This window comes from Bacteroides cellulosilyticus (genome assembly GCF_020091405.1).
In the GTDB taxonomy this organism is placed as follows: Bacteria; Bacteroidota; Bacteroidia; order Bacteroidales; family Bacteroidaceae; genus Bacteroides.
Window position 1 is genome coordinate 4,846,381 of record NZ_CP081903.1, and the last position, 57,671, is coordinate 4,904,051.

Genomic DNA, 57,671 nt, shown 5'->3' on the forward strand with positions numbered 1-57,671 from the left:
TGCAGGTAAAAATTTCTTTTCATTACAATTGTTTTAATTTGATTAATCACTTGTGGGAAAATGTTGCGTAAGGCGGAGTAGCCTGTTGTGGCGACGGCGTTTTTTCGTAGCGTTTTCTCTTGACGGCGTCAAAGATAAGCATAGCCCAAAGCTCCGGAATGTACGGTCTGTCCACTACTTGTCCGTGTCAGAATAGCTTCGGGACAAGGTCTAGTGGGCCTAGACCGTACATTTGGAATAAATAGTTACGCTTTGTTAAAATTAAGACTTATTACGAATTGGGGGAGCCCTGACACCGAAGAGCACATTACGGTTGTTACATGCAATCATCTGGCGGTCATTTTTTTAGCTTCTTTTTGCCCGGGGTCTGGCTGTATCTGTGAGTGACCTCGCGAATGTGTCCCAGTGCTAGTTTCAGGCGTATGCTGATATTGCCTTTGCCTTCAAACAGATCCTTCACGCCTTGGGCGAAAAGTTCCAGTACGATAAATTCCAGTTTTACATGGTTTGTTTCGATCAGAATGTTGAAGATTTCTACATGATCTCCGTTAGTAACGGATAGTTCAAATGTTTTTTTTCATGATTTTTGTATTAATAAAATAAATGGCGGCAAAGGTAAAAATACCCAGAGAGGGAGTTTGGTAATTTTTGGGATATAATTGGTGTTTATTGTTTTGATGAAAGAAATCCGCGGAAGGTGCCTCGGATAACGGCCACTGCCAACCGAAATTTTCCGTGTAGCAGATATACCATTGACTTTTTAGGCGCAGCAATGAGAGAGATGTATAGGCAGGACAGGATTTTTTCGCCGCCCGGTATGTTTCGACGGGCGTACAGGATACGGGCGCGTGAGAGATAGAATTCTCTTAAGGGGGTTCCTTTCTTGGCTGTCATGCTTTCCTTGTGGTAGACCACGGCTTCGGGTTCGTACCATAATTTATACCCGGCCCGGTGTAGCTGTGCCGACCAGTCAAATTCTTCGTAAAACAGAAAGTAGATTTCTGTCATTGTGCCTGCTTGTTGCAGGGCGTCACGACGTACCATCATGGCGGCGCCATGCAGGGAGGCGGTTTCGCATGCTATCCGGTAGCTGGGCTGGTCTTTTTCGTTGAAGCCGATGGCGGCATTGCGCAGCGTGATGCGTGAAAATGGGGTGAAGCCGGCGTATTGTAGTGTGTCGGGTGCATAGCTGTATTTTAGCATGGGCGATACGCCGCCGTTTTTGGGGTCTGCTTCTAGCCGGTGGATCAATGTTTCCAGTATAGGCTCTTTGATGATCGTGTCATTATTGAGGAAAAACAGATAATTGCCTTCAGCTACTGTCAGTCCAGCGTTGTTGCCTCCGGCAAACCCAGTATTGGTGTTTTGTACGACTTTTACTTCGGGGTAGCGCAGCTTGATTTCATCGGCTTCGGGCATGCGGGAGCCGTTGTCCACTACGATGATTTCATAGGGATGGGTTTCGTGCTTGCGGAATGAGGCGATCATTTCGCAGGTGTCGGCAAGGCCGTTGTAGTTGACGGTGATGATGGAAACGAGGGGAGATATGTGGCTTTCCATTTTCTTTCTTTTCATTGATTATCTGCAAAGATAAGTTTTCTCTGCTGATTTATTCTCATGAATGATAATATATGCAAAAAAAATAGTTTCTTTGTGCTATAAAATACAAGAAGTATTATATTAATATGAAAAAAATAAGGATAGCCTATTGTATTCCTGCACTTTATTATCCTAGCGGCATGGAGCGTGTTCTTATATTGAAGGCCAATTATCTGGCGTGTCATGGATATGAAGTTCACATCATATTGACTGATGGAGGAGACAAGCCGCCTTATTTTCCGCTGGACCCTTCTGTCAGGCTGCATCAGTTGGACATAGATTTTGAAGAGCCATACCGTTATGTGTTTCCTCTCCGTGTGTGGCTCTACCGGGTGCGTATGCGAATACTGAAGAAAAAGCTGAACGAATGTCTTTGCGCCTTGAAACCTGATATCACGGTGTCGCTGTTGCGACGCGATATCAATGTCATCAACCGAATGACTGATGGTAGTCTGAAAATGGGTGAAATACACTTTGACCGTATGCACTACCGCAATTTTAATGTATCCTGGTTACCTTCGCGGCTCAATGCCTGTATTGAACGCCGTTGGATGAATTCTCTGATACAAGAATTACGTCAACTTTCCAAATTTGTAGTGTTGACCCATGAAGATGCTGCTTTCTGGCCTGAATTGCAGAATGTCCACGTTATTCCAAATCCCGTTCCCTTTTTTCCCGACACGGTTTCCGATTGCTCCAACAAGCAGGTCATTGTCATGGGGCGCTATGTTGCGCAAAAAGGCTTCGATCGCTTGATATCCGCATGGCGCATGGTGGTGGACAGGCATCCCGACTGGACGTTGCGCATTTATGGCGATGGGCATCTGCGTGAGCGGCTACAGCTACAAGTGGAAGATCTGAAGTTGACGGACAGCTGTTTTCTGGAACGTTCCATTTCTGACGTGGTCTCTAAGTTCTGTGAAAGTTCCATATCCGTATTGAGTTCACGTTTCGAAGGTTTTGGGTTGGTTATTGTAGAAGCGATGTCCTGTGGGATTCCGGTGGTCGCATATACTTGCCATTGCGGACCGCGCGATATCATTACCGACGGAAAAGACGGGATTCTAGTGTCCGAAGGAGATATTGCCGGTCTTGCCGAAGGCATCAGTCGACTGATCGAGGATGAAGAGTTGCGCCGCAAGATGGGAAAAGAGGCCCGTCGGAGGGCTGCGGACTACCGGATGGAGGTGATAGGTGCGCAGTGGATTGAATTGTTTGAATCATTATTGTCTCGTCCGGTGCAGGATGAAGGTAATTAATAAAGTTTAGTTTATGAGTTGGTACAGTCGTTATTTGCAAGTTTATGAGAAAAATTTCGATGAAGTGGCTTTTGCCGGGATTATATCGGAAATACGTTCTAACTTGAAGAAGCTCCAGAGTGACGCACCTTTGGTTACGGTCTCTATCATTGCATACAATGAAGAGAAGCACTTGCTGGCCTGCTTGTGGGCGCTGAGTGAGATGAGAACTCGCTATCCCATTGAAATTATCGGGGTAAATAACGATTCTCAAGATCGCACGGCCGATGTGTACCGTGCTGTCGGTTTGCCTTTTTATACCGAAATGCAGCACAGTTGTGGCCATGCTCGCCTCTGCGGACTGATGAAGGCGCGTGGCAAGTATCATGTAAATATTGATGCGGATACGCTTTATCCTCCCTCCTATGTGGACGCTATGATCGATGTCATGGAGAAGCGTGCGGATGTGATGGGAGTCAGTGCCACATGGGGATATTATCCGGACGGACAGCATTCCCGTACCGGCCTTTATTTCTATACGCTTTTCCGTGACTGCTATTTATGGTTGCAGTCTTTCAAGCGTCCGGAGCTCAGCGTTCGCGGATTGGTGTTTGCCTATCGGACGGAGGAAGCCAGAAAGGTAGGCATTCGTACTCACATCATTCGTGGCGAGGATGGGGCTTTGGCGTTCGGCCTTCGTGAATATGGGCGTATCGCTTTTCTTAGAAACTCTAAAGTGCGTGCGGTGACGGGTTATGGAACCGTGGGTGGAGGCTCTTTGTTTGGAAGTTTCCAGAGCCGGGTGTTGCAGGCATTCAAGAAAATAAAACATGTGTTTACATCAGCCGAGGAGTATAAGGATGAGGAATCTAATCTGATAAAGTAGTAATTTTTCTCTTTTTAAAGATGTCTCAGTAATATTCTGATTTCTCTTTGATAGGATAGTCGCCGTATGTCGAAATCTTGATATACGTCAATATTAATCCTGTCATTTACAATTAATGAAAGGATGCGGCTCAAGTCTATGCCATCTTCTTGTTTTACGAAAGATCCATATTTTTCTTGTTCAATTAAGTCTCTTGCACCACCTACGTCTGTGCTCACCATGTAGTTCCTGAAACGTTTCGCTTCATTCAGCACAATGCCGTAGCTTTCCCAGCGTGAAGTGCATACAAAGACTTTCGCTCGGTTGTACCATTCCCACAGTTCTTTCTTGCTCTCTATTTTTCCGGCAAACACGACTTGCTCTTTCTTTTCCGGGTATTTTTGGTAGAATTCCTCTATGGCTTGACGAAACTGATTTTCCACAGGGCCTATTAAGACAAATTTCCACTCCTTCAGTTCCATACAGCCTAATGCATCCAGAATCATCTCCGTGTTTTTCTGATGAGTTCCCAAACGTCCTACGGTAATGATCAGATTTTCTTTTTGTTGGAATTTCCGTTCTGAGACGCCGGATGCAACGAATGCTTCTTCATCAAAAGCATTGGGGAGTAATACGAGCTTTTGGAGCATTATTTTACTAAAATCACTGTCGTAGCACAGAAAATCATAAGCCTGCGACGTTTCGCATGATAGTGCGGTTATCTTCTTCAGGCATTTCGTATATATCATTTTCCGCAACGCCTTACCAAGAAAAGAATGCTTATCTAGATTAAATTCCTGGCCGGAACCAGTGTCTAGTTTGATGTATATCTGCCCATGCTTATTCAGAAGTTTGTAAAGCAGGATGTTGACGTATGTCTCCAGCTTCCAGTGAAAGCACACCAACAAGTCGATGCGTGAAGCGTTTTGCAGAAGATACTTTATGTATACGAGGATTCTCCGATACGGGTTGTGGCCCAGCGGTTGCTTGGTAAATATCAATCCTTTCTTCGTCATAGAAGGGAGTAGCCGGGCTACTTCTTCGGAGTAGCCGCAGCAGATTTCTACGTCATAGTCTAAAGCCTGTCCCAGGTAATAGGGCACCAGCACTACGTCTTTTCCGAACTCTAGCGAATTCAGTTTTCTCCAAAGCAGTGTCAGCCGTTTCTTTCTTTCTTCCATACATTTCAATTTTTAAGCCAAAAAACAATCCGGTTTTTGAAACCGATGTATCGGGATAGGTGCAACCGGCGGAAGCGACAGAAAGTTTCTATCTTTTCAAGCAAGGTCATCCGGTGTCCTAACCAAATCACTGAGTTCAAGGTTTTTCTTAAATAAAGGTCGATAATGGACCTCCATTCGGGATGCTGTTGGGCCCAACTGCGTATTTGTGTACATACCGTGGTGTATCCTTCTATATTGCGCATGCTGAAACCGGCCGTCATAGTCGAATGATCCCGCATTCTACGTTTGAAGAATGGTTGTGGAATGTAGCCTACCCGTTTGGCGTTCAGCATGATTTGTACAACGAAGATAGTGTCTTCATGAATCACTCCGGCCGGAAATCCGCTGAAATGCTTTTTGAGGAAGGAGTGTCTGGCGAAGCATAGCCAGGGGACGACGTAGAATAGGTCGTGTTCCAATTCGTAGTGCATCAGTTCCATTCCGTTCCATGGCTCCCGCTTGTCAATCCGTCCTTTTCTACAATAACTGAAACTGGCAGGTGAATTTGATGTTTCCTGGATGGTTTCGGCATCAAAGGTTACGAAATCCAGATTTTCTTGTTCGCATTTTTCATAACATTGCCTCAGTGCATCCGAATCCAGAATATCGTCACTGTCCATAAAGTAGATATATTCACCGGTTGCCAGTAGCAGTCCGTTGTTGCGGGCTACGCCTTGTCGCTGGTTGGGTTGTATGGAATATCTGATTCTGCTGTCCTTGCGGGCATATTCTTCAATAATTTGCTGGCTATTGTCGGTAGAACCGTCATTGATAAGTATGATTTCTAGACTTTTCAGCGTCTGGCTGCAAATACTGTCTAAGGACTCGTACAGGTAGGCATCTGTATTATATACAGGGATAATGACGGAAACCTTGGGAGATGTACCGACAGAAGAACTGTTACTCGACATTTTTATCGTTTTTGGTATCAGACAAAAGTAATAAATCTAATTAGAATTATTATCATCTCTTCAGATAAATATCTTATGTTTTAGTCGTTTTTTTATCTTAAAACTCCTATCTTTACCTTCAAGAAAAGAAAGTGTTGGAAATTATCAGTAGAGTTTTTAAATAATGATTTATATTCGATTAAGCGGTCGCTTTGGTAATTATCTGTTTCAAATAGCGGCAGGTGCTTCTTTGGCGAAGAAGTATGGTACGGACTTCAAGGTAGTGGTAGCTCCCGATACAGAGGCTATATCCACCGTCAGCAAAGAATCTATGTGGAAATATGTTTCTTCTTTCAAGGAGAATATCTTCCGTGAAATTGAGTTTGTGCATGAAGTGCCGGGAGATGTATCACTGTATAGTTGGCGTGATTTTCCGTACAAACCAATTCCCTATGACGGAGGGGATCTGATGATTGACGGATATTTCCAGTCTCATGAGTATATTGATAATGATTTGATGCAACAATTGTACGCTATGCCCGAAGCGATAGGAGAAAAACTGACTCAAAAATATGGAGAGATTTTGAAGCAGCCTTTTACTTGTATTCATGTGCGCAGGGGGGATTATTGCAAGCTCCCTCATCGCTTCAGCATTTGCTCGATGAATTATTTTCGGAAAGCTGTCGGGCTAATAGGAAGGGAAACCCTTTTTATGGTAATAAGCGATGATCTGAAATGGTGCAAAAAGCATTTTAAAGGACGGAACTTTGTGTTTGCAGATAAAGGAAACTCTATGTTGGAAGACTTCTATTTGCAAAGTCTGGCTACGAATAATGTTATCAGCAACAGCTCTTTTAGTTGGTGGGGAGCTTGGCTGAATACAAATACGGATAAGAAGGTATTTTATCCCACCCCATGGTTTGGACCACACTATTCTCACTATGATGTGTCTGATTTATGCCCGGATGAATGGTGTGCTTTACCCAATCGTACCCCATTTTATTACCAACTGAAATCAGTCTGGATACGGCTGGAAATGAAGATAAGGCACAGATTGGAGCGAAAGTGATACTTGCTGTTTAATATTTGTGGAGGATGTTTCTCACTTTAGCGACAATATCGTATTCTTTGCGCCATTGTAAATAACCTCCCCATAGAATCAGTGCCAAAAGACTTTTCACGCAGAGGGAAACCACTATATTCCAATCGGATGAACAGAGGGAGAGGGGATACAGTACTCCCCCGATGAGCAATGTGATGATTAAAGGGGAGATGAGCTGTCTGTACAAATGCAGCATATTGCGACGGAATTGATAGTGATAGAGTTGCCAATAGCATTGGATGAAACATAGAAAATACGAAATCAGCATACTGTAAGCAAAAGCTTCCAATGTACGAAAAAATAGGATGCACACCAGAAATCCGGTACAGGTGGCAACGGCTGTGAAAATGCCGCAAATAAAAAGCCCGCGCGTGTCATTCGTGCTTTGAAAGAACGATCCGGAAGAGGACATCACTATTTGAAATCCGACGGTTAATGAAAGTATCTGAAAAGCGGGTATAGATGGTTCCCACTGAGAGCCAAATACGAAAAGCATCAGTTCGCGTCCACAAAAGAAAAGGAGTATGCCCAACGGGAAACCGATGAAAGCCAGCAGACGTACCATCCGCTCATTGATGGTAGCTAATTTATCCGTTTCCTTTTGGTAATCGGACAAGATGGGATGAAGCACGGGGGTGATGACGTATGTGATGTTTTGTATGGGAAGAGACATTAGGCGATAGGATTTTTCATAGTAACCGAGTGGTGCCATACCGATATATTTTCCTATCAGCATCTTATCCAGGTTACGGATGAAATAACTCATTACATTAAAAAGGAATTGGTACATGGAATACGCCCATATCTTTTTTATACTCTTGATTCCCCATGTCCACAGAAATTTCTGCGGGTATTTCTTCAGCGAAATGAAGTAAATCAAAACACTCGACAACACAGGCTGGATCAGCAGAGTATAAAGTCCGGCTCCCAGCAACGCGGCACCTACGGCAATAGCGCCTACCGTTATTTGTATGATAAAAGTGCGCCAGGCAATAAACTTAAAGTCTTTATCCTTAAAGAACAACGTGTTGGGCACAGTTCCGGCGGAAGCAAAAAACAAATTCACGGAGAGAAGCTGACATATAGGTAGCAGGCGCTCATCCTGATAATAGTCGGCTATGAAACCGGTGGAAAGAAAGAACAGAACGCTCAGTATAATTCCTATCCATATCGTGAACATATAGATTTCGTTAATGTCGTGATCTGTCAATTCTTTATTTTGCACAACGGCGGAAGATATGCCTATATTGGTGAAGATGGCAAAAAAATTAATGAAAACAGTAGCTATGGCAACGGTTCCAAAATCGTCGGGACACAGCAATCGGGCAAGTATGGCCATTACGACTAATGAAATGACTAAACCGGAATATTTGGCTACTGCTGTATAGAATACTCCGGAGAGCATCTGTTGTTTGATATTTGCCATAATCTTTTTTGTTCTTAGGAATGAAATCGTATATCATCACACACTTTCTTCATTTGCTCTTTCCATGACAAATGCCGGATAGAGTTTCTGATCTCTTGTGGAGATATCGTTTGTTTCTTGCAAAATGCAATAAGTCCGGGAATGTCTATAGCTGTTTCATTTGCCGGTGCCTTTATTATATAAGGCATCTTTTCGAAGTCGTCATCCGTCTCCGAGTAGATGAATCCGAACCCCCGGGCTGCATATTCGCGGTTTTTTAAGGTTTTGATATTAAAAATGCCGCTGCGATGCCGAGCCAGGCTGCCAACGGCGAAATCCGCTTTTTCAAAAAGTGCATCCAGCTCTTTTCCATGCTTTGCGCCATGCATGAAAACGTAATCCTGCAAATTGTATGCTTGAATAGGATCTTCTATCTCTTGCTTCTCTCTTTCGCCGAAAAGGTTGCCTACAATGTGAAAATAGACCTTGTAACCAGGATTATGGGCGTAATATTCTTTCAGCCCCTTGATTAGCCGGTCGAAACCATGCCAGAAGTGTATCTCTGCAACTCCAATCAGATGCAGCTCATTTTCCATTGTACGTATCTGTTTTCGTAATGGGATGGAATTGAAATCGATGCCGTTGGAAATGCGGATGGTGCGTTGCCCGAATATCTCAGTGTCGTTGGAGAAGGTTACGACGGCATCCAGGTGACTGCAAAGGGAGTGGCGGAAGATTCTGTCTATACACAGGTTCAACTTCTGGTCAGTGAACTCCTGGTCGTAAGGGTAGGTCGGAATCTCCAATACAATCTGGGCCCCCAGTTTCTTGGCGGATTTCACAAAGTGTATGGTGAACGGATTGGCATTATGGTAGTAGCGGATATATACAAATGATATCTGCTCTTTCCGTATATAGTGGATAATGGGGGCAAATGACACCCTTTTCTTTATTTTGGCCAAAGTGCCTTTACCTAAATTTACCAGAACTTTCTCGTCAATCATCCACTGCCGCTCTCCGTTTTCACGGACTTCGTAATAACAAGTACGCACGTCCATACCGTACTGTTTGAGTGCATCTACTTGATATCTGATTTTTTTGCTGATACCATTGTACTCTTGAAAACCATAGAAAACAAGAAATAAAGCTCGCATAGTTCTCAATTATTTAAAACATTTGATACAGACGGACCAACTCGTTCGCTGTCTTTTTCCATGAAAATTCTTGTGCACGCAGCAGACCGTAGTCCTTTTGCTTTTGATAGAGGATGGAATCGTTTTCTAATTTTAGCAAGGCGTCAGAGATTTCTTCCGGTTTGTAAGGATCCACAGCCAAGGCACCCGGCCCTGCCACTTCGGGCATGGCGGACGTGTTTCCGGTAATGACAGGCGTACCGCACGCCATCGCCTCCAACATCGGAATTCCGAAACTCTCGCGGAGCGAAGGGTAGAGGAAAGCGAAGGTGGCATTATAGAGTGTCGACAAATCACGGTTAGCAATATAGCCGGGATAATACAGCTGGGATTTTATATCGGTCAGATCCTCTTGCTGCAACAGGCTGTCGATGTATTCCTCTTTCAAGTCGGCGATAAGCAACGGGCGCTTTACAGATGACTGTTGTAAGTACAGGCTATATGCCTTTAACGTTCGTGCCGCATTTTTCTTGGGATCAGTATTTCCCAGAAAAAAAAGAAAATCCTTTTGTGGGATATATTTCCGGACAATCTCCATGTTTATATCCGATTGTTGATGAAAGTGAGTACTATATCCGTTATAGATAGCTGTGATACGCTCTGAAGGTATCTGTAGAGCTTGCCGAATGCGATTACATTCAAATTTTGATACTGTAATAATCTTTTTACATTTTTTTAGAATGCGAGGAACCACCAGACGCCGATAGTGCCATCCCATTTCCTGGTAGAGGGACGAGCTTCGATGCTGTCTGGGTTCCAGATAGATTATGTCATGGAGTGTCAGCACAAGAGGAACAGGACACCTTAATGGAGCCGTATTCGAGGTGCAGTGTAACATATCTACTTTTAGGCGTTTTACAGCTCGTGGAAGAGCTACTTGTTCCCAAAGCGGGTAAGTAGGACATTTCAATTCTATGATAGAAAGGTTAGCCGACTCTTCCAAACAGCGGTCTTCGCCCGGAGCGACGATAACGAAATAATGGTTATCGTCATTCCTCTTTTGCAATTCACGAATTGTTTCCAAAGCTACAAAGTCCATTCCATGCTTGTTGGGACGAAAAATACGTTGGGCTTCAATGGCTATTCTCAAGCCTTTGGGGCTCTCGTGGGTGTCTTTTTTGTTTTTTTTTTCTTGTTTTTTTTGAATAAGAAGAAACGAGTAACGTGACTGAATATGGATGCGAATACAAGAATTGGCAGTGCCCATACTGAATATTTGAAGCGTTTGTTTACTTCTCCGTCGGGCAATGCCATGATAAATGTGATGGCAATGACAGCCAAAAGTACATACCACTTAAAGCTGAGCGACCAATCCAGAAGAGTGATGCCGGCAGCGCATAAAATGATAAGGGCTATCAGTAAGAAGCGTGAAGGCATCAGCCATTGGAATAGTTTGAGAGAATAATCCCATTCGCCTTTCAGTAACGTAATAGGCAATCTTTTCAAGGCTAATATTGTACTGCTGTATTGTGAACGAAGCCACCCGATACGTTGAGCTTCATATCCGTCGGCACTTTCTTCTTTCTTACTATAACAGACTACTTCCTCCATGTACTCGGTATAGATATTCTGCTGTAACAAAGCCGTTTCCATCGCTTTGCTTAAATCTGAGCCTTTTAGTTTGGGAGCAATTTCATGGAACATTGCAAAGTCAAACGCCATTGCAGAACCTATCAAAGCCGAAGAGAACCCCATGCGGGTATGTGCTTTACGGAAAATATTATTATTAATTTCTTCACTGGTGGCATTCAATACGGCAATGCTGGTGGTCAGGTTCTCCGTCATGCGGTGTGCCTGAATGGCATCGCATCCTGAGTAGTACGCATTGTTGAATAAGTTCAATGCGTTGGGTACAATCCGGTTGTCTGAATTGAAAATGATGACCATGTCGTATTCGGCAGGAGAGTAACGCTCCATCACTTGCTGGATGGCATAGACTTTGGTGCATTGCTCTTTGTCGGGCACAACTATATTGACTGGCATCTGTAGCAAGGTTACAAGGTCTTCTTCAGGCAGCTGGGTTGCAGCAACGGCTATGTCATACTTGTCTCTGGGATAAAGTTGAGTATCTAAAAAATGATTTATAGACTGGATTACTTCCTTGCCGTTACGTAGCACTGTGAATAATATCAGGAAGCGATGCGTCTCTTTGGCCGGGGGATAAGGGTTCTTATATTTCCCTAACGAAAAGAGTGCGCAAATGAAAAGATACAATACCGGTATACTTAATAGTAAAAACAAAATTGCATCTGCTATTTGTAAAGCGTTATTGTTTTCGTCCATCCACCAGTCTGGATTGAATATGGAAAAAATTTCGTTCATAATATGAAGTTATTGCTTATTTATGTTTATTAATTGTTTATCTATATACGCTCCGTTCATTACGAAAGCTATCATGGCTACAATTATAAAGTTTGTAGGTGGCATGCCCGGAGCATATCCGGTATATCCACTTAGCAGGATACCAAATACAGTACCTGTAAAAGCCGCCAATTCTTGTCTCAGGTATCTATCTCGGACTTTAAACATGACTATATAGCAGCAGCCTAACAGAGTTATTGCATAAATCAATATTTGTAATGCCACGCCCACTACCCCTGTTTGTATCCAGGTAGCTACAAAGAAAGAATCAGGAGGCAGCGTTCCTTCTTTGTAAGTGTCATCTGCCTGTAACCATAACTTAGGTATGTCGTTGGATATGCCCACTCCAAATGGATAATCCTTTAAATATTGGGCCATCTCTTTTCTGTTTTCTACACGCACATTAAATGACGCATCTTCCGTCGGGCGAAATGCGGTGCGAGCACGTCTTATAAACGAATTGCTGTTTCCTATGTCTGTAAATGCGAGAAATATAAATATGCTTAATCCGGAAATTAATGTAATTGAAAAATGTCTAAGGTCTTTACATATCAAACTGTATAGAGCGAGACCGGCAAAAGGTACAATAAGAGCACCTCGTGTACCGGAGAGAAACATGCCTATAAATCCCATTACAGCAATGCTTATATAAAAAACAGCCAAAATCCGATTACGGGTATTGAGACCGATTATTATATATACAGTACCTGCAGCAGCCATAACCACGCCAAAATTACCAGCATCAGTGAAGTAGGAAAAGTAACGTATGCCGGTAGATATGATATGAGTTCTTGCTGCCTCTTGTACGTATAGCCAATACCGTTCGGCCGAGTCGAAACCAATGTACTTCTGGTACATTAATTTTATGAAAGCAATGATAATGAAAACCCCGATAAGTACTAATCCGCTTCTTAAAGCTTTAGGGGAGTTGGATACAATGGAAGCAACCGCGTACAATACAAATGTCTCTAATATCATGATGCGAATGCCATGGGTAATACCTTCTGATTCAATAAGAGGATTCGTTAATTGCAATAGCACGAATACAATCCATGCAATATAGCTGATCGTAAAGACATTGACTGCGCTTTTTAATCTGAAATTCGTCTTTTTCAGGTAAAAAACAACCAAAAGGGAAATAACAAGATAAACCAATAGTATATCCAGACCAACGCTTAGCTTGACTTTTAAAGTATAACGGGAGATCGTTGTGAAGAAAAAGGCGTAAGTGGCGTAAAGCAAATATACAAAATAGGGATTTTGAAATCCATAGCCTATGCCAGTAACTACTATAGGTAAGCACACGATAACTGCTGCTATTAATAACTTTTGAGTTATAATAGCATACGCAATGCCTGCCAGCCCACCCATAAGCAATAGATTTATCAGTGCCTTGGGGGGGGCTTCGCGTACTGGATATGGTGTGTTTGATGCCATAATCGTATTATTTGACTTCATTCTTTTGAGACGTCAAACCTAATTGTGCCAAACGACTGAAGAACGAGTGAACCGGCATTTTAGGTGGTAATTCGCCTGTGAACGATTCTACCACATCGCGGTCGGCGTTGTTTAGATAAAGCATGAAAGGAGTATCTATCAGTGCTTCTTTGAAAGGGGCCAATGTCGTGCTATCGCTTTCTCGCCATAATCTGCAAGCGTTGGCTACCAATAAATTAACATCTGCTTTTTGAAGTACTGATAAAGGAACGCTGTTATCCTTTATCGGTGGGTATTCTACGAGTATAATGTCAGGTGTCTGCTCTGCTTCATTAGGGGTCCAGAAATCGCTTAATTGTTGTGCCTGTACATATTGTTTGGAACCGCTTTCAAAGTCATAGTCATAGGTAACCATACGCACACGGAGTCCTTCTGATTCCCAGTGGCGGCTAAAGTACTTGGCGAGAAAAGACTTTCCTTCGCGTGAATTGATACTTAGCAGGTTAATGACTGTCGGTTCACCTACCTTCATATATTTGTTTAAACGATTACAACAATAGGCTGCCGCCAGTCGATTACATGCTTTCAGGAAACCGCGATATTTTAGGTTGCTGATGCCATTGAAAGCAGCAATAACAGGCAGACCACTGAGCCGCTTACTGCGATAAGGATCGCGTAGAGTATGATCCAATATTTCTATTAGTAAGAAATATAGAATGATGAAGATCATGCTACCAAAGAAGGCGGCAAGAATGTACATCATACGGTTACGTCCATTGTCTGTTAAAGGATAGGCGGGAGGAGCTACCGTTTGAAGATTGCTTGTGCTCATCTCGATATTCTTCAAACGCAAATTGGCACTGGCAAGACCACTTAGCTGAGTGCGGTAGTTGTCTTCAGCAATGCTGATAGAGCGCTCTTTACGGTTGACTTGAGTTCCGACGGGAGACATGTGACTGTACTGGTCAAATATATCCTGTTGCCGTGATTCCAACACTTTCATTTCGGCTTCAGCTTTGGCTTCATTGACTAATGCTATAAGCCATTCATTGACCATGTTTTCAATGCCTACACCTTCTTTGGTGAAAGCAAATTCATTCAGATTATCTGAAATATTACTGATTCGATCTTCTGCTCGCTTCAGCTCTGCTCTCTCTTTTTGCAATTCTTCGCTTTTAGACTTACTTTGGTCTGAAATGAAGATTTCTTTTTCCATGATGCTCTGATTCAAATTGCTGACCTTATTCAACTCTTGTAATAAATTCGTATTGTTACGAATGATCTGGGCACGTACATCCATTTTATCATCCAACATTTTTCGCAGAGCTACAGCGCCTTCGTATAAGCGTTTGGCTGCTTCCATGCGATCGTCTACTTGATAGCGGGTAGCGGCTAAGGCTTTTGTTTCTTCATCATAATTGATAATCCGTTCTTGTACATTATAATGCATCAGATTATCTTCCTCTTCATTCAGTTTTATTTTTGCCAATCGCACTTGTTCCTCAAAATAAGCAATCACATCATTTGTAGATTTGAATCGGAGAATTTCATAAGCTTTTATCAACTCTTCAATTAAAAAAGCCACTGTTTGCTGAGTAAGACCGGGATCGGCAGAGGTATAAGAAATATCCAAGATGTCACTATTTCCTACACGTTTAAGTTCTACGCGATCTAACGCTGACATGCTGTAAAAAGCTATTGGACGATTGAAAACAGAATAGATAAAGTTACTATGTGTATCTTTCTTATAAGCTGTTAAATTAGCTAAGGTCTTATTCTCATCTTTTCTATCTACTAAATTCAAAACTTCTTTAGGAGTCATTTGCAATAGCTGACGATAATGCTTGGCCTGGATGTACTGATTATCTTTCCATTCCTCGCCATGGGTATAAGCACTAGCCAAAAGGCGTAAAGAAACCTTTTCTAGTGTTCCACGAGATTTAGCAATATTGACAAGGTTGTCAAATGTGGCTGCAACTACGGAAAAGTTTACTGAAGCTCCGTCCAATGATGTAGAGCTCGTTATACCCGCATATAAGCTACTTTTGACCGTATAACTATATGGTAAAAATTGGGTGAAATAAATTACTAAACCTGTAACGAAAAGGGTCCCCCATAATAGCCAATATCGGATACGGTAAAGAAATTGCGATATAAACAGTAGAATATCCATAGATTCTTTTTTATTGTTTATCTTTGATAATATTTACATTTGTAAGCATTTCAAGTAAAATAATAGAATTGTGCAGGGCAACACGTGCTTGCTCATAGATGGTTACCGCACCAGAGCGTCGTGCACGTTCCACCGCTAATTCTGTAATTGTTATTTTACCTTGAACAAAATTATATTCTGAAATCTTTATTTGTGCATTATATAGTGCAGCCGTTTCTGCCTTTGCTTTGATGGTTGCAAGTTGTTCTGTAACTGCGTTATAGGCTTCCAAAATTTTAAGCTTACGATCTTCCATGACTTCGTCTTGCGAAAATTGTAACTGCTCTATGCGATAGCGATAGTCTTTTAACTTTAGCGGTCGATTAAATATATCACCTAAACCAATACTGAAAGTTGCACCTAAATTAAAAGTATGACGGGTGCCAACAGATGTTGATTGATACCAGTCTGTAAATGTCTCGCTGTTTTCGTTAAGGGTGTTAAAACGTCCGAAAGCATAACTTCCGTTTAACCGGAAATAATTCCACCATTCCCGTTTTTCGATGCGATATTCATTTTTGACTTGTTCTATTTGTGAACGTGCCTTTTTCACCGTGGCATTTTCTGTCACAGCATCCAAAAAAACGGATAATGGAGGGAGTTCTAACTTTTCAATTTCATATTGAAGCTCTTTTACTGTTTGTCCAACTGTTGCATTTTCCCATTTACTATCTTCCATTTTTAAAAGCTCCAATGTTTTGATACGTTCTTCACGCGTCATAGTCTGCTCTTGTGCAATGAGAGCTGTTGGAAAAGCAAATAAGCCAATGATGGTTATGCTATAGCTGATGAATGTTATGTATTTCTTTATCATTTTCTTACTGATTGCAGTTTATTGTTCAGCTTTGTTACCAGTTATACATTCTCCTTTTGTACAAACGCCGTCAACGTCTTAAAAATAATCTTCATATCCAGCCAAAACGAGAAATCCCTTGCATACTTTATATCCAGTTGCTTTCTTTCTTCGGCAGACATTTTACCGGCGTCGCCCCGTTTCTCCACCTGCCACAGCCCCGTCAGTCCGGCCGGAGCCATGAAGCGGTCTATATAAGCGTCACTTGTCAGCAGTTCGGCCTCATAGAGTGGGAGAGGGCGGTTCCCTACAATACTCATATCGCCTTTCAGGATGTTGAATAGCTGCGGCAATTCATCAATACTGTATTTACGGATAACACGCCCTACGCGTGTTACACGCGGATCATTTTCCAGTTTGATGAATGTATTGTTCTGGGCTTTTTCTTTCTTTTTCACGAAATCCTCTTCTGAAATCACGAAGTCATCTGAGATTAACAGATTCTCCTCCTCATCAGGTGTTCCAGAAAGATCGTCGAAACGAATTTCCGGACCGTCATCAGAACTCTCCACTTCTTCAATCTGGTACTGATTGAGGGCATTTAATTCCTTGAGCCGTTTATCCGCGTTCGTGTACATGGAACGAAACTTCAAGAAGTTGAATATCTGGTAATTTGATCCTACACGTTGTGATTTGTAAATCACTTTGCCTTTACTCTCTAAGCGAATGGCAATGGCAGTTCCGATTAATACAGGCGAAAGAACGATAACGGCAACGCCAGCGAAGAGTATATCAAATGTACGCTTCCACAAAGGAAGACGGAAAGTGTTCAATACCTTACGGTGTGTCTCGCTGAATTCTTTCAGTTTGCTATCCTTGCGTGCCTTGAGGTAAACATTCATACGCTGAATGCTCTCTTCTTCGGCATGCGGTGGCAGAGTGTTGTTGACTCCTGCTCGTAGGTAAGCTTTTCTGCTTTCGGGCTTCAGTTCATCGGTAATAAGAGTGATGTAAACCCGGGGGTAACGCTTACGCAGATAGGAGAGCTCAATACAATCTGCCTCACGGGTATCTGTTTGTTCGTAAAGAATAGATATATTATACCGTTCACGGATGCCGTCAATGACCTTCGCCGCTTTCTGTGAAGAGGAAACCGCAACAAACATACCACCTGTAACTTTGCTCAAGTGGTCGATGATAATCCGGTTATTTCCAATATAGATGTAGTATAACATATATCTTTATGTGTTTTGCAAACTATTAGATGAATTTCTTTAAGCGAACTTTCAGTTCCATAGGATTAAAAGGCTTTAGAATATAGTCTACAGCTCCTTCTTCAAGCAAACGAATACGTTCGGTAGTGCTTTCTTCACTGGAAAGCATCATAACGGGAATATGTTTAAACAGTTCGTTACTTTTGAGGTAATGAAGGAATTCCGAGCCGGTCATTTTGGGCATACGAATATCGGATATAATCAAGTCGGGTTCATTACCTTCATGTAACCAGTCGATAGCTTTCAAGGGATCTTCGCAGTATACAAAATCATACTCTTTTCCCAAATACATAGAGAGCACTTTACCTATAGAGGCTTTATCATCTACTAATAATATCTGTTTCATTATTATAATTTATATTATTATATACCTGTTATGTATTATATAGTTGTAATCTTTTTTGCTTATGAAAAAAACTGCTCTATCAACCGATTCTACGGGTGATGAAGGCAGTTTTATCTTAAATTTTTTCCATAAATATATTTGTTTTGCTTGATACTAGCAAAAATACGCTTATTTGCGTTAATATTGTTGGGATAGGGAAAGAATCGCTTGCTTATTAACTCTATTTAACGCTTTTGTAGGGACGGATGAAACAAGTTTCTATGTAAAATCATCAATTAACGCATTCCTTTTTCTTTCCACTCTTAATAAAAGGGAAAAATATTATGGGGAACTTTATTATTCGCATAATATAAAAAAAGCCAGAAAGAATTCCGGCTTTTTATCAAACTTGTTTTATCTGTCGTTATGGTTTCATAAAAATGTTATTATTGTGGTTGGATGTCCAGTCTAAATCTTCTATTTTTCCACCATTTATTACCCAGTTTTTGAATCCGGGGTAAACATCTGTAATTATCTTGTATTCTTTCGGCCACTTCCATACTTCTGTACCTGGAATACAAATTCCCCATGCCAAACCTTCAGTACTGATATAATAGCCCTTTTTAGGTATATTGAGCATATTGTTATCGGCAGAAGCATCATTGCTCATTCCAAATAGTGCTGTAGTTCCTAAACTGGTTGGAGCGTAGTTGGCCATATGTACTTCTGTACGCCCAATATTTCCTTGAGTTTCCTTACTAATAATGAATACATCCAGATTCTTAACGTTCATGGCTTTTATAGCTTCTTCAGCAGTCGGGAATGTCATTGTGATTTCAAACCCGGCGCCATCTCCATTATACCTGCTATCGGGACTTGGAATAGTATTATAGAAAGTGAAGTCGTCATCTGCAATGCTGGGTGAGCAATATTTATGCGCGTTAGTAGCGAGGATTACAACCGGATTGCTTTGGCCACTTTCGAAAACAGGAGTTCCGCTTTGTACTTTTCCATTAAGAGCAACTCCGCTTTTGCTAACATTCAGGATTTGGATTCCTACGCCTGTTTTGCGGTTGGCTCCGACGGCATGTATATTGCCTTGAATAGTTAATTTCTTATTATTAGTTATGGTCATCTTATTAATGCTGACAACAACGTCATTCATATCGAAATCACCATAAGCAGGCCATTGGTCTTCGAATGCATAAGTGTAAACAGTATTATCTTCTATATCCGGTTGCTCGGGATTTTCCGGATCGGGATTTCCTGAATTGCCTTCGTAGATGATGCCGGTACAGGTTTCGATTTCTTCTTTAGCTTCATCTTTCTTGGTTAGTTTAACAGATGATTCCTTTGTATATTGAGCCTCCCAACTTGGAGGACCGGCATTGATTTCTTTATTTACCGCCAATATCAAATTACCCTTTAGTGCAGTGGTCCAATTGTATGTGATGCTTTCAGCTTGTACCATGGAAGGTTTGTCGTTGCCTGCGTCTATTTTGAGACCACTTCCACATGTGAATGTGGTAGCTTTGATTATTGAACCATTTTTGAGTATAACGGAACCTTCATTATAAGAGTTGATGGCGACGCTTTCCCATATATCGTCTTTTTGAGCTCCCGTAATAGAGCCATTATCAAGAACTAACTGCGTGAAACTAAATGACTTTTTCGCAATAAACGTACAGTTGTTGTATAGAATGGCATCGGTGTGGTTTTTGTAATCAAATGTATTTACTTCGAAAAAATTGTCATTTATGGTGAGGGCACCTCCTGACAATTTATCGGCCATAATCGTACCTGTACTATAATTAGCGATAATAGTGTTGAGATTACTGTTTGTTTGGATTGTTCCCCCTATATTCATCATACCATGGTTTAAAACTTGAGTAGATGTGATTTTCATATCTTGATCTATGGTGAATACAGCCCCTTTCGCATTGTATATTACACAGGTGTTGAGATTGCCCGCATTTTCGGCAGAGAATGAACCGAAGTTTTTTACGGTTATGTCGGCTTGGCTAAAATCAAAATCTGCTACCGCCAAAGTGGCATCTTGGGCATTGTATATACTGGAGGATGTATTAAATTTTGTTGTTCCGCTAACCTTGAATGTTCCAAAGTTTTTGATGGGAACATTGGTTGCAGTGGTAAATGTCTGGCCGTTAATGGAACCGTCTTTCTGTATCTCCAAAGTGGAATTGTCGCCAATAAATGGATTGCCGGTAACTCTACCGCCTTCCGTAATATAAATATCCAAACCTTGAGGCGTGGAATTCATGTTCCACGTACCCTTTACAATAACTGTGGCTTTCTTACCATTGGTGGTAAGTTTTCCAGTGAAAATTTCTCCTTGTTTTATGATATATACAGAACCGTTCGTCAGTTGATCTCGCGTACCTGTCTCAAAGGCATAGTGCTCAGTCATTCCACTGACATCTGTTTGGGGCTCTTCACCGTAATCTTTTACTTTGCCATTGATTAAATCCCAGCCACTGGTTCCGCTGGCAGTGAGTGCACGGCTTTGAACAGCCGAATGGTATAGCTTGCAATTCAGTGTATTGCCGCTCTCTGGAATATCGTATTGGTATATCTCTTTTCGTTGTTTAGGATCTGTTTGGCGAATAAACAGATGTTGGGCTGATTTCGGTATGCTGATTTCAGCTACATAATTGCTTCCCTGCTTAGCATAACCCGCGGCAAGCGGTACCGCTGTTTCATCCGACAAGGGATTTATGGTGAATACTTCTACTAAATAGTTGTACTGTCTATTGAATTCGTCTTTAACTTCAACGTTCAACTTGACAGTCGAGATCATCGACCAGTCGAAGCCTTCAGGGGCAACGAAATCTTCACCCAAAGGATTCTCAACAGGAGCTACAGGGCGTACTTTATTAGGGTCGTACACATCATTGTCGGCGCAAGCTGCAAAGAATAAAGGAGTTGCGAGGGCAATAATTAAATAATCGTGTTTTAGAATTTTCATAATTTCGCTTTTAAATTGTATTTTTTTTGTTCATTTGGCTCATCTCACAGCGCATTGTGCCAATCGTCTTTGGACTGATTGCTTACCCATTCGGTAAATTTAGGATATCTTTCTGTGATATTTTGTCGTTCTTTAGGCCATTCCCAATTGGGAGCTGCTACAATAAAAGCCTAAGGAGTTATTCCATTTTTATCCGGTATGGAAATTTCAATGTTGCTATTTTCTTGTAATTTTTGCAAAGATACATAAAATCTACAACTATCAATTGAATATTTCATCTTTTTCCGGTATCGATTACTTTTTTTGCTGTATAGAATGTTATAGGGTCCCGATATATGAGAATAGAAAAGCCGGAAGTAAAACTCCCGGCTTAAAATTATAGAAACTGAACTAGTGTTTGAACTGTTAGGGTTTGACGAAAATATCATTAGTATGATTGGATATCCAGTCTAAATCTTCTGTTTTTCCGCCATTTATTACCCAGCTTTTGAACCCCGGATAGACATTTGTAATCATATAATATTCTTTCGGCCACTTCCATACTTCTGTGCCGGGAATACAAATACCCCATGCCAAACCTTCGGTGCTGATATAATAATCTTTCTTTGGCTTATTGAGCATGCTGTTATATGCAGAGGCATCATTGGCCATTCCGAATAATCCTGTATTTCCAAAGCTTGTAGGTGCATAACCTGCCATGTGTACTTCTGTACGTCCTACATTTCCTTGGGTTTCCTTGCTGATAATGAATACATCCAGGTTTTTGACATTCATGGCTTTAAGAGCTTCTTCAGCTGTCGGGAATGTCATGACAATTTCAAATTCAGCACCATCACCGGAGTTATATTCACTACTTGCGGTAGGATTTGTACAGTAGAACGTAAAGTCATCGTCAGCAATATTGGGTTTACAATATTTGTGCGCATTCGTACAAAGAATCACAACCGGACTATTTTGACCACTTTCGAAAACGGGAGTACCGCTTTGTACTTTCCCACTAAGAACAACTCCGCTATTGCTTACATTCAGGAATTGGATTCCTACACCGGTTTTGCGGTTTGCACCGATTGCACGTATATTACCTTGAATAGTTAATTTCTTGTTATCATCTGTTGCGGTCATCTTATTAATGCTGATAACAACGTCATTCATATCAAAGTCGCCGTAAGCCGGCCATTGGTCCTCAAATGCATACGTATAAATGGTTTTGTCTTCAATATCCGGTTTGTTAGGATCTTCCGGGTCGGGATTACCTGGATTACCCGGATTGTAATATCCCCCGCAAGTAGAGAAGGTATACTTAGACTCTTCCCATCCGGTAGTGGACACTCCTGTAGTGAGCCATCTACCATTATTTATGCCGGTAGCTTCATTACTGTAAGTGAATGCATTCTCCGGAATTTCCAGAACCAGGTCGCTCAGATGTGTATCGCTGCGATTGGATATATGGACGGCTCCAAGTTGTAACAGAGAAGGATTGTTTCCCTCTCCTTTAAAGTAGTTAGGGGCATTCGTTACATTATACAACGATGCTTTTATCATAGAGCCATTTTTCAATGTATAATTTGCAGGGCTGCTATTTGACATTTCGGGAACCGGTTTCCACAGGCTGGCGTTGTTCTCAGTTGCGCTGAGGTTATCCGGTTTTCCACCAGTGATAGAACCATTGTCAAGTGTTACATTTGTCCACAGGAACTTCTCTTTTACAATTAGTGTACAGCTGTTGTAAAGCATGTCAACAGATTTGTTTTCGAAGAAAGTGAACTCACCAAAACCGTCATTATAGAAGGACATACCTCCGCTCAATCGATAACCTTTGACGATTCCTTCATAATGGTTGATCATGGAAGCAGCTTTGGTATTATTGGTACCGAAAGTTCCTGTCTGCTCATCCACCAAAAGCATTCCGTAGTTACTGAACGTACTGGTTATAAAATCAAAGTCATGGGTTGAAATCTTACCCTGGTTCAGGACATTACTGTTATTATTCATTTTGAATGTTCCGGCATTGACTTCACTTTTATTATAAAAATTCGTATTATTAATATATAATTCCTCAGCAACCTCAATTGTTCCGGCGTTATAAATTTCGGTGGTATTGCCTTGTGTGGTAGTAAGATTGGCTGCTATAATAGTACCGAAATTTTTGAATACCTGGCTGTTAGGTCTAAATATACCATTGTTGACGGTTATTGTGGCATCGGAGGCTATTGTGGTTGACGTGACTGATGGCTCAAATATCACGTCTGCATTTGCTATGAAAGTTCCTCCTATGAACCATTCGCCATTTTTCATGCCGAATTTTTCTTTGGTTTCAATAGTTCCTCCCTTTTCAACAACAACTTTAGGAAAAGAAGTAAAGGTACGGCCTTCGATGAATTCTATCTTACCTCCGTTTAAAACATAAATATCAAACTGTGATGTTAGATTCTTTACTATTAATGTTCCTTTCACAAAAATTGTTCCTTTTCCGCTTTGCATCCGGTAGGCTGTATTGTCTTCTTTACCTGCAGGTATCACAATTCTGGCACCATCATTAAATGCGTTAGGATTATATTGATTAATAGGATCGTCTGACTTATCCGGAACAGCCGGAATTACCGGAACCTCTTCAGTATAAGTCTTATCTTCCAATTCTTTAACACCTGCAGCGATGGCAGCATTAAAAGCCGAAGTACTACCTGTAGTGCTTCTTGTTGTGGTTCCTCCTGTGTAATACAGTTTACAGTTTAATGTTCCTCCATTCTCCGGAGTGGTGAATTCGTAGACTTCTTTACGTTGCTTCGGGTCGGTCTGACGAATAAAAATGCGTTCAGTGGACTTAGGAATGCTGATTTCTGCTACAAAGTTGCTACCTCCTTTGGCATAACCGGCGGCTATAGGAGTTGCTGTCTTGTCAGACAACGGATTTGTAGTGAATACTTCTGCCAGATAGTTGTACTGTCCGTTCAGTTCATCTTTAACTTCGATGTCTAACTTGACAGTTGTGATCATAGACCAATCAAATCCATCGGGAGCGACGAAATCATCGCCTAAAGGGTTTTCAACTGGGGGGACGGGACGAACCTTGTTAGGGTCGTACACGTCATTGTCTGCGCAAGCCGTTAGGAGTAAAGGCGCTGCTAATGCAGTGATTACGAGATAGCGGTTTCGAGTCTTCATTTTATTACTCTATTAATAATGTATATTGGTTAGTCTAATCTTGCAACAAAGATAACAAATTCTTCAACTTTTTAGTTGTAGATCGTATCCAACAAGTAACCGTTTTATCCTTTTTTGGGATAAAAATACATTTTTATGCTATTTTTCCTGTTTTTTAAATCTCGAAAGCTGTTATTTAGTGATTTCTCCCGCAAGATCTGAGTTCATTCGGTAGCGGATTTCGGCTTGGTTGAGACCATGGCCAAGGAGGAACATTAGTTTGGTCACTGCACATTCGGGAGTACTGTCGTATCCGCTGATGACGCCTGCTTGCAGCAATTTCAGTCCGGTTTCGTAGCGTCCCATTTCTACTACGCCACGTTGGCATTGAGTGATGTTAACAATAATGATGCCACGTTCTGTGGCGTCCTTCAGTTGACGGATGAACCATTCCTTCTGAGGAGCATTTCCGGAACCGAATGTTTTGAGCACAACCGCTTTCAGACCCGGGACATGGAGAACAGAATTGATGATGCTTTCCTGAATACCGGGAAAAAGAGTGAGCATAACCACATTGGTATCGAACAGGTAATGAGGCTTCATAGGACGCGTCGGATCAGGACGGCGGATGATGTGGGCGTCATATTTGATGTGGATGCCTGCATGGGCCAATGAGGGATAGTTGAATGAACGGAATGCGTTGAAGTTTTCGGCATTGATCTTTGTGGTGCGATTACCGCGCATCAACTCATTCTCGAAAAATATACATACTTCGGGGACAATGGGAGTGCCATCGGGATTCTTGGCTGCAGCTATTTCTATAGAGGTAATAAGATTTTCTTTTCCATCTGTACGCAGAGTGCCGATAGGGAGCTGAGAGCCGGTGAGAATAACGGGTTTAGCGAGATTCTCAAGCATGAAACTGAGAGCAGAGGCCGTATAAGACATGGTATCTGTTCCATGAAGAATGACAAAACCGTCGAAGTAATCATAATTATAGTTGATAATCTTTACGATTTTTGCCCAAAGCGAAGGCTCCATGTCAGAAGAGTCAATAGGAGGATCAAACTGATAGGAAGAAATGCGATAATTGAAACGTTTCAGTTCGGGAACATGTTTGAGAAGATGATCGAAGTTGAAATTTTCAAGCGCACCTGTCTCTGGGTTCTCTATCATGCCGATGGTTCCACCGGTATATATTAGTAACACGGATGGGTAGTCAGTCTTCATAAACATAATCGGGTTTGATTATTTTGGGTGCAAAGATAGGAAAAAAATAGTGATTAGGGATAAGTGGTTAGTGATAAGTGACATTTTGCCATTATAATGTCATTTACTTATCACTAATCACTCTTCCCTAATTACTTCTTCAGCCCTTCTTTCAACTGTGTGATCGCCTTTTCCGCATCTCCTTCAGCTTCATTCAGCAGGGTGACGAAGCGGCTACCGATGATAGCACCGGAAGAGTTGGCACAAGCAGCGTCAAATGTTTGTTTGTTACTGATGCCGAAGCCAACCATGCGGGGATTGCGCAGGTGCATATCCTGTATCTTTTTGAAATAAGCTTGCTTCTGGTTGTCGAAATCTTTCTGGGCACCGGTGGTGGCTGCGCTGGATACCATATAGATGAAGCCGTCGGTATGTTCGTCGATTTCACGGACACGGGCCTCGCTGGTTTCGGGGGTGATGAGCATGATGACGCGGAGGTCGTAACGGTCGGCAATAGGTTTATACGTTTCTTCGTAATCCTTGAAGGGAAGATCGGGGATAATGACACCGTCGATGCCACATTCTACGCATTTCTGACAGAAGGCTTCGAAGCCGAATTTCATGATAGGGTTGAGATAGCCCATCAGGATGAGAGGAATACGGACATCGCTGCGGATATCGCGGAGCTGTTCAAACAAAATACGCAGCGACATACCGTTGCGAAGAGCGCGCGTGGCAGCCTCCTGAATAACGATGCCGTCGGCCATGGGGTCACTGAATGGAATGCCGATTTCGATAGAGTTGACACCATTGCGTTCAAGAGTGCGGATGACGTCGGCAGTGCCTTCCAGAGTTGGGCAACCGGCACAGAAGTAAATGGACAGCAAGTTTTTAGGGCTGTCCTGGAAAAGTTGATTTATACGATTCATGTGAAGAGTTATAATTTATGATTTATGATTTTGTTGTGGGGAGATCTCTTAATTCTTTGAGAAAGCGCCCGATCCGTTCCACATCCTTGATACCCGGGGAGGTTTCGAAACGGCTGTTGATATCGATACCGGCAAGGCGGGGATGGTGGAATTCTTTCAGAGCTTTGACACTGTAAGAATTGATACCGCCGCTAAGCAGGAAAGGGGTACTGCCATTGTAACGTTGCAGGATATTCCAGTCAAATTGTTGTCCGGAGCCACCATAGTGGGCGCTGCGGGTATCGAACAGGAAGTAGTCGCAGAAACCTTCATAATCAGATACGGCAAGAAGATCCTTGGGCAAGGCGATGGAAAACGCTTTGATGATCCGGATACCATATGAATGAAGGGTACGGCAGTATTCGGGTGATTCATCACCGTGCAGTTGGACATAGTTCAAGCCGAAACGGTCGACATACATAAGGATGTTTTCTTTGGTTTCGTTGACAAAAACACCGACACGTTTGGCAAGCGTAGGCAGGTACCTGGGTATCTGATACAGGTATCTGGGGGATTTGGGGTAGAAGATAAAACCGATCATATCTACACCTAATACTTCTACATCGCGGATATTGTCTGCATCGGTCATTCCGCATACTTTGATCATTGTATTCATGGGCTTATGTACCTTAAAAATCACGAATATATGAAATTATGTGTGAATTTCCAAATTCATATACCTTGAATGAGTTCTTTCAATGTGCTCCCGGGATCGTCCGTACGCATGAACGTCTCTCCCATAAGGAAGCCACGGAAGCCTGCCGAACGTAGCTCACGGATGGTTTCAGGGTGCGAAATACCACTTTCGGAAACGAGTAGCGGAGGCGTCTGAAAATCAATTTCAGCAACAGCATTTTTTAACTCTTCTGCAATGCGGAAAGAGTTTTCTGTATTGGTGACGAAGCTGCCCAGATTGCGGTTATTGACGCCGACCATATCCGTCTCCTTATATATATAGGAGAGTTCGGAGATGCTGTGTACTTCGAGCAGAACTTCAAGCCCAAGTTCGTGTGCCTGCGTGGTGAGTGTGCGGCACTCGTCAGGTGTGAGACAGGCAGCAATGAGCAGCACTGCATCGGCACCCACAATGCGGGCTTGCAGAAGCTGATACTTGTCAATGATGAAGTCCTTACGCAGGATCGGGATGTTGACCAACGGGCGCGCTGTACGGATGTCACGCAGAGTTCCGCCGAAGAACTTTTCATCCGTGAGGATGGAGAGGGCGGAAGCACCGGCAGTTTCATAAGCAGGGGGAATGAGATCGGCCCGTGCGCCTTCCTTGATCCAGCCCTTGGAAGGGGAACGGCGTTTGAACTCGGCAATGATGCCGGATGAAGAGCTTGCGAGTGCACGCTTCATGCTGCGGACGGGCGTTGTGCCGGAAACTTCGGTTCCGGCAGCTTCCTGCATCATGGCAGCAGCTTGTTCTTGCAATTGACTGAGGGAGACTGCTTGTTTTTGCTGCTCTATCTCAATCCGCTTGTGGGCGATGATTTCGGATAAAATATCTTTCATATTTTTTTAGCTCATTGATTGATTTCTATAAACTTCTTCAACGTCTCCAGTGCCCGTCCACTCTCCAGCGATTGGCGAGCGATGGCAATGCATTCTTCGATTTCCTTTTCAGGTTCCATCACCTGGATGGCGAAGGCGGCGTTGACAATGACACATTGCGTTTGGGCACGTGTGGCACGGTTATTAAGGATGTTATCAAAGATGCGGGCGGCATCCTCTTTGCAGGCTCCGCCGAAGAGTTCTTCGGGCTGCGCGGCACTGAAACCCAGCGCTTGCGGACGGTAAATCCGTTCGTAATTGCGCGTCATGACTTTGAATTCGTCCGTGAGGGAGATTTCGTCGTAGCTGTCGAGACTGTTGACTACCGCAAAATCGATACCGAGTTTGTAAAAAACATTCGTGTAGAGCCGCATCTGTGCAAGATCGGCCACACCGAGCAACTGGTAAGTAGGCTTGCAGGGATTGACAAGCGGGCCAAGAAGGTTGAACAGTGTACGTACTCCCAATGCCTTGCGCACAGGGCCGACGAACTTCATTGCCGGATTGAAAAGTTGGGCGTGCAGGTAGGCGATGTTACACTTGTCCATGCTGCGTTTCAACTTGTCGGGATCATTGGTGAAGCGGATGCCGTGTTGCTCCATGACATTGCTTGCCCCACTGACGGAAGTGGCGCCATAATTGCCGTGTTTGGCAACTTTGTAACCGGCTCCGGCCACCACAAAACAGGCACACGTGGAAATGTTGAACGTGTTCTTTCCATCACCTCCCGTACCTACGATATCGATAGGCCGATAAGGCGCGAAGTCGATGGGGATACGAGTCTCCATAAGGGCTTCGCGAAAGCCGATTAGTTCATCTACTGTGATGCTACGCATCTGGAATACAGTGAGTAATGCGGAAATCTGTGCTTCGGGATAAGCTTCCCGGGTGATGTTCAGGAGAATTTGCTTGGTTTCTTCCGAAGTAAGCTCTTCGTGGTTGAAGAGACGGGTTAATATATCTTTCATTTTCTTATTTACGATTAGACGATTTACAATTTACGATTGAAAATTCTGTAGTGTTCGGGATGCCTCACTTCAGCGTTCGGAATGCCACATGTTGACGGTCATGAGGTGTGGCATTCCGACCTGTGAAGTGTGGCATTTGGCCTCATGAGGTGTGGCATTTCAGACGCCTTTCAGCCAGTTGCCTACAATCTGTTTTCCATCGGGAGTCAGTACCGATTCCGGATGGAATTGGATGCCGTGAACATCGTATTCCCGATGTTTCAGTGCCATGATTTGACCTTCGGGGCTGATGGCTGTGACCACCAGTTCTTCGGGAAATCCGTCCGCATCCACTACCCAGGAGTGATAACGACCGACTGGAATTTCTGTGGGAAGACCGTCGAAAATGTAATCTTTATTCTTTATTTTCACATTCGTTTGTATGCCGTGAAAGACTTCGCTCAGATTAGTGAGCTTCCCTCCGAATACTTGTCCGATGGCCTGTTCACCCAGGCAGACGCCAAGCATGGGTTTTCGTCCTGCGTAAGTGCGGATGACCTCTAATAGTAAGCCTGCCTCCTCGGGAATGCCGGGGCCGGGTGAAAGGATGATCTTATCATATTTCTCCAATTCCTCAAGCTCAAATTTATCATTGCGCAGCACATCTACTTCTGCGCCGAGTTCTTTTACCAGATGGGCAAGGTTGTAGGTGAAAGAGTCGTAGTTGTCTATGATTACTGTTTTCATAATTCTTCGTTTTATTGTTTCACCGTAAATTACATTTTCTCTGCCATTACGATTGCTTTTTTCAGTGCTCCCAGTTTGTTGTTCACTTCTTGCAACTCGTATTCTTCATTGCTCTTGGCTACGATGCCACCGCCTGCCTGAAACCAGAGTACTCCGTTGCGACTGACGAAAGTACGGATGGTAATGGCCTGGTTCAGTGAACCGTTCAGTCCGATGAAACCGATGCAACCGCCGTAAGCGCCGCGATTGTGCGGTTCCAGTTCACTGATGAGTTGCATGGCGCGTACCTTGGGTGCACCGCTCAGAGTGCCTGCCGGGAAGGTGTCGATGAACGCTTTGATGGGGCGTGCATCTTCGTTCAGCGTACCGCTGACGCGGCTTACCAGGTGGATAACATGACTGTAATATTGCATTTCCTTATAGAAATCCACTTTTACATCGTGGCAGTTGCGGGAAAGATCGTTACGGGCGAGATCGACCAGCATGACATGTTCCGCATTCTCTTTGGGATCATCATGCAGATATTGGGCGTTCAGCGCATCCTGTTCGGGATCTCCGGTACGCTTGGTAGTGCCGGCGATGGGATCGATATAGGCGTGGCGGCCTTCGATACGGCAGTGCGTCTCGGGTGATGAACCGAAGATGCGGAAACCTCCGAAATCGAAATAGAACAGATAAGGAGAGGGGTTGATGCTGCGCAAGGCACGGTAAAGTTTGAAGTCATCGCCTACAAAACGTTGTTCGAAACGGCGGGAGAGAACAATCTGGAAAACATCCCCGCGCAGGCAGTGGGCGATTCCCTGACGGATATTTGCTTTATGCTGTTCGTCGGTCAGCGGGGAAGTGGTTTCACCGACGGCACGGAAATCGTAGGCGGTGTAATTGCGGTTGTTGATGGCTTTCTGCACGGTGTCCAGTTCACTTTCTTCACCGGGGGCAAGCATTTCAAGAAGTACCATTTCGTTCTTAAAGTCGTTGAAGACAATGAGGTATTGATACAAGATGTAGAGCATGTCCGGTGCGTCGTTGGTGGCTTCGCGGCTGTCTTTTACGGGAATATTTTCAAAATAGCGTACGGCATTGAAAGAGGTGTAGCCATAAAGACCGCAGTAATTGGCATATTCACCTTCCACATGGAAGCGCCCGAGGAAATCCTCTAAAGCTTTTTCTACAGGATATTCCGGTGTGATGGGGCGTTCTTCGCGAGTACCGTCGGGCAGGCGGAAGATGGCTGTTCCATGGTCGATGCTGACGCTTGCCAATGGACAGAGTCCGATGAATGAACGGTTATTTTCACTGCCGTGATAGTCGGAGCTTTCCATGAGTGCACTTTGAGGAAAGACGTCGCGGACTTTAAGATAGGTACTTACAGGAGTGTGCAAGTCGCCGAGAATAGTACGGCTATGTGTTTGATAATTATATGTATTCATAACCCTTTAATTTTTAATTCTTCATTCATAATTCTTCATTAAGATAAGTTTCTATATCCTTGTCTCCACGTCCCGAAACGGTCAGTACAACAACATCATCGGGTTTGAAGTTCAGTTTTTCGAGGGCACCGAGGGCGTGGGCACTTTCCAGGGCGGGGATGATACCTTCCAGTTTCGTCAGTTCGTAGGCGGCGCGGATGGCTTCATCATCATTAACAGCAAGTACGATGGCACGTTTTTGTGCAGCCAGATTGGCATGCATGGGGCCGATACCCGGGTAATCCAGTCCGGCAGAGATGGAGTAGGGCTCTTCGATCTGGCCGTCTTCGTTTTGGATGACATAAGTGCGTGCACCGTGGATGATTCCCATCTGTCCGAGGGCGATGGTGGCGGCAGTCATACCCGTATCTATTCCTTTGCCACCGGCTTCGGCGAGGACGATCTGCACGCGGCTATCGTCGATATAATGGTAAATGGTTCCGGCGGCATTGCTACCACCACCTACACAAGCGATAAGGTAGTCGGGGCAGTCACGGCCTTCTTTCTCAATAAGTTGCTTTTTGATTTCCTCGCTGATGACGGATTGCAGGCGTGCCACCATGTCGGGATAAGGATGAGGACCGACTGTGGAACCGATGATATAGTAGGTATCGGCAGGATGACAACACCAGTCGCGGATTGCCTCGTTGGTAGCATCTTTCAGCGTCATATTTCCGGAAGTGACGGGTATGACGGTTGCACCCAGCATCTTCATTTTTTCTACATTGACATGCTGGCGTTCTACATCCGTTTTTCCCATGTAGACGATGCATTCCATGTTCATCAGGGCACATACGGTGGCAGTAGCTACGCCGTGTTGTCCGGCACCGGTTTCGGCGATGATGCGATGCTTGCCCATGCGGCGTGCCAGAAGAATCTGTCCGATGGTGTTGTTAATCTTGTGGGCTCCTGTGTGGTTCAGGTCTTCACGTTTGAGGTAGAGTTTGCAGCCATACTTTTCGGAAAGCCGGCGGGCATAGTAGAGTGGGGAAGGACGTCCTACGTAGTCACGCAACAGTTGGTCGAACTCTTGCTTGAAATCTTCGCTTTGCAGTACTTTGAGATAGGTGTTCTGCAACTCTTCCACACACTTGTGGAGTATTTCGGGGACATATGCTCCACCGAATTCTCCGTAATAACCATCTTGATTTACTAAAAAACTCATAATCCTATTTTTTATTTAATTGTTTACGATTTGCTGTTTATCTCAAAACCGGATAAAAGAAAAGAGCCCTGTCGCAGGTTGCGACAGGGCTCTTTTCTTAATCTGTATTATGTTCACATATATACATACGAGCGCTGCTCCCTTACGACTGTCGGAGTTGTAACGGGCGCCACCACCAATATGTATTTATGAGCATTGTTTTCATTGTCTTTTTGTTTTAGCTGGGGGCAAATGTAAGCACTTTGTTTTAATTGCCAAAGAATTTCTTGCTTTTTTTCTTTAAACGGCTCATTTTTGTTTCATCAGCTTGAAACTATAGGAATACTCCCCGTTCATAATACGAAGAATTGTAATGGTAGGTAGAGCATTGGCATCCAGTGTGATATTCTCTCCTGTAGGCTGTATCCGCTGCAATAATTTTCCTTCTACAGAATAAAGGGATATTACGCTTTTTACTGGGAAAGCGGGAATTATGAAAGAATCACTTTCTGGATTGTATAGCGGATATTGCTTAATTTCAGAAGAGGGTGTTTCAATTCCTGTTGGGAAGCTTTCTGGAGTATATACAAAGGAACCTATCTGGTAGTGGTTTTTTCCATCTTTTGCTCCGGCAGTCGGTACTGATGAAACAAGAACATTTCCATTTGCCGATCTTGAGGTGCAAACTACGGGTTGTACTATGACCGAAACTTCTTGTGCATAGACAAGAGTGGCCGTACAAGTAAATAGGAGGAAAATAATGTATTTTTTCATGGCTACTTATTGTTTTATATAAATATATCCTCCCTCTCCGTCGCTAGCGAGAAATATTTGGTTATCAGCTACTTTCATAGTGTACCATATACTGTTTTTATCATAGCTTTTGTCACTGCTGCTGCCTGTGTTCTGGATTGCTAAAAATCCTGCTTTGTTGAGCATCCACTTAAAAGGATAACCGTGATAGCCTGTGATTCCATCTTCAGATGTTTGAAATAGTCCTGTACCATCTTCTTTGAAAGTGAAAACATCTGTAAATTCGTCTCCGGAGTATTTCCAGGTACCTATCAACTCTTTCTGCGTTATGATACCTTCAAGAGATGCCGCATGCAATGCATAAGGAACAGAAGTTATTTTAGGACTTCCACATTCGGTGCCATTTATGATAGTAGCCAAATAGTAACTTTCCGCACTCCAGTCTATTTTGTCTGAAAAATCGAGGGTGAGGCTACATACTCCTGTTTGGTCAGTATGTCCATTAAAATCTTTTTCCCAGACCACACTCCCGTTGGGGGCATTTTTACGGATTTCAATGCGGATGCTTACATCTTCATCTGCTTGAATTTTACCTGTTTTAGGGTCGAGGACCATGATTTGATAAGCCATTTCTTGAGGGGCTTGTGCTGATAATTTCTGAATACAACAACTGGCAATCAGAAAAAATAAAAGAATAATTTTTTTCATTGTTTTATAATGTTATAGTGTTAATAATGAGTGATGCAAATATAAGGAATTATTTTGTAGATTGTTAGTGTAGGTGTGCGCTTTTTCTTTTTCTTATTGTATTTAGGGAAATCAGTAAACCTTTTGTATGCGAACTTGTTTTATAGTCGTGTTTTGAACAACTATTATTTATATAAAAAAGAAAGGATGAACTATGAAACGAAAACATTTAGTAGCCATTGGCGTGTCTATTGCTATACTTTTGTTATTATATTGGCTCTTGGTAGCTGAAGATATGAACGCTTGGTTGAACGTAAACTAATTTTTCGTGACTTTCTTGTGGAGTTGTGCGGATAAAAATGTATCTTCGCAAAAAATCATAAGCTCATGAAAGGAATAAGTAACTCATTTTTGCGTACGATATGTGCGCTGATAATCGGTTTGGTATTGGTGATGTTTCCCAATGAAGCCGGAGATTATTTTGTTATAACGATTGGTGTTATATTTCTGATACCGGCACTTCTAAGTATCATCGGATATTTTGCTATGAATGCGGAAGAGAGACGTCGCCTTCCTATTGAGGGGATTGGTAGCCTGCTGTTCGGTCTTTGGTTGGTGATTATGCCCGGTTTCTTTGCGGATTTACTGACGTTTGTACTGGGATTTATCCTTGTACTGGGTGGTGTGCAACAGATTGCATCGCTTTCTGCAGCCCGTCGCTGGATGCCGGTTCGTGTGGGATTTTATATCATTCCGGTGCTCATTCTGATTGCAGGACTGATTGCCTTGTTCAATCCGACGGGGGTGCGTTCCACGGCATTTATCATTATCGGGATCACCAGCATAGTATATGCAGTTTCCGAATTGATAAATTGGTTCACATTCACTCGCAAACGGCCGAAGGCACCGGGTACGCCGGGAGCTTCTTCAAAGGCTGTAGACAATATTGAGGACGCGGAAATTATAGAAGATAAATGAGTGACAAGCTACGAGCTACAAGCTACGAGTGCTTTTCAGCGTGAGACTATAAACTGCACACCGAAAGGCACTCGTAGCTTGTAGCTCGTCACTTGTAGCTCTATTATTTCAACCATTCGTTTATTAACTCCATAACTTTTGCCTTTTCGGCTTCGGGCAATGTGTTGATACGTGCCAAATGGCTGCCATTCGGTTGGATGAATACATGAATATTCTTCTTGTTTTTCAGCCAGGTGACGCCTGCGGCTGTCCATGGGTCGTTCTGACCGTAAATGAAGATCATCTTCGGGTCCTGCTTCTTTAGAAACTTTGTTATTTTCTTACTTAAAGTTTTGTCGAAGGGCATATCTTTCAACTCTTCGGGAAGCATCAGACGGTGCAGATAGCCTTCACTGGACTGGATGGAGAGATACTGCTTGAACGGTTGGACGTCATAACCATAGTATCCCAATTCACGGGCAGCTTGTACAAAGAAAGAAGCATTGGGGCTGTCGGCGGTGAAATATCCCGGTTCACTGATGGCAAGTAGATGAGAGAAAATTTCATCATCAGAGGCTGTTGTAGCGGGTATGGAGCTGATAGGAGTACCCCACTGCCACAAAGCGAAAGAATATTCCAATACCGAGTAATCGTAAATTTCTTCAATCGGTGCACGGAATGAATAATTCTTTTCAGTGCAATACTTTTTAAAACGGGGAAGTAAAGTTGCTTTCCGTTTCAATGCTTCCAATTGGAAATCTTCAATTTTCTTGCGGTTTTCCGGTGTTGAAACTTTATGCAGGAAAGGCTCATGACGTCCATCTTCGACTCCATAACAAAGCGGAGCTACGTAAGGAACGGAAATATCTACATCATTCGGATAGAAAGTGCGGTAAAGAAGGGTAGTCTGTCCTCCTTTGCTGATGCCGGTAGCGATCCATTTGCCCGGATAGATGTTTTTGAATGCGGTGGTGATGGCATGTAAGTCGTCTGCAGAGTTCTCGGCTGTCAGGTATTGCCAGTCTTTGGGCTCAGGGGTAGACTCCAGGAAGTAGCGATATTCCACGAATATCATGTTGGCATTGAGAAGTTTTGAAAGCTCTTCACGATATTGGGAACGGAGGGCGTAAGCGGCGCCATAGCCTTCGGTAACGATCACTGTGGGACGGTCGAAGCCGACATGAGAAACGATAACGCGTTGGCGAAAGCTGCCTTTCTCCGGATGGCGGTGATCCAGCGGTTGAGTAAAATAGGTCACATATTTCTCTGAAAACTCAGAAGTTTCCAGTGGGCGGATTTCTTTAATGGCGGAAATCGCGCTGATTTTTTGCTCCAAAACGGTCTGTGCGAGAGAAGAGGCCGATGCTGACAGCAAAACAAAGAGTAGGAGTGCTGCATAGCGAATGTGCATGTTCTTCATAATGAATCGTTTTTAATTTATCATCAGGTTTTGTAAATATTGACAAAGGTACGAAAAAGTGATATGCTGGAAAATAAATTACGATGATATTTTAGTTTTAAAAAAAAGAGAGAGAACTACCTCCCGGCACCTCTCCCCCTGCAAACTTAAAACAACCAACAAAAGAAAGTTATTAAATGAAGAATGGAGAATTCTTCATTTAACGAATAAACAAGAGTTCCCTGTATTTTGGCAGCGTCCACATTTGGTTGTCGACAATCAGTTCCAGCTTGTCGATATGATAACGGATCTCCTCCATTGCCGGTACGATGGTGTCGTGGTAGGCAATGGCTTTCTCACGTTCACTTTCGATCTTGTTGGCCACTTTGCGGGCTTCGATCATGGCATCTACATGCTCTTTGATGAAGGCGGTGCGGTCGGCAATCTCTTCGATGAGTTCCAGGTTCTTGGCAGACAGTTTTGCAGCTTTGTCGCCTGGGAACAGGTCCTTCATCTTGTAAACGTTATCAATGAGATCCGTTTGATACTGCGTGGCTACCGGGATGATGTGGTTCATGGCCAAATCACCTAATACACGAGCTTCAATTTGGATTTTCTTAGTGTAAGTTTCCCATTTCACTTCGTTCCGGGCTTCCAGTTCTTTCTGAGTCAGAACACCGGTATTTTCGAACATGCGGATACTTTCCGGCTTCAGATAGCTGTCGAAGATGAGAGGCACGCTGGTTTCGCAATCCAGACCGCGTTTCTTGGCCTCTTCTTTCCATTCGTCACTGTAGCCGTTGCCATCGAAATGGATGGGCTTACAGATCTTGATGTATTTGCGGATGACCTCAAGGATAGCCGAAATCTTCGGTTCCCCCCTTTCGATGAGTTCGTCCACATCTTTTTTGAATTCTACCAGTTGCTCGGCTACAGCGGCGTTCAGGGCAATCATGGCGCAGGCACAGTTTGCTTCCGAACCTACGGCGCGGAACTCAAAACGGTTTCCGGTGAAGGCGAACGGACTGGTGCGGTTACGGTCGGTATTGTCAATCAACAATTCCGGAATCTGCGGAATATCCAGTTTCATACCTTGCTTGCCGCTAAGGCTTACGAGATCATCCTTTGTACTCTCTTCAATGTGTTCCAATACTTGTGACAACTGTTTGCCCAGAAAGCTGGAAATGATTGCGGGAGGTGCTTCGTTGGCACCCAGGCGGTGTGCGTTCGTGGCACTGGAAATAGCGGCTTTCAACAATCCATTGTGCTTGTAGACTGCCATCAGGGTGTTCACTACGAAAGTGATGAAGCGCAGGTTTTCTTCGGGCAGTTTACCCGGTCCCATCAGTCCGATGCCTGTATCCGTACCCAATGACCAGTTGTTGTGCTTACCGCTACCGTTGACGCCCTTGAAAGGCTTTTCATGCAGCAACACGCGGAAGCCGTGGTTACGGGCTACTTTACGCATCAGTGCCATGATGAGCATGTTATGGTCTACAGCCAGGTTACATTCTTCGAAGATGGGAGCCAGCTCGAACTGGTTGGGAGCTACCTCATTGTGACGCGTTTTAACGGGGATACCGAGCTTCAATGCCTCGATTTCCAATTCCTTCATAAAGGCTGCCACGCGGGTAGGGATGGCACCGAAATAGTGGTCTTCCAACTGTTGGTTTTTGGCACTGTCGTGCCCCATCAGCGTGCGGCCTGTCATCAGCAAATCGGGACGTGCAGCATACAGACCTTCGTCGATCAGGAAATATTCCTGTTCCCAACCCAGATAGGCAACTACCTTCTTCACTTCCGGATTGAAGTAACGGCATACGTCTACGGCAGCTTTGTCTACGGCACGCAGGGCTTTCAGTAACGGAGCTTTGTAGTCCAGTGACTCACCGGTGTATGCGATGAAAATGGTCGGTATACAGAGCGTATCATCGACGATGAAAGCCGGAGAAGAGGGGTCCCATGCACTGTAACCGCGTGCCTCGAACGTATTGCGGATACCACCGTTAGGGAAGCTGGATGCATCCGGTTCCTGCTGAACGAGAAGTTTGCCTGTGAATTCTTCCATCACACCGCCTTTGCCATCATGCTCGATGAAAGCGTCATGCTTCTCGGCTGTACCCTCTGTCAACGGGTGGAACCAGTGGGTATAGTGGGTAACACCCATTTCGAGTGCCCATTTCTTCATACCGGCTGCTACTTCATCAGCAATGCTGCGATCCAGCGGAGCACCATTGTCGATCACGTCAATCAGTTTGGCATATACCTTACTCGGCAGATACCTGAACATCTTTTCCTTGTTGAACACATACTTGGCATAATATTCCGACGGACGTTCCGCGGGGGCTGCCACTGCAACGGGTTTCTTTTTAAACGCCGTTTCTACTACTCTGAATCTTAATTTAGACATAATACTTTATTATTGTTGGTTCGTAAATTAGTGATTAGGGTTTGGTGATTAGTGGCTCCGCTGTATGCGGCATTTTGCTTATCACTAATCACTAACCGTTGATCGTTATCCGTTATACGCTGATTCACCATGCTCGTAGATGTCGAGTCCTTCTTCTTCAACACGTTTGGAAACGCGGAGACCGTGTATCCTATCGAGTCCTTTGAAGATGAAAAATCCCATACCGGCTGCCCATGCACCTACTACGAGGGCACCAAATACTTGTGCTCCGAGGAATCCCCAGCCTGCACCATAAAAGAGTCCTTCACTGGTAGACAAGAAACCTGTGAGAATGGTACCTGTGAAACCGCAGACACCGTGTACGGAACTTGCACCAACGGGATCGTCAATCTTCAGCACTTTATCGATGAACTCTACCGAGAATATCATCAGGATGCCACAGATTGTACCGATGATGACAGCACCCAGCGGAGAAACCATATCGCAGCCTGCCGTGATACCTACCAAACCTGCCAGGATACCATTCAGAGTCAAGGATAAAGATGGTTTGCTGAATTTTAACCAACTGACCACCAGTGCGAAGAAACCTCCGGCACAAGCTGCAAGATTCGTGGTGAGGAAGACGTGTGAGATAGCCATTGCATCGTCCGTAGAGGCTGCTGCCAACTGTGAACCGGGGTTAAATCCGAACCAGCCGAACCATAAAATGAATACACCTAACGCCGCTATGGTGAGGTTGTGTCCCGGAATAGCTCTGGACTTGCCATCTTTACCGTATTTGCCGATGCGTGGACCAAGGATGGCTGCACCTACCAGCGCAATCCAGCCACCGACAGAGTGAACAATGGTGGAACCTGCGAAGTCGTGAAACGTGGTGCCGAACAGATTCATCATGAACGAACCTTCTTCGCCGTTCATCAACCAGCCGCCGCCCCAGGTCCAGTGACCGGAAATCGGATAGATCAGTACGCTGATGAAGATGGTGTAAACCAAATACATGGAGAATTTGGTACGTTCGGCCATGGCTCCTGATACGATAGTAGCTGCTGTGGCACAGAATACAGTTTGGAATACCAGAAAGCCTTCTGTTGGCAATCCTCCTCCATCATAGAACGAGAGGTTGAAGAAGTGGGGCATTCCCACGAAACCACCTACGCCGAACATCAGTCCGAAACCGATGAACCAATAGAGTAGGGAACCGAACATGAAGTCTACGAAGTTCTTCATCAGGATGTTGGCAGTGTTCTTGACCCGGGTGAAACCGGCTTCTACCAGTGCAAAGCCCGGTTGCATGAAAAATACCAGCATAGCGGCGAGTAACATCCATACAGTGTTGAGTCCGTTTACTAATTCTCCTACAGTGTCAGGGGCTGATGATTCTACAGTAGTCTCTTCTAATGTAGCTATAACAGCGGTTGTTGTAGCTGATATACTATCCGTTGTTGCGGAAGTTTGTGCAAAAGTTTCTGTTGTTGTGCAGAGTGCCATAAGGACAGCAACAGCTATCCACAGCCTGGCAATGCTGCGTTTACTATATTTATCCATAAAATCTTTTTGCTTTTAGTTGTACTTGTATTCTTTGTTTTGTTAAGTAGCTCTTACAGCTCTCTGGAGGATGCTCTTAACAGTTGCGGTTTGGTGCTGCCTGGACTATCTTTCCTGTTCAGCATTATAGAGGGCGATGTCGCCACGTTCGGCGGTGCGGATGCGGATAGCGTCTTCTATGGGGATGATGAAGATACGCCCGTCGCCGATTTCTCCGGTTTGTGCGGACTTGATGATGGCCTGCACGGTCTTTTCGGCATTCTTGTCGCGTACCACGATAGAGACCAGGATACGCTCAATGGTACTGGTGTCGTACATTACACCGCGGTAGATACGTGCCTGACGGGATTTTCCTATTCCCCGGACGTCGTAGTAGGAGAACCATTCGATGTCCGCTTCGAGCAATGCGTCCTTTACATCCTCGAATTTTGTCTTGCGGATAATTGCTTCAATCTTTTTCATACCTTAATATATTTACGATTAGACAATTTACGATTTACGATTTGCCATTCGGCGCATCTGTAAATACCTGATACCCGTTTATCCTTCTTTAAAAACTAACTCCGAATACGAAGTATGCACCCTGCGTGTGTGGATTGAACGTCACTTGTGCAAAGGTGGGCAGCGAAAAAGAATTTGTGAATTTGATTTCTTTTTCTGCTTTCAGTGTGAGGTTGGTTACGTTGAACTTGTTGGCATACGCACCTTCCCATGGGGTAAGACCGACTTCTGCCGACCAGTCCAGGCCGCCGAGTTTAAAAGGTGCGCTGATGCCTACATACGTGGAGTAAGCTCTGTCACCGTTCTCCTTCGTATAATCATCTCCGGCAAAGTAAGTGTTCCAACTCAGTGCCAGCGGACCGAAATCATATTCCAAAGTGGCTTCGAAGATGTGTACCGTGCTATGTGCGCCATACTTGAAATAATCTCCCGTATATCCGCCATCCTCTTTGTGGTAGGAGAACCAGTAATCTGTAACGGATACGCTGAAACCGCCTGTATTGTAACCCAGTGTGAGGTCGATTTCCCTGGCATCTTCCTTGTCGATGCCTACCGAGCCCCAAGCTGTCAGTGACAAGCCCTTGTAGCTGACTCCCATGCTGGGCTGGATACTTACACCACCGCAGTCTGTTCCACGCCAGATGTAGTTGCTTACAAAATCTGCACCGACTGAGGCTTCCACTTTATCCTGTGCCTTTGCCGTGAAAGGCATTGTTGCTGATAATAGCGCGATGGCTATCATTCTGAATTTTACGCTTTTCATTTTCATACCTATTTTACCTTTTAAGTTTAGAAAAAATTTCGGATGATCAGTCCAGTGAAACTATAGTTTTATTTTAGTTGTTATCTTTTTCATTTTCATACCAGCCATTTTCTGATTCTCTTCATCGCTTCCACACAATCCTCGTGATTTCCGAAGGCGGTCAGGCGGATGTAGCCTTCTCCGCTGGGGCCGAAACCTACACCGGGCGTTCCTACTACATTGGCTTCGTATAACATCTGTTCGAAGAAGCGCCAGGAACCGATGCCATTCGGTGCTTTCAGCCAGATGTAAGGAGCATTCACGCCGCCGTACACTTTCAGTCCGGCTGCTTCCAGACCCTCTTTCATGGTTCGGGCGTTGTTCATATAGTAGTCGATGTTTTCCTTTATCTGCTGCTTGCCTGCCGGGGTGTAGATGGCTTCGGCAGCCCGTTGGGTGATGTAGCTGGTACCATTGAATTTGGTGCATTGACGGCGGTTCCAGAGACGGTTCAGCGGAATGCGTTCACCGGTCAGGGTGGCGGCTGTCAGCTCTTTCGGAACTACGGTGTATCCGCAACGGACTCCGGTGAATCCGGCTGTCTTCGAGAAGCTGCGGAACTCTATGGCACATTTTTTGGCACCTTTTATTTCGTAAATGGAGTGGGGAACGTCTTCTTCCTGTATAAACGCCTCATAAGCGGCATCGAACAGAATCAAAGTGTCGTTGGCAAGTGCGTAGTCCACCCATTTTTTCAGTTGCGACTTGGTTAGCGTTGTTCCCGTCGGATTGTTCGGATAGCAAAGGTAGACGATGTCAATCCGCTTGTCCGGTATCTCGGGAACGAAGTTGTTTTCGGCGGTGCAGGGCATGTAAGTCACGTTGCTCCATTTGCCGTCTTCTTCCAATACTCCGGCACGGCCACACATTACGTTGCTGTCTATATATACCGGGTAGATGGGGTCTGTCACTCCCACGCTGTTGTCGTGGCGGAGGATATCGCCTATGTTGCCCGTATCGCTTTTGGCTCCATCGTTTACGAATACTTCCGTTGGGCTAAAATGAATGCCTCTCGGAGCATAATCATGTTTGATGATCGCTTCAATCAAAAAGTCATATCCCTGTTCGGGACCGTATCCGTGGAAGGTACTGGCATTTGTCATCTCATCCACTGCCCTGTGCATCGCCTCGATGCAAGCCGGTGGCAGTGGCCGGGTAACGTCTCCGATACCCAGGCGGATGACCTCTTGTTTAGGGTGCGTTATCCTGAAAGTATTCACCTTTTTAGCTATGTCTGAAAACAAGTAACTTCCCGGTAGTTTCAAAAAATGTTCGTTTACTAATGCCATACTTTCTTGTTGTTTTAAGCGTATTGATAAATGAAGAATGAAGAATGATGAATGAAGAATTGGCTGCGCTATTGTGCCGCATGGTAATTCTTCATTCTTCATTCATCATTCATAATTACTTCTCCGTCGAACACCCGGACTGCTCCTCCGGTCATCCATACGTGATCCGTTTTTTCGTCCCATTCGATGGTAAGTGAGCCTCCATCCATGATGATATCTGTTTTTCTTCCGGATTTTCCGGTCAGTGCGGCAGCTACTGCGGTGGCGCAGGCTCCGGTTCCGCAAGCCTGGGTGATGCCCGAACCTCTCTCCCAAACTCTCATCCTGATTTTCCCTTCCTCCAGCACCTGGGCAAACTCTACATTGATGCGGTCGGGAAACAACGGATGATTTTCCAGTTTCGGACCGATGCTTTCGAGGTTGATATCTTTAATATCTTCTACAAAGATTACTAGGTGAGGATTTCCCATTGATACGGTGGTTCCGGTGAATTTCTGTCCGTTGGCTTCAATGGGTTGTTCTTTCATATCGGCGGGACGTCCCATATCCACGGTTACGGTGTTCACTTTTCCGTCTTCTACATGGAGCTTCAGTATTTTGATGCCCGACAGGGTGTCGAGGGTAACGGCTGTTTGGGAAGTCAGACCGCATTCATATAAGTATTTACCGATGCAACGACTGGCGTTGCCGCACATTTTGGCTTCGGAACCATCTGCATTGAAGATGCGCATACTGAAATCTGCCTTGTCCGAACTGCCGATGAGTACCAGGCCGTCGCTTCCAATTCCTGTATGCGGGGCGCTCCATTCAACCGAAAGTTTTTCAGGGCTTTCGATGGGATATTTCAGGGTGTTTACATAAATGTAATCGTTGCCTGCTCCGTGCATCTTAGTGAATTTTATAACTCTTGTCATTTTGTACTCTGTTGGTGGGTTAATCTTTCTTTTTGTTTTATCACACTGCAAAGATACGACGTTTTGCTAAATTATTTGCGAAATATATATCTTATTTCTATTATTTTTATTTATTCTTTCAGTCGCTGCAAATATACGGTATTCAAGTTTCAAATTAAAAGTTTGCGGGTGCATATTTGTATAAATTGTTATTTATGGGATTATTACAAGTCAAATGCCACACTTTAGCTTCCGCAATGCCATTCATTTGAGCCATCGAAGTGTGGCGTTTGGATTGTTGAGGTGTGGCATTGGGGGAGTTAAAGTGTGGCATTGGTACAGATTGGAGTAGTTACAAGCTACGAGCTACAAGTAACTGCGCAATGTTCCGAAAGGTACTTGTAGCTTGTAGCTCGTAGCTTGTAACTACTCCAATATCTCCTGCAATAGTACTGGTTCGTTGGTGGTAATGAAATCCACTCCCTGGCTGATAAGTCGTTCCATATCTTTGGCATCATTTACTGTCCAGGCGTTAACTTTCATGCCAAGGTCGTGACATTCTTTGATCCATTCGGGATGTTTTTTGAAGACAGAGAAATGGTAATCAGGACCGGCACAACCCATGTCTTTCAGTTCCTGCGGATTGAGGTCACCTTCCAGATAATATACGGGAGTACCTTTAGGAGCCAGGCGAATGAATTCTTTGGTCGCATGGCGTGAGAAAGTGATGTATTCGGTACGCTCTTCCAGTCCCATCTCCTTAATCATTTTCACAATTTGCTCTACGGCAAGCGTTTCCCGTTCGGGAGTCTTGTGTCCTTTGAGTTCCAGGATAAGGCGGGTTCTCACCCCTTTGGCTTTATCAAGGTACTGCTGAAGGGTAGGGAGGTTCTCACCGTTATCGAGGATGATAGAGGTACATTCTTTCTCGGTGGATGTTTCCATGCGGACACCTTTGAATACACCGTCATGATCTACGATAAGCTTGTTGTCGGCAGTGAGCCAGACATCGAACTCGGAGCCGTAGCAGTGGATGGAGTCAGCTTTCACCAGGGCGGCAATACTATTCTGGGCAGAGCCGTCGGTCTTCCAGAAACCACGGTGGGCAATGACTTGGGTGTTTTGGGCCTGCAGAATGCCGCATGCGGCAAGAGACATAGCGGAGGCAAATAAAAGTTTTTTCAGTTTCATAGTTCTTTATTTATAATTCTGCCGCAAGGTACAAAATATGTCTGAAAAGTGATGTTTCATTTATGTTATTAATGCGAATCAGGAGATAAAGGTGTTATCTCCTTTACCTCCTATTACTTGCGTATACGACGTCTGCGCCTGTGGTGACGTTTCTTCTGCTTGTAAATGCTGATCCGTTTCCAGACAATCCACACAAACAGTATCCCGAAGACTGCAAAGATGAGAAGCACGATACCCGTATTCAGGTTATCGCCTTTGACGCGGCTCCACATTTCGAGAACAAGCTCTGTGCGGTCACCGAAGTCACGGATCATGGCGCAACGCTCCACGACTTTACGGTCAGGGTATTGTATCGGATTGATCTGAACGCTGTCTGCACCGGGACCGAAGAAATAACTGAGGTCGGAGAACTGTTCAAGAGTGGTGTCGATCTTTGCCTCCATAATCTCGGGCGTTGCTACGGCACTGACGTAGCCGATGGCATCCATATTGCGCAGAGCAATATCCGGCTGGCAAAGATAATTGATGAAGTAGCTGGCGGCTTTTACGTTGCGGGCATACTTGGGGATGGCCCAGCCATCGTACCAGATGTTGCTGCCTTCACGGGGAACTACATAGTCCAGATCTACGCCTACAGCTTCCGCTTCGTCAATGGCCCAGACGGCGTCGCCACTCCAGGTAAGGTTGAGCCATGCTTTGTTTTTCGTCATCATTTCTTTGCCGAAGTCGGCTTCCCACCCGGCAATGTTGGGTTTCAGAGCTTTCAGGTATTGCTCTGCAAGGGCAATGGCTTCAGGGGAATTGTCGTTCATCAGTTGCTCCACGGTGATGGTGCTATCGGCAAGTTGCCGGGCATGGGCATAGATGATGGCAGTGCCGTAGGCATCGCGGTAACTGTCTTTCATCAGAATCTTACCACGGTTGACGGCATCCCAAAGGCATCCCCAGGAGCTGACTTCTTCAAGGGTCTTGAACTTCTTGTTATAGAGTATTCCGGCGGTACCCCACATGTAGGGAACAATGTAATCATTGGTGTGGCGACCGGGCTGGCTGATCTTCTCCAACTCTTTCTGAATATACGGGGAGATGTTGGGGATATAGTCCGGAGTCTTCCCAAAATTGCGGTTGATAGGGAGGAGGAGATCTTTCTTCAACATTCGTTCGATGATGTATTCCGATGGGCATACAAGGTCGAAATCTTCCTGTCCGCGCTCAATTTTGGTGAGCATGATTTCGTTGATATCGAATACCTGGTAGATGATGCGGATATCTTCGCCTGTCTGCTCTTTGTACCAGGCAGGAAATTCGGCGAGGACTTCTTCGTCGATGTAATCTCCCCAATTATAGACTTTCAGGACACGGCTACGCTTCTCACCTGAGTCGGTACAGGAGGCGAGGAGAAGGATGCAGAGGAAGAGGGATATGTATTTCTTCATTGTTGATGGAGTTAATTTGTGATTGTTATTCTTTCTTAGAACGTTCTGCTCTCTTGTTAATCACAATCAGCAATACTAACACTGTTACAAAAATGATTGTTGACAGTGGGCGCAGTTCAGGAGTCAATCCACCCTTACGTGCGTCCGCATAGATGTATGTCGACAACGTTTCCAATCCTTCATTTCCTATAGTGAAGATCGTTACTGCGAAGTCATCAATGGAAAGCGTGAAAGCGAGGATGAAACCGCTGATCATTCCCGGCAGAATTTCCGGGAAGATGACTTTGCGAAGCGCCTGGAAAGGGGTAGCTCCGAGGTCGAGGGCTGCTTCGTATACATTCTGATTCATTTTCTTCAGGCGGGGCATCACACTAAGCACCACATAAGGAGTACAGAAAGTGATGTGTGCCAATACTACCGTAGTGAATCCCTGCGAAATGCCAAAGCTGACAAATAGCAGGAACAGGGATACACCCGTAATGATATCCGCATTCATCATCGGAATAGCATTGGTGAAATTCATCACCTGACGTGCCCGGGAGCGCAAGTTAAAGATGCCGATAGCTGCCAGGCTTCCCAGCAGGGTAGAGGCTGTGGCGGCAATCGTAGCAATCGCGAATGTGTTCCAGATGGCATTCATCAGCGAGTGGTGCATGCCGCCTGTAAATAGTGAACTGTATAACTTGGTAGAGAATCCTGTCCAGTTGCCCAATACCTTGGCCTCGGTGAAAGAGAAGATCATAATGATCAGGATGGGCGAATAGAGCAGGGCAAGCAGAAACCAAAGATAGCCTTTCGCCAGAATACGTGTCATCATATCACACCTCCGCTTTCATTTTGTGCACTGTCGTCCTCGTTGGTAAAGAGGGCGGTGACGCCAATCAGCAACAGCATGATGAGCGACAAGGCAGCGCCATAGTTCCACATTCCGTTATATATATTCTCTTGTACGGTAGTACCGAACAGTTTGATGTTGTTCATCGTCAGCAACTCGGCAATGGCAAAGGTGGAAACCGTGGGCATGAAAACCATCACCACACCACTCATGATGCCGGGCATCGAAAGGGGGAGGATCACTTTACCGAATACCTGTACAGGCGTAGCTCCCAGGTCTTGGGCTGCTTCTATCAGACTGCCATCCATCTTCTGCAACGTATTGTAGATAGGGTATATCATGAACGGCAGGAAGTTGTAGACCATACCGAATACCAAAGCTCCTTCGCCCAGCGGCAGGTTGAGGAAATCAAACAATGCCACCGTGGCAAGTGTACGTATCAGGATGTTCACCCACATAGGCAGGATGAACAGTACAACCATGGTCTGGGAAGTGTTGAAGCGCTTCTGACTGAGAATATAAGCAGCCGGATAACCGAGCAGGAGGCATACCAGAGTCGTGATGACAGCTATTCCGATGGAGTAGACGAATGTGTTGATAGATTCGGGATGCATCATGAATTTGCGGAAGTTGGCAAACGTGAATGCGCCTTCAGCATCGGTGAAGGCATAAACCACAATGAGCAACAGAGGCATCACAACGAAGATGATGAGAAACAATGCGTAGGGAACTGTCCAGTTCCGGCGACGCATGAAGAAACGGGATATATTACTGAGCACTTCCTTTCTTATTAGCAGATTCGACAATAGGGATAGAACCGTTGGTCTGTGCCGGTGCAACAATTCGTATATTTTCGGGTGCGATGGTGATGCCGACACGGTCGCCGTCGTCCCAGACGTCAGTGGTGTCTACAAAGATATCCTCGTCCCAATCGGTAAACACGGTGAGATGGTAATGGTTTCCTTTATAAAGGATGAATTTTACTTCGCCCGTCAGATGACCGTCTTCTTCGTTATCTTCGAGGATGACGTTCCGAAAATCTATTTCTACGAGGACAAAACTGCCAGGTTCGATGTCCTGCACTTCGGCACACTCAAAGGTATAACCGAGGAATTCGACGTGTGTGGTGTCTATGAGCTTGCCTTCGAAGCTGTTGCAGGTGCGTTCTTTCTTCATAACGTGAATGTCGAAAGGTTTCACGAGCAGACCGACTTCCCGTCCGGCTTCGAAACTGTGATAGTCCTGCACCATGAATTCGTAGCCCTCATTAGTCTGTACCATCATTTCGTAATGCACGCCTTTGAAGATGCAGGAGGTGACAGTGCCTATCAGTTGGGCGGCGGCAGAAGGCTCGAATATATAGATGTCTTCGGGACGGATGACTACATCGACGGGAGTGTTTTCGCCAAAGCCCTTGTCGACACATTCAAATTCGTGTCCGGCAAAGGATACGGCTTTGTCCTGAAGCATGAGGCCGTTCAGGATGTTACTTTCTCCGATGAAATCGGCAACGAAAGAGTTGATAGGTTCGTTGTAGATGTCTGTCGGGGTGCCTATTTGCTGGATGCGGCCTTCGCTCATCACGACGATGGTGTCGCTCAGAGTAAGGGCTTCTTCCTGGTCGTGGGTGACGTAGACGAAGGTGATTCCGAGCTTCTGGTGCATCTCTTTCAACTCCATCTGCATGTCTTTGCGCATTTTGAGGTCGAGGGCGGCAAGGGGCTCGTCCAGTAACAGCACTTCGGGTTCGTTGACGATGGCACGGGCGATGGCAACACGTTGCTGCTGTCCGCCGGAGAGGGAATCGACGTCACGGTCTTCGTAATCCGTCATACCTACCATGCGGAGGGCTTGTTTCACTTTCTTGCCAATGGTGGCTTCGGGCATCTTTTTGAGCTTCAGTCCGAAAGCGATGTTGTTGTACACGTTGAGGTGGGGGAAAAGGGCATACTTCTGAAAGACGGTATTCACCGGACGTTGGTGTGGCGGTGTTTGCGTGATGTCTTTTCCGGCAATGGTGATGATACCTTCCGAGGCGGTCTGGAAACCGGCTATCAGGCGCAACAAAGTAGTCTTGCCGCAGCCGGAGGGGCCCAATATCGTTACAAATTCGCCCTTACGGACAGAGAGGTTTACATCATTCAGTACGGCTTTGTCTCCGAAGTATTTCGATACGTGCTCTACACCGATGATGCAGTCAGACTTTTGCATAAGCGTTATTAAGTGTTTAACCTAAAACTAATAGAACGAATTCTGCCTTTCTAAAAAAAGCGGGGACAAAGGTAGGGAATAAATTGGGAAAATGAATCAAATTCAACTACTAATTCACATTATTATGTGGCTTGTCGTTTTTGTACTTCCCTCGGTTACGGTACGTCAGCGCTGCTGATACGCGATCTTTCTTGCGGGGCTGGTTTACTATATTTATGGTATGTAAGAATGAGAAGAATAAAAAAAGAAAAAATAAAAGTCGGAAAAACCAACCTAAATACTTGACTTCGCCTTTCGGATGTCGTATCTTTGCAGGGTAGTTGATAATAGAGAATTCATACAACTTGTTTTCTAAGATAATAATAGACGAAAAATAAGAAAGGCGGTAATTTCAATAGGAAATTATTGCCTTTCTTGTTGATATTTATCGGATCTGGGCTTAAAAGAGCCTTTTTACGTTTTTAATAAACGTTGAGCACATTCTTTAAAAAACGTTCCTGTTATTCTTTAAAAACGAATAACAGGAAGCTGAATAAAGCAGAAAAATGCCTGTGATTTGTCTATATTTGAGACTGTGATAAGAACCTTTGGTATTCTGTTGATATGTGTTGGTTGGTAAATTGTTTACACAATGGATGCTCGAAAATGCCATTTTGAATACATGAATATTTAAAAATTGATAGTAAATGGGTGCAGAAAGAGTAATAAATCATAGAAATAATGATTATCTTTGTGATGTTTCATTGCTAAAAAGAATACTTTTATGGATTTTAGTGTTAAGGATAAAATAGAGTATATTGTAGCTCTGATTAGTGAGTTTGCTAAGCTACATTCGCTTGCTCCCAGTCAGGCATACCGTTATCTGGATCGGTATAAAGCTATTGATTTCATAGATAAACACTATGGTATTGCTCATACACAACGTTTTGAGGATGTAATATCAGATATTACGGTTTATTGTCAACGTTTTGGAGGGGCAATAAAATGATTCTTTATCATGGTACAACTGTAGATATTAAGGAAATTGATCTTCAAAAATCAAAACCTAATCTGCATTGCGTACTCTGTATACATCGGATACGTATGCAAAATTGCAGGATACTAAAACCGGACTTTATTTTCAGAGTCCTCGCTATGTGTATGACTTTCTGAGGAATGAAATTAAAACTGGTAAAATGTCATAGCTGACAGAAGCTATATATTATTATGGATTCGCCCCGCCAATTCTTTGCAAAGAGAATGGGTGGGGCGCCTTCATTATTATCAGTAAAGATGCATTACCTGGCATACGTTGCCTCGTGCACATCTGCCACCGCCCGTCCGCTCGGATCATTTTTCCCTTGCAACGTGGCATCCCAGGCGAGTGCTTCAGCAGTAGAGCAAGCCACGCTCGGCACACTGGGCACGCTTCGGGCAGCCGACTGACTGGGGAAGTGTTCTTCGAAAATGCTACGATAGTAATATTCCTCCTTATTCTGTGGCGGATTGATGGGAAACCGTTCGGCGGCATGTTCCATCTGATGGTCGGTGACGGCGGCCGAAGTAATGGCCTTCAATGTATCAATCCAATTGTAACCGACGCCATCGGAGAATTGCTCTTTTTGCCGCCAGGCAACACTTTGAGGAAGCATATCTTGAAAAGCTTCGCGCACAATGCGTTTCTCCACTTCTTTGCCCGGACACATCTTGACGGCAGGGCTGAGGTTCATTGCTACATCCAGGAATTCTTTATCGAGGAAGGGAACACGACCTTCCACACCCCAGGCAGAAAGGCTCTTATTGGCACGCAGACAGTCGTACAGGTGCAATTTGGAGAGCTTACGGATCGTTTCTTCGTGGAAAGCCTGCGGTGTGGGGGCTTTGTGGAAGTAGAGATAACCACCAAAAACCTCATCGGCACCTTCACCACTAAGCACCATCTTGATACCCATAGACTTGATGACACGTGCCAACAGGTACATCGGTGTGGAGGCACGCACAGTGGTAACATCGTATGTTTCGATAAAGTAGATGACATCACGCAAGGCATCGAGTCCTTCCTGAATGGTATAATTGATTTCATGGTGAACAGTGCCGATGTATTCCGCCACTTCACGGGCTTTAATCAAATCCGGTGCACCGCGCAGGCCGACGGCGAAGGAGTGGAGTTGAGGCCACCAGGCTTCGCTCTGGTTATCAGTTTCAATGCGCTTGCGGGCATACTTCCTGGCAATGGCGGAGATGACGGAAGAGTCGAGGCCACCACTGAGCAGAACACCGTAAGGAACATCGGACATTAACTGGCGTTGCACGGCAGCTTCAAGGGCGAGTTTTACGCTGTTGATTTCTGGTTGGGTAGCCCGGCGGGCGGTGGTGTCATTGGCTTTGACGGCGGCATAATCGGTCCAGGGACGTTGATACCAACGGTGCATTTTTCCTTCACGTCCCCAGAAGTAATGTCCGGGCAGAAAAGGCTCGTAGGTATCACAGAAACCTTCGAGAGCTTTCAGTTCGCTACCGACGTAGATATGTCCCTGGTCGTCACGACCGATATAAAGAGGGATTACCCCGATAGGGTCACGGGCAATCAGATAATCGTCTGCTTCCTCATCGTAAAGGGCAAAGGCGAAGATACCGTTTAATTCTTCGAGGAAATGAATGCCTTTATCCTTATATAATGCGAGGATGACTTCACAATCTGATCCTGTACGGAAAGCATATTTGCCGGCGTAGCGGGAACGGATTTCCCGATGATTATAGATCTCACCGTTGACGGCAAGGATTTGCTTGCCATCCGGAGAGTACAAAGGTTGTCCGCCACTTTCCGGATCAACGATAGAAAGACGTTCGTGAGCCAGGATGGCACTGCCGCCTACATAAATACCACTCCAGTCCGGTCCGCGATGACGGATTTTCTGCGCCATTCGAAGCGCCTTATTTCTCAATTCCTGGGATTGAGATTTGATATTGAAGATACCTACGATTCCACACATGATGCTTAGTGATTAGGGGTTAATTTAAATACTTGTCTATCCGTTCTGCCACTCTCCGTCCGTCCGCCAGTGCATGCACCACAAGGCTGGCGCCACGTGCCGCATCACCTGCTACGAACACATTTTCCGGAAATTCCGGTTGTTCCGGTTTCAGGAAGCCCATGGCCAGAAGTACCATATCGGCGTCTATCACTTCCTTCTTTCCGGTAGGCTTCATGGTAGGGCGTCCGCCATCCTGAGCCGGAATCCATTCCACTTCTTCCACCTCTACACCGCAGACTTTTCCATTCTTGCCAATAAACTGATTGGATGCCAGCGACCAGCGACGCGTGCAACCTTCTTCGTGACTTGAAGTCGTCTTCAGCACAATGGGCCATTGCGGCCAAGGAGTAGCGTCATTATGACCTACGGGAGGCTGTGGCATGATTTCAATCTGTGTCACACTCACGGCTCCCTGGCGGATACTCGTACCGATGCAATCCGATCCTGTATCACCGCCACCGATGACGAGAACCCGTTTGCCCTTGGCATTTACCAGACGGTCTTTGGGGAACGTTTCTCCATCGAGGATATGATTTTGCTGGGACAGCATTTCGAGGGCAAGATAAATACCTTTCAGTTCGCGTCCGGGAATATTGAGGTCACGTGCCTGTGGCGTCCCGGTGCAGATGCAGTAGGCATCAAAGCCGGCAGGGAGTTTCTGTACATCTACCGTTACGCCCATTTCGAACTTGATGCCTTCGGCTTCAAGCACTCCCATCCGGCGGTCGATTACTGCTTTATCGAGTTTAAAATTAGGAATACCATAGCGCAGTAATCCGCCGGGCATGGGTTTGCTGTCAAAAAGAGTCACTTCATAGCCTTTAGTATTCAGCCGGCAGGCAGCGGAGAGTCCCGCAGGACCTGCACCGATGATGGCAACCCGCTTTCCATTACGTTGGGGCTGAATGGGCACGATGTAACCTTCGCGAAAAGCCGCTTCGGCAATAGCTGCCTCGTTTTCACGAATGGTGACAGGCTCATCACACGAAAGCTTCAGTACACACGACTTTTCACAAAGTGCTGGACAGATGCGTCCGGTAAATTCGGGGAAGTCGTTTGTGGCGGTGAGCACTTCGTATGCTTCGCGCCATTTACCTTTATAAAGTGCATCCTGAAATTCAGGTTGTTTATTGCCCAACGGGCATGCCCAGTGACAGAAGGGTACACCGCAATCCATGCAACGTGATGCCTGGAGTTTGCGTTCGTGACTGTTTAAAGTTTGCTCCACCTGACTGAAGTCGGTGATACGTTCGTGGACAGGACGGTATCCCGCTTCCTGTCGTGGTATGTTTAAGAATGCTTTTGGATTTCCCATTATACTATTCTTTAGTTTGACTAAGTAAATGTTTGTAATTAGTTTGTTTGCATAATTAAGTAGGCGATTAAACGGTAATTGTCAATCGTCAATTGTCAACTGCCAATTCTAATAATCTCTCTGCATCTCTGCAATCTTCTGTTGCAGTTTCCGCATTTGCTCCTCTTGTAGTACCTTCTTGTACTCGATGGGGACTATCTGGATAAACTCATCCACATATCGGTTCCAGTCATCAAGTAGGGTGCGTGCCAGATTGGAGCCTGTATAGAGGTAGTGCTGACGGATGAGTTCGTGCAACTCCTTACGATAGGATGCTTCTTCGATGAGGCTTAGTTCTACCATTTCCATGTTACAGAAATAATCGAAGTTTCCATCCTTATTCCATACATAAGCTACACCACCCGACATACCGGCTGCGAAGTTGCGCCCTGTTGAACCGAGGACTACCACACGACCGCCCGTCATGTACTCGCAACAATGATCGCCTACACCCTCTACTACGGCAATGGCACCGGAATTGCGGACAGCAAAACGTTCGCCTACGCGCCCATTGATGTAAACTTCACCGCTAGTTGCACCATAGAGCAAGGTATTTCCTGCAATCGTATTCTTTTCGGCCTGGAAGTTAGAGCGTACCGGAGGCAACACGGCAATCCGTCCGCCCGAAAGACCTTTGCCGAGGTAATCGTTCGCTTCACCTTCCAGCTTGAAGTTGACACCCGGTACAAGGAAGGCACCGAAACTTTGTCCTGCAGAACCTTTGAACTTTACGTTCAACGTATGTTCCGGCAATCCCGCTTCACCGTACTTCGCGGCAATGGTGCCCGAAAGCATGGCTCCGCAAGCACGATCCGTATTGGCAATGGTATATTCCAGTGAGATTTCTTTCTGATTTTCCAAAGCTTCGGCGGCGGCATGCAGCATTTCAACGTCTTTTACGTGGTCGATGCCGTGTTGCTGGTCGATAGTGTGGCGGATGGCTGCACCATTATCGACGCGTGCCAGTATTTTGTCGAAAGTAATCAGGGATTGCTTGGGTGATTCGTTTTCTGACTTGCGGATAATAAGATCCGTGCGTCCGATGATATCATCCATACGTTCCACACCGATTTCTGCGAGATACTCCCGCACTTCCTGCGCCAGGAAAGTGAAGAAGTTCACCAGATATTCGCTGCGTCCGTGGAAGCGCCGGCGAAGTTCCTCGTTTTGCGTCGCCACACCCACAGGGCAGGTATTCTGATGGCATTTACGCATCATGACGCAGCCCAGTACAATCAAAGCGCTGGTTGCAAAACCGAACTCTTCGGCACCCAGCATCGCCATCAGTACGATGTCACGACCGGTTTTCAGTTGCCCGTCCACTTGCAGCATCACTTGCCCGCGCAGACCGTTCAGTACAAGAGTTTGTTGCGTTTCACTCAATCCCAGTTCAGGAGAGATACCGGCATAGCGGATACTGGAGGCAGGAGAGGCGCCCGTACCACCTTCCGCACCGGAGATGACAATAAGGTCGGCTTTTGCTTTGGCCACTCCGGCGGCAATGGTTCCTACACCGCTTTCGGCTACCAGTTTCACACTGATCTTGGCACGAGGATTTACATTCTTCAGGTCGAAGATCAACTGTGCCAGGTCTTCGATGGAATAAATGTCGTGATGGGGCGGGGGAGAAATCAATGAAATGCCGGGAATGGAATGACGTGTTTTCGCAATCACCTGGTCTACTTTAAAGCCCGGCAACTGACCGCCTTCACCCGGTTTGGCCCCTTGTGCCACCTTGATTTGTATTTCATCGGCGTTCATCAGATATTCCGTTGTTACGCCGAAACGTCCTGAAGCTACCTGCTTGATGGCACTACGCAGACTGGTTCCGTCTTCGCGGGGCGTAAAGCGTGCGCTGTCTTCGCCTCCCTCACCTGTGTTGCTGCGTCCGTGAATCCGGTTCATGGCAATGGCCATTGCCTCATGCGCTTCTTTGCTGATAGATCCGTAACTCATGGCACCCGTCACAAAGCGGTGCATGATGCTTTCTACCGGTTCAACCTTATCTATAGAAATGGGGGCACGACGGAAATCCAGGAAGTCGCGCAGGAAGATAGGCGCTTCTTTTCTGTCTACCAGACTGGTGAATTCTTTGAACTTCTTATAGCTGCCCAGGCGTGTGGCAAGTTGCAAGGTAGAAATGGTTTCCGGGTTCCAGGCATGTTTTTCTCCGTCTTTACGGAAAGCATACAAACCGTTGTTGGGGAGTAATCCGTCTACCTGTGCGGCAAAACCTGTATCGTGGAATGCGATTGCATCGTGTGCCACTTCATCCAGCCGGATACCGCCTATTGTGGATCTCAACCCGCCGAAATAAGCATTGCTGAGCTCTTCACTCAAACCTACGGCTTCGAATATTTTCGCTCCCCGATACGAGCGGATGGTACTGATACCCATCTTACTCATGATCTTGAATAATCCCTTGCAGATGGATTTGATATATTTCTTTTCGGCTGTGGCATAATCCAACTGGATTTCTTTCTTCGCCACCAGCTTGTCGATCACGGCGAATGCCATGTAAGGGTTCAGGGCACTGGCGCCAAATCCCAGTAACAGGGCCGCGTGCATTACCTCGCGTATTTCGCCGCTTTCCACTACCAATGCCGTCTGTACACGTTTTCCTACCGAAATCAGGTGGTGGTGTACTGCGCTTACTGCCAGTAGGGAGGGGATAGCCGCATGAGTGGCATCTACATCACGGTCGCTCAATACAATGTAGTTCACTCCTTCGCTGACGGACTCTTCCGCTTGCTTGCAAAGTGCTGTGAGTGCTTCCTGCAATCCGGCACGGCCCTTTGCCACTTCAAACAGCAAGGGTAGTTTCACCGTTTTGAAACCTTTGTAGCGGATGTTGCAAAGAATATCCAGTTGTGCATTGCTCAGGATGGGATGGTTGAGGCGCACCATCTTACAATGGCTTTCGCTGGGTGTTAGGATGTTCATGCCCACGGCGCCGATATATTCCGTCAGTGACATTACCAGTTCCTCACGTATAGGGTCGATAGGCGGATTGGTGACTTGTGCAAACTGTTGGCGGAAGTAGTTGTACAGTAGTTGCGGCTTATCCGAAAGCACGGCAAGCGGCGTATCGTTTCCCATTGAGTTGATAGGCTCGGCACCCGTGGTACACATAGGGACGATGAGCCGTTCCACATCTTCCTTGGAATAGCCGAAGGTACGCAGCATCCTCTCGTAATCGGGCACAGTGTGCGCTACCTTACGGCCGCTTTTCAGCTCATCCAGTTCGATGCGGTTCGTTGCCAGCCAACTGCGGTAAGGCTTGGCTTCAGCCAACTGTTTTTTCAATTCCTCGTCGTAGTAGATTTCTCCTTTTTCGGTATCTACCAGCAGTATCTTACCCGGTTGCAGGCGTCCCTTTTCTTTGATGTCTCCCGGTTCGAAATCCATCACGCCCACTTCGCTGGCAACTACCATCATGTCGTTGTGCGTAATCAGATAGCGTGCAGGACGCAATCCGTTACGGTCGAGCATACCGCCTGCAAAACGTCCGTCACTGAACAACAGGGCGGCAGGGCCATCCCACGGTTCCATCAGGATAGAGTGATATTCATAGAATGCTTTCAAATCTTCGCTGATGGGGTTCTTTTCGTTGAAAGATTCCGGCACCAGCATGGCCATGGCATGCGGCAGGCTGAGGCCTGACATAACGAGGAATTCCAATACATTGTCTAGTGAGGCACTGTCGCTCATCCCCGGCTGAATGATGGGGCGTATCTCCCTGATGTCGCCCAGAGCGGGAGAGGAGAGCACACTTTCACGGGCTTCCATCCAACCCCGGTTGCCGCGGATGGTGTTGATTTCGCCGTTGTGAGCCAAGAGGCGGAACGGTTGTGCCAGTCCCCAGGTAGGGAAGGTGTTGGTACTGAAGCGGGAGTGCACCAGTGCTATGCCGCTGGTGAAGTAGGGGTTTGTCAGATCGGGGAAGTAGCCTCGCAGTTGCAGTGAAGAGAGCATACCTTTATAGATGATGTTCTTCGTGGATAGGGAGACAACGTAGAAATCCTCGCGCGTGGCAATATCCGATTTGCGTACTTTGTTTTCTATTCTTTTTCTTATGAGATAGAGTTTACGGTCGGCTGTCTCGCTTTCCGCAAATCCGGTGATGAAAATTTGTTTGATATCCGGTTCGTTGGCAAGTGCCGATTCTCCCAGAATTTCTGGACAAGTGGGCACATTGCGCAGGTGCATCAATGTCAATCCTTCTTTTTCAATCTCTTCGATGATAATGCTTAAGATAGCACCCTGGTCTTTCTCATCTTTCGGCAGAAAGAGAAGGCCAGTACCGTATTTC

The 57,671-nt window shown here is 45.1% G+C and carries 46 protein-coding genes (2 of these 46 only partly in view); 5 read left to right on the top strand and 41 right to left on the bottom strand.

All coding sequences use genetic code 11. The annotated features are described in order from the left end of the window. A protein-coding gene (locus tag K6V21_RS18290) for a DUF4373 domain-containing protein (protein WP_224319462.1) crosses the window boundary here: on the bottom strand, positions 1 to 23 show its beginning. Its footprint begins 1,048 nt before the window's first position; 23 of the gene's 1,071 nt are visible here — the first part of the coding sequence; it begins with the start codon at positions 21 to 23; its stop codon lies off the left edge, out of view. Positions 24 to 666: 643 nt separating this feature from the next. Further along, on the bottom strand, positions 667 to 1,575 hold the full coding sequence (locus K6V21_RS18295) for a glycosyltransferase family 2 protein (protein ID WP_224319463.1): 909 nt from the start codon (positions 1,573 to 1,575) through the stop codon (positions 667 to 669). A 110-nt stretch (positions 1,576 to 1,685) separates the two neighbouring features. On the opposite strand from K6V21_RS18295, the gene K6V21_RS18300 reads away from it, so the two are divergent. Both K6V21_RS18300 and K6V21_RS18305 read left to right on the top strand, forming a co-directional pair. Continuing rightward, a complete protein-coding gene (locus K6V21_RS18300; RefSeq protein ID WP_224319464.1) occupies positions 1,686 to 2,858 on the top strand; it encodes a glycosyltransferase family 4 protein in 1,173 nt (390 codons plus the stop codon). A 13-nt stretch (positions 2,859 to 2,871) separates the two neighbouring features. Beyond that, on the top strand, positions 2,872 to 3,723 hold the full coding sequence (locus K6V21_RS18305; RefSeq protein WP_224319465.1) for a glycosyltransferase family 2 protein: 852 nt from the start codon (positions 2,872 to 2,874) through the stop codon (positions 3,721 to 3,723). Between the two features lie 14 nt (positions 3,724 to 3,737). On the opposite strand, the gene K6V21_RS18310 is transcribed toward K6V21_RS18305, so the two are convergent. Then, on the bottom strand, positions 3,738 to 4,883 hold the full coding sequence (locus K6V21_RS18310; RefSeq protein WP_224319466.1) for a glycosyltransferase family 4 protein: 1,146 nt from the start codon (positions 4,881 to 4,883) through the stop codon (positions 3,738 to 3,740). Between the two features lie 5 nt (positions 4,884 to 4,888). Continuing rightward, complete coding sequence (locus K6V21_RS18315; RefSeq protein ID WP_224319467.1) at positions 4,889 to 5,836, bottom strand: glycosyltransferase; 948 nt, start codon at positions 5,834 to 5,836, stop codon at positions 4,889 to 4,891. Positions 5,837 to 5,999: 163 nt separating this feature from the next. Between K6V21_RS18315 and K6V21_RS18320 the strand changes: the two genes are divergently transcribed. Continuing rightward, complete coding sequence (locus K6V21_RS18320) at positions 6,000 to 6,884, top strand: alpha-1,2-fucosyltransferase (RefSeq protein ID WP_224319468.1); 885 nt, start codon at positions 6,000 to 6,002, stop codon at positions 6,882 to 6,884. A 10-nt stretch (positions 6,885 to 6,894) separates the two neighbouring features. On the opposite strand, the gene K6V21_RS18325 is transcribed toward K6V21_RS18320, so the two are convergent. From K6V21_RS18325 to K6V21_RS18430, 22 genes are all read right to left on the bottom strand, one after another. Beyond that, entirely contained in the window at positions 6,895 to 8,343 is a 1,449-nt protein-coding gene (locus tag K6V21_RS18325; RefSeq protein ID WP_224319469.1) for a lipopolysaccharide biosynthesis protein, read from the bottom strand. Between the two features lie 14 nt (positions 8,344 to 8,357). Next, the gene (locus K6V21_RS18330; protein ID WP_224319470.1) at positions 8,358 to 9,476 is read right to left on the bottom strand and encodes a glycosyltransferase; all 1,119 of its coding nucleotides are present in this window, start codon (positions 9,474 to 9,476) and stop codon (positions 8,358 to 8,360) included. Positions 9,477 to 9,489: 13 nt separating this feature from the next. Beyond that, positions 9,490 to 10,605: a glycosyltransferase family 4 protein gene (locus tag K6V21_RS18335; RefSeq protein WP_224319471.1), complete on the bottom strand. Its 1,116-nt coding sequence runs from the start codon at positions 10,603 to 10,605 to the stop codon at positions 9,490 to 9,492. After that, complete coding sequence (locus K6V21_RS18340) at positions 10,602 to 11,837, bottom strand: glycosyltransferase family 2 protein (RefSeq protein WP_224319472.1); 1,236 nt, start codon at positions 11,835 to 11,837, stop codon at positions 10,602 to 10,604. The genes K6V21_RS18335 and K6V21_RS18340 overlap by 4 nt, the downstream gene beginning before the upstream one ends. Positions 11,838 to 11,846: 9 nt before the next feature. Beyond that, a complete protein-coding gene (locus K6V21_RS18345; protein ID WP_224319473.1) occupies positions 11,847 to 13,313 on the bottom strand; it encodes an O-antigen ligase family protein in 1,467 nt (488 codons plus the stop codon). 7 nt (positions 13,314 to 13,320) lie between these two features. Continuing rightward, entirely contained in the window at positions 13,321 to 15,486 is a 2,166-nt protein-coding gene (locus K6V21_RS18350) for a GumC family protein (protein ID WP_224319474.1), read from the bottom strand. A 10-nt stretch (positions 15,487 to 15,496) separates the two neighbouring features. Continuing rightward, entirely contained in the window at positions 15,497 to 16,339 is an 843-nt protein-coding gene (locus tag K6V21_RS18355; RefSeq protein ID WP_224319475.1) for a TolC family protein, read from the bottom strand. A gap of 41 nt (positions 16,340 to 16,380) precedes the next feature. Continuing rightward, positions 16,381 to 17,553 carry a sugar transferase gene (locus tag K6V21_RS18360; protein ID WP_224319476.1) on the bottom strand — a complete coding sequence of 391 codons (1,173 nt, stop codon included), beginning with the start codon at positions 17,551 to 17,553 and terminating at the stop codon, positions 16,381 to 16,383. A gap of 25 nt (positions 17,554 to 17,578) precedes the next feature. Continuing rightward, a complete protein-coding gene (locus K6V21_RS18365; protein WP_007662320.1) occupies positions 17,579 to 17,938 on the bottom strand; it encodes a PleD family two-component system response regulator in 360 nt (119 codons plus the stop codon). A gap of 403 nt (positions 17,939 to 18,341) precedes the next feature. After that, positions 18,342 to 20,903, bottom strand: a complete 2,562-nt coding sequence (locus K6V21_RS18370) for an LruC domain-containing protein (protein ID WP_224319477.1) — start codon at positions 20,901 to 20,903, stop codon at positions 18,342 to 18,344. Between the two features lie 44 nt (positions 20,904 to 20,947). Continuing rightward, positions 20,948 to 21,067 carry a DUF4842 domain-containing protein gene (locus K6V21_RS26840; protein ID WP_224322063.1) on the bottom strand — a complete coding sequence of 40 codons (120 nt, stop codon included), beginning with the start codon at positions 21,065 to 21,067 and terminating at the stop codon, positions 20,948 to 20,950. A gap of 241 nt (positions 21,068 to 21,308) precedes the next feature. Continuing rightward, the gene (locus tag K6V21_RS18380) at positions 21,309 to 24,065 is read right to left on the bottom strand and encodes an LruC domain-containing protein (RefSeq protein WP_224319478.1); all 2,757 of its coding nucleotides are present in this window, start codon (positions 24,063 to 24,065) and stop codon (positions 21,309 to 21,311) included. 171 nt (positions 24,066 to 24,236) lie between these two features. After that, on the bottom strand, positions 24,237 to 25,274 hold the full coding sequence (locus K6V21_RS18385) for an asparaginase (RefSeq protein WP_029328796.1): 1,038 nt from the start codon (positions 25,272 to 25,274) through the stop codon (positions 24,237 to 24,239). A 131-nt stretch (positions 25,275 to 25,405) separates the two neighbouring features. Continuing rightward, entirely contained in the window at positions 25,406 to 26,182 is a 777-nt protein-coding gene (gene trpA, locus K6V21_RS18390; protein WP_224319479.1) for a tryptophan synthase subunit alpha, read from the bottom strand. A gap of 22 nt (positions 26,183 to 26,204) precedes the next feature. Beyond that, positions 26,205 to 26,837 (bottom strand): phosphoribosylanthranilate isomerase, encoded by a 633-nt coding sequence (locus K6V21_RS18395; protein ID WP_034754233.1) that lies wholly within the window; start codon positions 26,835 to 26,837, stop codon positions 26,205 to 26,207. A gap of 56 nt (positions 26,838 to 26,893) precedes the next feature. Then, positions 26,894 to 27,736, bottom strand: a complete 843-nt coding sequence (gene trpC / locus K6V21_RS18400; protein ID WP_224319480.1) for an indole-3-glycerol phosphate synthase TrpC — start codon at positions 27,734 to 27,736, stop codon at positions 26,894 to 26,896. A gap of 11 nt (positions 27,737 to 27,747) precedes the next feature. After that, positions 27,748 to 28,743 (bottom strand): anthranilate phosphoribosyltransferase, encoded by a 996-nt coding sequence (gene trpD, locus K6V21_RS18405; protein ID WP_224319481.1) that lies wholly within the window; start codon positions 28,741 to 28,743, stop codon positions 27,748 to 27,750. Between the two features lie 159 nt (positions 28,744 to 28,902). Beyond that, a complete protein-coding gene (locus K6V21_RS18410; protein WP_217713170.1) occupies positions 28,903 to 29,469 on the bottom strand; it encodes an anthranilate synthase component II in 567 nt (188 codons plus the stop codon). Between the two features lie 29 nt (positions 29,470 to 29,498). Beyond that, positions 29,499 to 30,899, bottom strand: coding sequence for an anthranilate synthase component I family protein (locus K6V21_RS18415; protein WP_029428198.1), 1,401 nt, complete (start codon positions 30,897 to 30,899; stop codon positions 29,499 to 29,501). Between the two features lie 25 nt (positions 30,900 to 30,924). Further along, positions 30,925 to 32,103 carry a tryptophan synthase subunit beta gene (trpB, locus tag K6V21_RS18420; RefSeq protein ID WP_209441911.1) on the bottom strand — a complete coding sequence of 393 codons (1,179 nt, stop codon included), beginning with the start codon at positions 32,101 to 32,103 and terminating at the stop codon, positions 30,925 to 30,927. Positions 32,104 to 32,391: 288 nt separating this feature from the next. Next, positions 32,392 to 32,856: a T9SS type A sorting domain-containing protein gene (locus K6V21_RS18425; RefSeq protein ID WP_224319482.1), complete on the bottom strand. Its 465-nt coding sequence runs from the start codon at positions 32,854 to 32,856 to the stop codon at positions 32,392 to 32,394. A gap of 6 nt (positions 32,857 to 32,862) precedes the next feature. Further along, a complete protein-coding gene (locus K6V21_RS18430; RefSeq protein WP_224319483.1) occupies positions 32,863 to 33,543 on the bottom strand; it encodes a hypothetical protein in 681 nt (226 codons plus the stop codon). Between the two features lie 366 nt (positions 33,544 to 33,909). On the opposite strand from K6V21_RS18430, the gene K6V21_RS18435 reads away from it, so the two are divergent. Beyond that, complete coding sequence (locus K6V21_RS18435; protein WP_224319484.1) at positions 33,910 to 34,500, top strand: HdeD family acid-resistance protein; 591 nt, start codon at positions 33,910 to 33,912, stop codon at positions 34,498 to 34,500. 103 nt (positions 34,501 to 34,603) lie between these two features. Here K6V21_RS18435 and K6V21_RS18440 read toward each other — a convergent pair whose 3' ends face one another. The 12 genes from K6V21_RS18440 to potA form a co-directional block, all read right to left on the bottom strand. Further along, on the bottom strand, positions 34,604 to 35,899 hold the full coding sequence (locus K6V21_RS18440) for a S28 family serine protease (protein ID WP_224319485.1): 1,296 nt from the start codon (positions 35,897 to 35,899) through the stop codon (positions 34,604 to 34,606). 199 nt (positions 35,900 to 36,098) lie between these two features. Next, positions 36,099 to 38,288, bottom strand: coding sequence for a glutamine synthetase III (locus tag K6V21_RS18445; RefSeq protein WP_224319486.1), 2,190 nt, complete (start codon positions 38,286 to 38,288; stop codon positions 36,099 to 36,101). Positions 38,289 to 38,393: 105 nt separating this feature from the next. Then, positions 38,394 to 39,833 carry an ammonium transporter gene (locus tag K6V21_RS18450; RefSeq protein WP_224319487.1) on the bottom strand — a complete coding sequence of 480 codons (1,440 nt, stop codon included), beginning with the start codon at positions 39,831 to 39,833 and terminating at the stop codon, positions 38,394 to 38,396. 105 nt (positions 39,834 to 39,938) lie between these two features. Beyond that, positions 39,939 to 40,295 carry a P-II family nitrogen regulator gene (locus K6V21_RS18455; RefSeq protein WP_007218641.1) on the bottom strand — a complete coding sequence of 119 codons (357 nt, stop codon included), beginning with the start codon at positions 40,293 to 40,295 and terminating at the stop codon, positions 39,939 to 39,941. 88 nt (positions 40,296 to 40,383) lie between these two features. Next, entirely contained in the window at positions 40,384 to 41,103 is a 720-nt protein-coding gene (locus K6V21_RS18460) for a hypothetical protein (RefSeq protein WP_224319488.1), read from the bottom strand. Positions 41,104 to 41,192: 89 nt separating this feature from the next. After that, positions 41,193 to 42,425, bottom strand: a complete 1,233-nt coding sequence (locus K6V21_RS18465) for an LL-diaminopimelate aminotransferase (protein WP_224319489.1) — start codon at positions 42,423 to 42,425, stop codon at positions 41,193 to 41,195. A 98-nt stretch (positions 42,426 to 42,523) separates the two neighbouring features. After that, positions 42,524 to 43,339, bottom strand: coding sequence for a diaminopimelate epimerase (gene dapF, locus K6V21_RS18470; RefSeq protein ID WP_007218638.1), 816 nt, complete (start codon positions 43,337 to 43,339; stop codon positions 42,524 to 42,526). 405 nt (positions 43,340 to 43,744) lie between these two features. Then, the gene (locus tag K6V21_RS18475) at positions 43,745 to 44,509 is read right to left on the bottom strand and encodes a glycerophosphodiester phosphodiesterase family protein (protein ID WP_224319490.1); all 765 of its coding nucleotides are present in this window, start codon (positions 44,507 to 44,509) and stop codon (positions 43,745 to 43,747) included. A gap of 113 nt (positions 44,510 to 44,622) precedes the next feature. Beyond that, positions 44,623 to 45,945: an ABC transporter substrate-binding protein gene (locus tag K6V21_RS18480; protein ID WP_007218636.1), complete on the bottom strand. Its 1,323-nt coding sequence runs from the start codon at positions 45,943 to 45,945 to the stop codon at positions 44,623 to 44,625. Positions 45,946 to 45,970: 25 nt separating this feature from the next. After that, positions 45,971 to 46,762, bottom strand: a complete 792-nt coding sequence (locus K6V21_RS18485; RefSeq protein ID WP_007218635.1) for an ABC transporter permease — start codon at positions 46,760 to 46,762, stop codon at positions 45,971 to 45,973. Next, the gene (locus K6V21_RS18490; RefSeq protein WP_033160611.1) at positions 46,759 to 47,532 is read right to left on the bottom strand and encodes an ABC transporter permease; all 774 of its coding nucleotides are present in this window, start codon (positions 47,530 to 47,532) and stop codon (positions 46,759 to 46,761) included. Before K6V21_RS18490 ends, K6V21_RS18485 begins: the two co-directional genes overlap by 4 nt. Positions 47,533 to 47,548: 16 nt before the next feature. After that, positions 47,549 to 48,991 (bottom strand): polyamine ABC transporter ATP-binding protein, encoded by a 1,443-nt coding sequence (gene potA, locus K6V21_RS18495; protein ID WP_224319491.1) that lies wholly within the window; start codon positions 48,989 to 48,991, stop codon positions 47,549 to 47,551. 763 nt (positions 48,992 to 49,754) lie between these two features. Between potA and K6V21_RS18500 the strand changes: the two genes are divergently transcribed. Then, positions 49,755 to 49,979 (top strand): DUF3791 domain-containing protein, encoded by a 225-nt coding sequence (locus tag K6V21_RS18500; protein WP_044268789.1) that lies wholly within the window; start codon positions 49,755 to 49,757, stop codon positions 49,977 to 49,979. Positions 49,980 to 50,268: 289 nt separating this feature from the next. Here K6V21_RS18500 and asnB read toward each other — a convergent pair whose 3' ends face one another. From asnB to gltB, 3 genes are all read right to left on the bottom strand, one after another. Continuing rightward, positions 50,269 to 51,963: an asparagine synthase B gene (gene asnB, locus K6V21_RS18505; protein WP_224319492.1), complete on the bottom strand. Its 1,695-nt coding sequence runs from the start codon at positions 51,961 to 51,963 to the stop codon at positions 50,269 to 50,271. Between the two features lie 19 nt (positions 51,964 to 51,982). Continuing rightward, a complete protein-coding gene (locus K6V21_RS18510) occupies positions 51,983 to 53,320 on the bottom strand; it encodes a glutamate synthase subunit beta (protein WP_224319493.1) in 1,338 nt (445 codons plus the stop codon). A gap of 108 nt (positions 53,321 to 53,428) precedes the next feature. Beyond that, positions 53,429 to 57,671, bottom strand: the 3' portion of a protein-coding gene (gene gltB, locus K6V21_RS18515; protein ID WP_224319494.1) for a glutamate synthase large subunit. The gene runs 299 nt beyond the window's last position; 4,243 of the gene's 4,542 nt are visible here — the last part of the coding sequence; the start codon falls outside the window, past its right edge — the gene reads right to left on this strand; it ends in the stop codon at positions 53,429 to 53,431.

Bases quoted from the DNA above. Each gene is read 5' to 3' on its own strand.
- K6V21_RS18295 (WP_224319463.1), bottom strand. From the start codon at position 1,575: ATGAAAAGAAAGAAAATGGAAAGCCACATATCTCCCCTCGTTTCCATC.
- K6V21_RS18300 (WP_224319464.1), top strand. From the start codon at position 1,686: ATGAAAAAAATAAGGATAGCCTATTGTATTCCTGCACTTTATTATCCT.
- K6V21_RS18305 (WP_224319465.1), top strand. From the start codon at position 2,872: ATGAGTTGGTACAGTCGTTATTTGCAAGTTTATGAGAAAAATTTCGAT.
- K6V21_RS18310 (WP_224319466.1), bottom strand. From the start codon at position 4,883: ATGGAAGAAAGAAAGAAACGGCTGACACTGCTTTGGAGAAAACTGAAT.
- K6V21_RS18315 (WP_224319467.1), bottom strand. From the start codon at position 5,836: ATGTCGAGTAACAGTTCTTCTGTCGGTACATCTCCCAAGGTTTCCGTC.
- K6V21_RS18320 (WP_224319468.1), top strand. From the start codon at position 6,000: ATGATTTATATTCGATTAAGCGGTCGCTTTGGTAATTATCTGTTTCAA.
- K6V21_RS18325 (WP_224319469.1), bottom strand. From the start codon at position 8,343: ATGGCAAATATCAAACAACAGATGCTCTCCGGAGTATTCTATACAGCA.
- K6V21_RS18330 (WP_224319470.1), bottom strand. From the start codon at position 9,476: ATGCGAGCTTTATTTCTTGTTTTCTATGGTTTTCAAGAGTACAATGGT.
- K6V21_RS18340 (WP_224319472.1), bottom strand. From the start codon at position 11,837: ATGAACGAAATTTTTTCCATATTCAATCCAGACTGGTGGATGGACGAA.
- K6V21_RS18345 (WP_224319473.1), bottom strand. From the start codon at position 13,313: ATGGCATCAAACACACCATATCCAGTACGCGAAGCCCCCCCCAAGGCA.
- K6V21_RS18350 (WP_224319474.1), bottom strand. From the start codon at position 15,486: ATGGATATTCTACTGTTTATATCGCAATTTCTTTACCGTATCCGATAT.
- K6V21_RS18355 (WP_224319475.1), bottom strand. From the start codon at position 16,339: ATGATAAAGAAATACATAACATTCATCAGCTATAGCATAACCATCATT.
- K6V21_RS18360 (WP_224319476.1), bottom strand. From the start codon at position 17,553: ATGTTATACTACATCTATATTGGAAATAACCGGATTATCATCGACCAC.
- K6V21_RS18365 (WP_007662320.1), bottom strand. From the start codon at position 17,938: ATGAAACAGATATTATTAGTAGATGATAAAGCCTCTATAGGTAAAGTG.
- K6V21_RS18370 (WP_224319477.1), bottom strand. From the start codon at position 20,903: ATGAAAATTCTAAAACACGATTATTTAATTATTGCCCTCGCAACTCCT.
- K6V21_RS18380 (WP_224319478.1), bottom strand. From the start codon at position 24,065: ATGAAGACTCGAAACCGCTATCTCGTAATCACTGCATTAGCAGCGCCT.
- K6V21_RS18385 (WP_029328796.1), bottom strand. From the start codon at position 25,274: ATGAAGACTGACTACCCATCCGTGTTACTAATATATACCGGTGGAACC.
- trpA (WP_224319479.1), bottom strand. From the start codon at position 26,182: ATGAATCGTATAAATCAACTTTTCCAGGACAGCCCTAAAAACTTGCTG.
- K6V21_RS18395 (WP_034754233.1), bottom strand. From the start codon at position 26,837: ATGAATACAATGATCAAAGTATGCGGAATGACCGATGCAGACAATATC.
- trpC (WP_224319480.1), bottom strand. From the start codon at position 27,736: ATGAAAGATATTTTATCCGAAATCATCGCCCACAAGCGGATTGAGATA.
- trpD (WP_224319481.1), bottom strand. From the start codon at position 28,743: ATGAAAGATATATTAACCCGTCTCTTCAACCACGAAGAGCTTACTTCG.
- K6V21_RS18410 (WP_217713170.1), bottom strand. From the start codon at position 29,469: ATGAAAACAGTAATCATAGACAACTACGACTCTTTCACCTACAACCTT.
- K6V21_RS18415 (WP_029428198.1), bottom strand. From the start codon at position 30,899: ATGAATACATATAATTATCAAACACATAGCCGTACTATTCTCGGCGAC.
- trpB (WP_209441911.1), bottom strand. From the start codon at position 32,103: ATGAGTTTTTTAGTAAATCAAGATGGTTATTACGGAGAATTCGGTGGA.
- K6V21_RS18425 (WP_224319482.1), bottom strand. From the start codon at position 32,856: ATGAAAAAATACATTATTTTCCTCCTATTTACTTGTACGGCCACTCTT.
- K6V21_RS18430 (WP_224319483.1), bottom strand. From the start codon at position 33,543: ATGAAAAAAATTATTCTTTTATTTTTTCTGATTGCCAGTTGTTGTATT.
- K6V21_RS18435 (WP_224319484.1), top strand. From the start codon at position 33,910: ATGAAAGGAATAAGTAACTCATTTTTGCGTACGATATGTGCGCTGATA.
- K6V21_RS18440 (WP_224319485.1), bottom strand. From the start codon at position 35,899: ATGAAGAACATGCACATTCGCTATGCAGCACTCCTACTCTTTGTTTTG.
- K6V21_RS18445 (WP_224319486.1), bottom strand. From the start codon at position 38,288: ATGTCTAAATTAAGATTCAGAGTAGTAGAAACGGCGTTTAAAAAGAAA.
- K6V21_RS18450 (WP_224319487.1), bottom strand. From the start codon at position 39,833: ATGGATAAATATAGTAAACGCAGCATTGCCAGGCTGTGGATAGCTGTT.
- K6V21_RS18455 (WP_007218641.1), bottom strand. From the start codon at position 40,295: ATGAAAAAGATTGAAGCAATTATCCGCAAGACAAAATTCGAGGATGTA.
- K6V21_RS18460 (WP_224319488.1), bottom strand. From the start codon at position 41,103: ATGAAAATGAAAAGCGTAAAATTCAGAATGATAGCCATCGCGCTATTA.
- K6V21_RS18465 (WP_224319489.1), bottom strand. From the start codon at position 42,425: ATGGCATTAGTAAACGAACATTTTTTGAAACTACCGGGAAGTTACTTG.
- dapF (WP_007218638.1), bottom strand. From the start codon at position 43,339: ATGACAAGAGTTATAAAATTCACTAAGATGCACGGAGCAGGCAACGAT.
- K6V21_RS18475 (WP_224319490.1), bottom strand. From the start codon at position 44,509: ATGAAACTGAAAAAACTTTTATTTGCCTCCGCTATGTCTCTTGCCGCA.
- K6V21_RS18480 (WP_007218636.1), bottom strand. From the start codon at position 45,945: ATGAAGAAATACATATCCCTCTTCCTCTGCATCCTTCTCCTCGCCTCC.
- K6V21_RS18485 (WP_007218635.1), bottom strand. From the start codon at position 46,762: ATGATGACACGTATTCTGGCGAAAGGCTATCTTTGGTTTCTGCTTGCC.
- K6V21_RS18490 (WP_033160611.1), bottom strand. From the start codon at position 47,532: ATGCGTCGCCGGAACTGGACAGTTCCCTACGCATTGTTTCTCATCATC.
- potA (WP_224319491.1), bottom strand. From the start codon at position 48,991: ATGCAAAAGTCTGACTGCATCATCGGTGTAGAGCACGTATCGAAATAC.
- K6V21_RS18500 (WP_044268789.1), top strand. From the start codon at position 49,755: ATGGATTTTAGTGTTAAGGATAAAATAGAGTATATTGTAGCTCTGATT.
- asnB (WP_224319492.1), bottom strand. From the start codon at position 51,963: ATGTGTGGAATCGTAGGTATCTTCAATATCAAATCTCAATCCCAGGAA.
- K6V21_RS18510 (WP_224319493.1), bottom strand. From the start codon at position 53,320: ATGGGAAATCCAAAAGCATTCTTAAACATACCACGACAGGAAGCGGGA.